Raw genomic sequence first — 57,671 nt, forward strand, 5'->3', positions numbered from 1 at the left:
GGTAGGAGAGGGGTTGGGGGAGAGGTTATCATTAGAACGAGGGGAAAAACGCGAAAGTCACGTCATCCTTCGCTTCGCGAAGGATCTCACCAGATCCTTCGCGAAGCGAAGGATGACATTTATAAAACGATCTGTTCAGCGATGACATTGATGAAACGCTCTACTCAGGATGACATTGGTGAAACGCTCTACTCAGGATGACATTGGTGAAACGATCTGTTCAGTGATGACATTGGTGAAACGATCTGTTCAGCGATAACATTAATGAAACGAAAAATAAGCTTTAACCAATTTGGCATTCTGTTAGTTTGGCGGCTAAAACTTCGGCGTGTTCCCACCATTTGTAGCCGCCAACCCAAGCACGAGAAGGTAAATGTCCTACGGGTGCTTTGAGGCTAAAAATGAATCCGGCGTAGTCAGAATGGGGACGATGTACTGACCAACCAACTAGGTCACAAAAGTGATGATATTCGCCGTTTACTTGCTCGTAAATCTGTTTTTGGACGCGAAAACCAAATTGTCCTTTGCTGTAGTTTACCCAGAGCATATCTAACATTTGTAAGTGTCCGCAGGGTAAGTTTTTGATGTCGCTTTTATAAAGATAGCTGCTGTTTCCTTTACCCACTAATTGACATAAAATTGCTCTGGTTTCTTCGTCTGCTTGTCGCCATTTTTTTCTTTTTAAAAGTAGTCGCAGTCTGCTGTAGTCGATTTCAATTGGGGTGTTAATTTCGGTGGGTGTGGCAATTATTTCTGTGGGGGTTAGTGGAGAAGCTGAAGTGTTATCAATTAGTGTCGGCTCATTTGTTTTTGGTGGTAAATTGGCGCTTTTTTGTAGTTCGTTAGTCGAGGTTTGAGGAGAGGAAAAGGAGCGTAAAATAGTCGCGGAATTGATGATTTTCAAGACTTCTCCTGCGGAACGATAGCGGTTTTTTAGGGAAGGTTGCAATAATTTATCGAGGATTTTTCCTATTTTAGGACTGATGTTAGTTCCCGCAGGTAAATGTTCGCGCCATGTCCATGTTTCGCTGATTACATCGTATAATTCTAAGGGAGATATTCCAGTTAATAAGTCGATACAAGTAACGCCTAAACTGTATAAGTCGCTAGCAGGTAAAACTTTACCTCTGGTTTGTTCGGGAGCCATGTATTCGGGTGTACCAACGATGGTTGCACCACCCATGATTGCGGTATTAGTAAGTACGCGGGCAATGCCAAAATCGATTAAAATAAGTTTGTTATCTCGGCTGCGACGCATGATGTTATCTGGTTTGATATCGCGATGGATTACGCGGCGATCGTGGATGTATTGTAGTACTGGTAAGATGTCTTTTAATAATTGCCAAATTTTTGCTTCTATATCGGGGCAGTTTTGCCATGATTCTTCAGTTAAATTATGTCCATCAATTAGTTCTTGAACTAAATATAAATGTCCTTTTTCTTCAAAATGTGCTAATAAGGTGGGGATTTGGGGATGTTTGCCTAATTCATCTAAACGTAGGGCTTCTTGTTGAAAAAGTTGGACGATCTTTTTGGCGATATTGGGGTTGGGGGATTGAAAATATAGTTGTTTGATGACACAATGAGGTTGAGATGGTAAATGTTGGTCTGTGCCAAAGAAGGTTTTGCCAAATCCGCCTTGACCGAGAGGACGCAGCGCCAAATAACGTTGTTTCAGGAGTAGAGAAGCTCCGCAACTATGGCAAAATTCACTTAAATCGGGGTTTTCAGGTTGACGACAGAGAGGGTTGAGACAATAGGGCATAATAGCAGCGATCGCGCAATTCTTTCCCTCAGTATAGGGACTGGGGATTGGGGACTGGGGACTGGGGACTGGGGACTGGGGACTGGGGATTAGGGATTGGGGACTGGTGACTGGGGATTGGGGATTGGGGACTGGTGATTAGGAAAACTTTGCTGCAAATTCCTGCTTGTCTCCCTCTTTTATCGATCGCGTTCTCGTTTGAATTTCATCTAAGCACAAAAGTTCCCCAAAAACCAGCTATTTCAGCCGATTCTATTCTTGCACAGAAGTTACAATTTCTGGCGATCGCTTGCATAAACGTCCATCTTCGAGATAAATAATGCGATCGGCAAGATCCAAAATTCGGTTATCATGAGTAACGAGTAAAATCGTGCAGCCTTGCTCTTTGGCTAAATTGTGCATAAGATCGACTACATCCCGTCCTGATTTTTTATCTAAAGCGGCTGTAGGTTCGTCTGCAAGGAGGATTTTCGGGTGTGTGACTAAAGCCCGCGCGATCGCAACTCGCTGTTTTTGTCCGCCGGATAAGTCAGCCGGATAATAATTAATTCTATCTCCTAAACCTACTTGTTTGAGCATTTCCGCAGCTTGTTGATAACGTTCCTGCTTGGAAAATGTACCATGTACTTCTAAGCCCATTTGCACATTTTGCAGCGCAGTTAAGCTACCATGCAAATTATGCGCTTGGAAAATATAACCATTGTTACGTCTGGCTTTGACTAACTTATTTTCCTTAGCTTGACAAAGTTCCTCCCCGACTACTTTTAGACTACCCGATTGAGCAGTCCGTAAGCCACCAATCAGCGACAGGAGAGTCGTTTTTCCCGAACCGGAGGGCCCAGTCATAATCACAATTTCTCCGGGGTAAATCGCTAAATTAATGTCAAATAAGACCTGTTTTCGCAGGTGTCCCGAACCGAAATAATGATTTAAATTAGCGATCGCAATTACAGGTTGTTCCGCCATCATCAATTTTCCTCTAAAATATATCAGCAGGGTCAGCAGCTTGGAGTCGGCGAGTCGCGATCGCACCGGAAGCGTTACACATTACCAGTGTGAGGATAAACACGATGATGATGCGACTCACAGGCATAGCTAAAGGTAATGCTGTTGCAGCCGCAGTTAGTTGATATGCACCCCAAGCAATTCCTAAACCGGGTATAAATCCCAAAACTGATAAAATTAAAGCTTCTTCAAAAATTATGCCTAACAAGTAACTATTTCGATAGCCCATTGCTTTGAATGTCGCATATTCCGCTAAGTGACTATTTACATCCGTTGAAAGCACTTGATAAACAATTACGATACCAACAATAAAGCCCATTGCTGTACCCAAACCAAAAACAAATCCGATGGGTGAGTTGGATTGGATATAATCTAGTTCAAAATCAACATAACCCTCACTGGTTAACACCTGCACATCATCAGGTAATCGCCCTTGTAAAGCTTTTTGCACCGCTTCTGGTTGATAATTAGGCTGGAGACGAATTAATCCTAAACTTACAGCCCCAGCATCACGTTTGGGAACCAGTCGTAAAAAGTTTTGGTCGCTGGTAATCAAAGCGCCATCATCAGCAAAAGATGCACCAACTTTAAACAATCCGGCGATCGTCACCGTTCGTTGTCCGATTTCGGTATTAATTATTTTCCCTTGTTCGAGTTCAATAATCAAATCATCATATTCGCCTCGCGAGGCTTGGTCGAATAAAATTGTATCTGGTAGCCGAATTGCGTCTAACTGTTGGTTGACTTCAGGTAAATTAAAAGCAGGGCGATCGGGATTTTGTCCAATTAGCAACATGGAAGTCTTTTTTTGGGTTTGGGGATTGCGCCATTGCACGGAACCGAGATACAATCCTTCGGCAGTGGCAACTCCTGGCACGTCTAAGGCTTGGTAAAGTCGTCGTCGGGTAAATGTTCGCAACTGTCCAAAATTCTTTGCCTGGGTGCTAATTAGGACTAAATCAGCTTGTAAAGTGCGCGGATATTGAGTGTTAGTTTTGTAGAGAGCATCGGCAAAGCCAAGCTGCATGAAAATGAGGACATCTGCAAACGTGATTCCAGCGATCGCGGTTAACAAACGCAGGCGATCGTGTTTTAATTGTAGTAATCCTAATGGCGTGCGTTCTCGTAAGGTTTTGATTAAGCCTAGCATGGTGTGAATTCCCGATTATTTGGTTTCAATGGTGGCGGTGACTTGTAAGTTGGTTAATCCGGCGGCTTTCTCGCTGGAAGCGGGATTGAGACGAATGTGAACTTCGACAACTTTCGCATCGATATTAGCAGCAGGATCTTCATTAATTACCTGTTGTTGTTCTACTTGTAAGCCAATTTGCTCGACTTTTCCCTCCAGGGTTTCGGAAAGTACGGGTGAGGTGATTTTGGCAGGTTGTCCCAGTTTAATTTTGTTAATATCGCTTTGATAAACGTCGGCGATGACAATCATTTGCTGGGTTTCGCCCAAGGTGGCTATTCCTTCAGGGGCAATTTTTTCGCCTGGATGGGTGTGAATTTTAATGATTTGTCCGGCGCGGGGCGATCGCACGTAAACTTGTTCTAGGTTGGCTTTGGCTTCTGCTACAGTGGCTATGGCGGCTTGTACTTCTGCTTGGGCGGCTTCGATGTCTACGGGGCGTATTTCGGCGATTTGGGCGAGGGTTGCTTCGGCTTGTTGGATTTGTTGCTGGCTGGTGGTTTGAATTCGGGCTAATTCGGCTTGGGCTTCTTCTAATCTGGGTTGCGCGGTGGTGTAGGTGAGGCGTTTGCTATCTCGTTGGGAGGCGGAAACGGCTCCTTGTTGATAAAGTAGTTCGTAACGTTCGGCTTCGATGCGTGCATTGGCGACTTCGGCTTCTAAACGGGCGATCGCGGCGCGTTGGGCGGCTAATTTTGTGGCTTTTTCTGCCTCTAAACGGGCAATTTCGGCGCGTTGGGCTTGGAGTTCGCCTGTTTTTGCTCCTGCTTCTACTTGGGCTAATTTAGCGCGGGCGACACGCACTTGTTCTTCGGCTTTTTGTAAGCTAGCTTCTTTGCCCGCACGATGAGCTAAAATGGCGATTACTTGTTCGGCTGCGACGCGATCGCCTTCTTTGACTAATAGTTGCTCGATGCGGCTTTCTTGGGTTGAGGTTGAGGCTGTGAGGTTGATTACCTCTCCTTCGGGTTCTAGTCGTCCTAGTGCCGTAACTGTGGTGATTTCTGCTATCTCGGCGCTATCTGTTTGAGTTTGGCTGATTTGATTAGAGCGTAATTGCCACACTCTCCATCCTGTTATACCACCTAAACCTACAATGGCGGCGATTAATAATACTGTCAGCCCGCGACGGGATGATTTGGCGAGATCCATTGGGTAGTTTACACTCACGGCTGTAGTCCTCTCTGTTCTCTTTTTATTTTACTAAACGGTTTAGTAATGTCAACTAAACAATCTAGTAAAATAAGATCGAAACGTTCACACCTTACAGTCAATGGAATTCAACTCAAATAAATCAGACAAAGCCAAAGCAATCTTAGCCGGAGCCTTAGAAGTATTTACCAAACAGGGATACGCGGCTGCCAGCATGAGTAAAATTGCTTCAGTAGCTGGCGTCTCCAAACCAACGCTGTATAACTACTTTCAAGACAAAGAAGGATTATTTGTTGCCTTAATCGAACAACTCACCCATAATAACCGTCAGATGGTTTTCAGTTTACTGAGCAATCCCGACTTACAAGAACCGCCAGAGAAAGTTCTCCACCAAATTGCCAGTTCAGTATTAGAAAATTTTGCTCGCAATCGACCGCTTTTAACGTTAATGCGGTTAATTATTGGTGAATCAGAGCGATTTCCCGAACTAGCTCGCACCTTTGTCCGAGAAATTCAAAAACCTTTATTAGAACAGCTTTCCTTATACCTAGCCTCTCAACCGCAACTCAATTTATCTCAACCGATGGTAACAGCGCGGATTTTCACTGGTACCTTGGTACATTATCTAATTATTCAACACATCATGTATGGCAGTGAAATTTTACCTTTAGAACAAGAGGATTTAGTCAACGGGTTAATTGAGTCGATCGCGGCAGTAAAGAAGTCACAATAAAAGTAATGTATATTTTCTTGAGCCACTCTAGAAACTGAAAAAGCGAAAACCTTTACTAATTAAGTACCGAGTATGTCCAAACCTCGTCGAACTGTACTGGTGGCGAATGACCCTAGTGAAAGCAATGACAGCTACGAAGATCAACTACAGCAAGATGTCACCTTTGCTTATCAAATTTTAACCGAAACAGATAACGCTCGAACTTTTGCTCTGTGTCGTTCCCAACAACTCGATGGCATACTTTTAGAATTTAACCCACCCTACTCTGAGAAGCAGGAATTTCTGAGTCAATTAAAAGCAGAAATGGGCGAAAACTGTCCGCCGATTATCGCGATCGGCAGTAACGATATCAAAATAGCAGTGTGGACATTAAAAAATGGGGCAGCAGATTATTTAATTAAAGACGAAATTACACCCAATGACCTGCGTTTAGCAATGCGGAAAGCAATTGAAAACGCCGAGTTGCGAACCTCGATTGAACAAGATCGAGCCGCCCGACAAGCCAGCCAAAAACGTAATTTAGAATTGGCAGAAGCCATCCCAGAAATCGTGTGGACAGGCGAAGCAACAGGACTAATCAACTACTGGAATCAACGCTGGTACGAATATACAGGCTTAAGCGAAGCCGAATCAATGGGTTTAGCCGGAGCCAGTATAATTCACCCCAACGAACGCGATCGCACCCTAGAAAAATGGCATCAAGCGATCGCCACTGGGGAAAAGTTTGAGATCGAATACCGCCTTCGTCGTTGGGATGGTATTTACCATTGGTTTATTTGTCGGGGTTTACCGACACGAGACTCCCAAGGAGAGATTACCGGTTGGATTGGCACAATTACCGATATTGACCAGATCGAGCAGAGTGAAATACAGATTCGCCGCAGGGAGCAACAAATTCGGCGAGTGCTGGATAGTTTATTTATCTTTGTGGGGGTGATGACTCCATCAGGAGTCTTGATTGAAGCTAACCAGCCAGCTTTAACAGCAGCATCCCTTCAGCCAGCCGATGTAGTGGGGAAACCTTTTGAGGAGACATACTGGTGGGCTTACGATCGCCAAATTCAGTCCCAACTGAGAGATGCGATTGAGCGAGCAGCGAAGGGAGAAATAATTCGTTATGACGTAAAAGTACGTTTAGGGGAAAATCAGTTTTTGATTATCGATTTTGCTCTGGTACCTTTGTTCGATCAAACCGGAAGAGTAGAATACCTGATCCCCTCTGGAATTGATATTAGCGATCGCCTCCAGTCGGAAGCCTTACTACGCGAAAGTCAAGCTCAACTTCAGCAGCAACTAGCAGAAATTGAAGCAATCTATCAAACTGCTCCGATTGGTTTGAATGTATTGGATCGAGATTTGCGCTTTGTGCGGATTAATCAGCACTTGGCAAAAATTAACGGCTTAAACGTTGAAGCTCATCTCGGGCGCACCGTGCGGGAGCTACTCCCCGATATAGCGGACACTGTCGAAGAGCTTTTGCACTTTATTCTCGAAACAGGAGAACCTCTGTTAAATATTGAAATTAGCGGCGAAACCCCAGCGCAACCAGGAGTAAAACGTACCTGGTTAGAACAGTTTATACCCTTAAAAAATGGAGATCGAGTCATTGGTATCAGTACAGTTTGTGAAGAAATCACCGAACGCAAACAGGTAGAAGAAGCATTGCGCCAAAGCGAAGAGCGTTTCCGCAACATGGCAGACAACGCCCCAATGATGATTTGGGTAACAGATCCCACCGGGTACTGCATATATCTGAGTAAAAGCTGGTACGAGTTTACCGGACAAACTGAAACCACAGGATTAGGATTTGGATGGCTAGATGCCTTACATCCAGACGATTATAACTCTTCTCGAGAAATCTTTTTCCAAGCAAATAAGGATCGTCAAGCATTTCAGATCGAATACCGCTTGCGTCATCAGAATGGTGAATATCGCTGGGCGATCGATGCAGCAAGCCCTTGGTTTAGCGAAGATGGTGAATTTAAAGGATATATTGGTTCAGTAGTAGACATCAGCGATCGCAAACAAATGGAAGCGATCCTGCGAGAGAGCGAAGAACGCTTCCGCACCCTAGCCGACAACATTTCCCAGTTTGCTTGGATGGCAGACGAGAACGGCTGGATCTTTTGGTACAACCAACGCTGGTTTGATTATACCGGGACAACTCTAGAACAAATGCAAGGTTGGGGTTGGCAACAAGTGCATCACCCAGATCGTGTGGAACAGGTAGTCGAGAAAATTAGCTATTGCTTTAAAACAGGCGAAATTTGGGAAGATACTTTTCGGTTACGCGGTAAAGATGGACAGTATCGCTGGTTTTTGTCTCGCGCGCTGCCGATTCGAGACGAAGCCGGAAACATTTTGCGTTGGTTTGGTACAAATACTGATATTACTGAACTGCGGGAAACCGAAATAGCCCTACAACAGACCACTGAAAGACTTAATATCGCCCTCAAAAGCGCTCCGATTACTCTATTTAATCAAGATTTGGCTCTTCGCTATACCTGGATTTATAACCCCACATTTAGTTTCCTCGAGCAGGAAATCATTGGTAAGCAAGATGCTGATTTAGTCTCCCCAGAATCGGCTGCATACCTGACTCAACTCAAGCAACAAGTGCTAGATACAGGCATAGGTTTGCGCAAAGAAGTCAAGATTACTCAGGATGGGAAAACCGCTTACTACGATCTGACAATCGATCCTATTCGGGATAGTCAAAATGCTCTTGTCGGGATTACCTGTGCGGCTGTCGATATCAATGACCGCAAACAAGCCGAAGAAGCCTTGCGTCAGAGTGAAGACCGCCTCCGCATGGCAGTTGAGTCTGCCCAGTTAGGAACCTGGGATTGGAATCTTACCAGCAACGAACTTGTTTGGGATGCTTGTTGTAAAGCCATGTTTGGTTTACCTCCTGAAGCAGAAATAAATATTGAAAAATTTTTTCAGGCATTGCATCCCGACGATCGCGATCGCACAGAAGAGGTAATGCAAAACTCTCTTAAGCGAGCAAGTGGCGGTCAGTATGATATAGAATATCGTACCATTGGCATTCAAGATGGTGTTGAACGTTGGATTGCAGCGAGAGGGCAAGTTTATTTCCATGGAAATGGCAAGCCCATACGCTTTGTGGGGACAGTTTTAAATATTACTGAGCAAAAACAAGCTCAAGCCTTACGCGAACAGCTATTCCAGCGCGAACAAGCTGCAAGAGAAGAAGCCGAACTGGCTAACCGTCTCAAAGATGAATTTTTAGCTGTTCTTTCCCATGAGTTGCGAACTCCTCTAAACCCGATTCTGGGTTGGGTAAAGTTATTGCAAACTCGGAAATTTGATGAAACTAAAACTGCCGTTGCTCTTGCTACTATCGAACGGAATGCTCGATTGCAAACGCAATTGATTGATGACTTACTCGATGTTGCGAGAATTCTGCGCGGTAAACTGGCGATTAACTTCGCTCCCACCGATCTAGTATTGGCGATCGAAAATGCTTTGGAGACAGTGAGGACGACTGCGGAGCATAAATCTATCTCGCTTATTTCTGTTTTACCACATATTGGCAAAGTATCTGGAGATCCAGCCCGACTTCAGCAAATTGTCTGGAATTTGCTCTCCAACGCCGTTAAGTTTACTCCTAATGGCGGACAAGTAGAGATTATTCTCGAACGAGTCGGCAATCAAGCCCAAATTACTGTCAAGGATACTGGTAAAGGCATTCGTCGGGAGTTTCTTCCCCAAATCTTTGAATCCTTTCGTCAACAAGATACTTCCACAACTCGCCAGTTTGGCGGGTTAGGATTAGGATTAGCGATCGTGCGGTATTTGGTTAAAGCACATGGCGGTGCGATCGCGGCTGATAGTCCCGGAGAAGGGTTAGGTTCTACCTTTAAGGTAAGATTACCTTTACTGAATGTTGAACCAGATAATAGCCAGACAAATCAATTACCCAAACCAAAACTCGATCTTACGGGAATTCGAGTCCTCGCTGTAGATGATGAATCTGATGCACGAGAGTTATTAACAGCTTTGTTCGCTCAATATAAAGCAGCAGAAGTTAAAACAGTCGCCTCAGCTCAGGAAGTTTTGGCAATTTTGCCATCTTTTCAACCTGATGTGTTAGTTAGCGATCTTGGGATGCCCGATCTCGATGGCTATTCCTTAATCCAACAAATTCGTGCTTTACCCCCCGAAAAAGGCGGACAGATTCCGGCGATCGCCTTGACAGCTTATGCTAGAGAAGAAGATCGGCAACGTGCTTTAAAAAGTGGCTATCAACGCCACGTAACCAAGCCGATTGAACCCGAAAAATTAGTTCAAGTGGCGATCGAACTTTTACGAGGTAATCAGCCAATCTAACAATTTTGTGATTGGTTTTTCCCACTTGCTTGATGACTCTGATTTTCAGTTTAAATGGACTCCGTAAGTCGAAGGACACTGAGACGACGGAACTAGACCGCGCTAAAGTAAGGTCTGTTTCTTTTTAGCAAACATTTCCATCCCTAATCGGGATTTGAGTTTAATCTAAAGCTTTGTCAACTTTCTACCAGAATTCTACTATTCTACCAAAGTCGGAGGCTGAAAGTATGGAGGTAAGCGGACTCGAACCGCTGACATCCTGCTTGCAAAGCAGGCGCTCTACCAACTGAGCTATACCCCCTCGCGGGAATTCCCATTAATTACAATATAGCATATAGAACTGAATTTTGTACATAATTGCCGTAAATTTTAGATCGGGAGGGAAAAATGAGCCAAGTTGTTGCTGCTTTTTATAAGTTTGTTCGACTGTCAGATTTTGCTGAACTAAAGAACAGATTACTGCCACTTTGTCAAGAGCAGGGAATCAAAGGAACGATTTTGCTAGCACCGGAAGGAATTAATGGCGCGATCGCCGGATCTCGTCAAGCTATTGATACAGTATTGCAGTATTTACGCTCTGACTCTCGTTTCGCCGATCTGGAGCCTCAAGAGTCCTACACAGATTATCAACCCTTTGAGCGCTTAAAAGTACGTTTAAAAAAGGAAATTATTACTTTTGGCTTAACGGAAGTTGACCCTTGCACCAAAACGGGAACCCATGTTACTCCTGAAGAATGGAATGCTTTACTCAGCGATCCCGAAGTAACAGTTATTGACACCCGCAATGATTATGAGGTAAACATCGGTACTTTTCAAGGCGCGGAAAATCCCGAAACTACCTCCTTCAGCGACTTTCCCGACTACGTGCGTCAGCATCTCGCTCCCAGTCGTCAGAAAAAAATCGCCATGTTTTGCACTGGGGGGATTCGTTGCGAAAAAGCGTCTTCGTTTCTCTTAAATCAAGGCTTTCAGGAAGTTTATCAACTCCAAGGTGGTATTCTTAATTATTTAGCACAAGTACCAGCGACAGAAAGTCTTTGGGAAGGAGAATGTTTTGTTTTTGACGATCGCGTCGCTGTCAAACATGGCTTAGAAACTGGCTCTTACCAGCTTTGTCGCAGTTGCGGAAATCCAATTTCGCAAGCGGATCTCAATTCGCCCTATTATGAAGAAGGTATTTCTTGTCCTCACTGTTTTGATAATCTCACGGAAGAAAAAAGAGCGCGTCAGCAAGCGAAACAGCAACAAATTGAGTTAGCACGAAAGCGCCGGAGTAGGGACTGATAAGGGATTGAGAGACAAAAGAGAGGGGGAGGAATTAGGGGATTCACTTATCAGTTTATCCCCAATCCCCAATCCTTAGTCCCCAATTCTCACTTCAAGTCGAGAAAACAAAGCGATCGCCAAATCACCGTATTCCCATTCTTCCACCCAAGCGGCGGGGAGACTGCCCACAGGCGCATCAATGCTAAAATTCAGTTGCGACCAGGATAACCAACATTTGTCTAACCAACCGACTTGCTTGCCAAAATTGAGCCAGGTTTGATAGTTAGCATCGGGCTTATTTCCGCCTAAACTTTGCCAAAGCTGATCTTGTCTGCTAAAACCAAAGCGATCGCTACTATATTTTCTCCATAATCGATCGAGTTTCTCCAAGCAGTCGTAACTAATTTCGCTTAAGTCTTCAATTTCGATCTCCATCAAGTAATGTTTACCCCTGGCTGACAGAATCAATCTTTTGGTTTCTAAGTCTGCTTCTCGCCATCTACTCTCAGCAAGAAGCTTATCCAGCTTGGTGTAGTCTAGCATTGGTTGTAGTTGCTTTCGTGTTTCTGATTTTTCTACTGATGAAGTCAAAGCTTGCTTGTAAATAGCTGTAAGAGTGCAAGCCTATCTGAGTAACTTAGTTTACAGGTTGTTCAAGATACTTGGTGAAATCCGCTTGCGGCAAATCACTATCTCTTTACCCTTTACCCTAAATAGATTAGTAAATCCCGACAATTATGATTACCAGCAGTAATGTAAAGCGTGGCAAATGGTTAAGCATTTTTCTGTTACTTATATTTCTCGCTAGTTGTGGTGAAAATTCTCCCAATTCCGAACAAACACCAGCAGAAACTACTGCATCGGAGACAATTGAAAATGTCGAAGCTGAATCTCCTACTGCTGATAACAAGCAACTATCTAACAATAGTTCCGCAACTCAAAAACAAGCTAGCAATTCTCTTGCACCTGGAACTTATTGTTTTGAATATCAAGATGAAACTTTGACTTCCGAAGCTGAGTTAACTGTTGCTACGAATAATCAAGTTACGGGAAACCTCACGGGTACTGTGCAAAATGAGGCTGAAGGTTATTTTACTTCTTATCAGCAAGATGTTGTCGGTAGCTTACAAGGCAATCAGTTACAAGTTAATTTAACTACTGAAATTGAGTTAGATACTCAAACCAGCCAAGAAACTTGGCAGTTAACTGCAAATCAATTAGATACAGGTAGAAGAACTTATCAAGCAGTTGATTGTACTGCTTTAAATGATGCGGCGGCTACTTCTTCTCAGCGAATTCAGTTTGCCGCAGGTGAATCTTCCGCAGTGGTTAGTAATTCAGTTATACGCGGCGAAAGAGATGTTTATCTGGTTGAAGCTAATTCTGGACAAACGATGGAATTAACTATTTCTTCTTTGGAGGATAATGCTGTTTTCGATCTGATTTCTCCTAGGGGAAAAACTTTAGAAGCAGGAGCGACAAATTCTAGTTTGGTTTTACCAGCGACGGGCGATTATACTGTTATTGTTGGTGGTACTCGTGGTAATGCTACTTACGATTTACAAGTAGAAATTAATTAGGTTGACGCAATTTTTGTAAGCTCGAAAAGCAGGCTGATAGTAATTCCCAATTTAAGGAATTGTACTTGGTTTGTCCTTCTTTTCGAGCTTCGACTAATCCGGCTTCTAGCAAAATTTTTGAGTGATGGCAAAAGAGTGCTAAACTAATATCTAAGCTTTGAGCAATTTCTGAGCCGCTTAATTCTTCGTTTTGTGCTAGTAATTCGACAATTTTTAACCGGGTTGGATCTGCTAAGGCAGCAAAGATTTTCGCCCGCAGTTCGCTTTCTTCTGGCTCCTGGACGGCTAAGAGCAAAGATGCAGTTACAGTATGATTGGAAGTCATTGGGCTTTGTTTAAGTAGTTGTTTAACTATTTTACTAAAAAATCCTAGCCTGTATACCCGATCGCTTGACTGGGCGAGAAAATTTACTTAAACTTAATACTTAAGTAGTTGTTTAAGTAATTAACTTAGAACTTTCAGGAAAAATAAGCCTACAACCAGCAAGCCTATGTTACCGGAAATAATTTTTTTAGCAATTGGGATCTTACTAATCTGGGCGGGATACTCGATCTGCGAACAGGTATACGCTATTGTCGTGGTATTGTGTGGGATTATTCTTGCAGTCTGGGGATTTGCCGGAGTGCCAATGACAGTGCAAATTCCGCTAGAATTAGGAGTAATACTTGCCTTAAAGAATACAACCAAGTTGCGAGGAATTGGCAAGATAATAAATGGGAGAATCAGAAGAGAGTGTTGTTGCGACTCCCAAAGGTAAAAGAGGATGAAAACGATCGCGAGTGGATTAATTCTCATCACTAGCTTAAGCTTATTTCCTAGAGGAGTAGCCGCCCAAGAGTATCAAGGATGCTTTATGCGGAACGCCAACGGGACTATAATCGACTTAGACGAAATTTGTCAAGGGGAAATTGAGCCCCAGCCAACCGCAAATGCAGAGGGAATAATCATTCCGATCGAAAATCGCTTGGGAGAAACACCAGTCGTCAATGTTACTTTTAACGGGGAGAATAGTTACGAAATGCTGTTCGATCCCGAAGCGAGTAACACGACGATTTTACCAGCAGTGGCAGAAGCACTCAACATTGCCCCCTTTGCCCGGAGTAATTTTAACCTGAGCGACGGCGGTACAGCAAACTTAGGTTTAGCCGTCGTCAACTCCTTACAAGCGGGAGAGTTAATTGTGCGAGAATTTATTGTCGCGATCGCGCCCGCCGATAGTAACATTGGCGTATTGGGACAAGATTTCGTCAAAGGCTACGAGGTAGAAATCAAAGAAAACGTCATTGAATTGCGTCGTCGTTAATTTTTAGTCAGTGAAAATTTTCAATACCATTATCGAATTAGAAACCAGCGACGGAATCTCCATCCATAATCTTACTCCAGAAATTGAGAAATTGCTGGCGCAAAATTCCTTATTAAATGGCTACGCATTAATATTTTCCAGACATACCACAACCGCTTTAGCTATTAACGAAAACGAAGTAAGATTATTAGAAGATATTAAAGGACATCTAGACAAACTCGCACCCAAAGAGCGAAAATATTTGCATAACGATTTACATTTGCGAATCGTACCACCAGACGAACCAATTAACGCTCATTCTCACTTAATGGCAATAATGCTGAATAATAGCGAATATATTCCCATTGTCGCCGGAAAATTAGCTTTGGGAACTTGGCAATCAGTGTTATTTTTCGATCTTGATGGTCCCAGGAAAAGAACCATTTTCGTACAATTATGTGGTGAGTAAGTAATTGGAGATAATGGCGATCGCGAGGGAAAATTACACTTAATTTATTTAAGTAATTGTGTGAAAATTTCTTGCTGATTTTAGGGCAAGAAATTTCTTGAATGAATTTATAATTGTTATTTTAACTGATTAAAAACAATTTTTGCCTAGCTAGCAGAAAATACGCTTTAATTATTGAATTAAGTGGTTAATTGACGCTTGGGGGAAATCCCCAGAGTAAAAATGATTTGCATTACTTAGCGATCGAGTCTGAAAAAGCTTGCATTTTACAAAAGTTTACCTCTACTACTTATTTTCCCATCGAGATACACCAAAGCCCAATCTTGAACAATAATTGAGAGTGTGGGATCGCTCTGAAATAACTCCCATCGCCAAGCGAAGAAAGTTTAGTGGTACGTGAATACTAAAAGAATGTTTAATTTCCCAGCCTCTATTTTAAATCGGACTTTGCCGAGGGCAACTTTCGAGCAACTGTGTCAGTTATGGGAACAGATGGGAGAAAATACTTTAGCTGAGGCTGTGGTATTGAGTGAAGTCAGTATTGGTGATAATGGGGAGGACAAATTTCGTTTAGTTGTATCCAAGAAATTTAGCGCTTGGTTGTGGGGAAAAGCAGTAGATAGGGAAACTTATCAAGTAGGGTTAAGCTTTGAACCAGAAGCGATCGCCAATTTCCTTACTCAGATTTTGCCTCAAATCGAAGCTAATTGGCAACAGCGCCACCCAATCCAACTTAGCCACAAGCTCGAAATCAACGATCCCCAACTACAAAATCAGTTTACACTTCAATTAATCGAAACTCTTACCAAGCATAACTTACCTTCAGCTTGTCAACCTGTAGTAGACGAAGCCTTGCGTCAACAAATAGCACAAGAGCGACTGCTGAATCAACTTACCAGCCAGATTCGTCAAAGTCTCCAATTACCTGTAATTATCCAAACCGCAGTTGATAGAGTACAAAACTTTTTCCAAGTTGACCGTTTAGTAATATATCAATTCGAGCGCCAATTAGAAACCGAAGCTGATACTAACTTAGGACAATCAAAAAAACCCTCAGTAACGGGTTGCGTTACCTACGAAGCGAGAAACTCAGAACAAATTCCCTCAGTTTTAAACTTAGTTGCAGAAGCAGAAACCGAATGCTTTATCTACGTTCCCAATTATCGGGAAAAGTATCGTCGCGGCGAAACTGTTGCAGTCGAAGATGTAGCAGTAGCATATGATTCAGCACCTTGTTTACTAAGATTTCTGAGAAAAATTCAAGTTCGGGCGAAATTAGTTGCACCAATAGTTGCAGATGAGAAATTGTGGGGACTCTTAATTGCCCATCAGTGCTGGGAACCGCGACAATGGAGTGAAAACGAACAAAGCTTTCTCGGACAAATAGGCGAACATTTAGCGATCGCGATCCAACAAGCGCAATTATACGCCGAATTACAACAGCAGAAAAATACCTTAGAAATGCGCGTAGTCGAACGTACTCAAGAATTAAAAGATGCACTTTTAGCCGCCCAAGCTGCTAACCAGTATAAAAGTGAATTTCTCGCGATCGTCAGTCATGAATTACGCACCCCCTTAACTTGCGCGATTGGGCTTTCCGGTACGCTGTTGCGTTGGTCTTTCGGTCAACAAATTAACGTCAAACCCATTCCTATGGATAAGCAACGCCGCTACCTGGAAACCATTCAAGACAGTTGTAAACATTTGCTGGAATTAATCAACGATATTCTCGACTTTTCCCAAGTCGAAGCCGGGAAAATGGCTTTGAACATTAGTGACTTTTCCCTGCGTCAGTTATCGCGTTCCGTAGTCCAAACCTTTCGCGAAGAAGCTTATCGCCGTAAAATTGCTTTATCCTTAGATATCAAACTCAAATCGAAAAGCGATCGCTTTCATGCCGACTCCCGGAGAGTTAAGCAAATTCTCTTTAACCTCGTTAGTAACGCGATTAAATTTACTCCCTCCCAAGGACAAGTTATTTTGAGAGTTTGGCGAGAAGACAACGAAGCCATTTTTCAAGTTGAAGATACAGGTATTGGTATCCCTAAAGATCGCGTTCCGTTGATGTTTGAAAAATTTCAGCAATTAGAAGATCCCCACCAGCGTACTTATGAAGGTGCTGGATTAGGTTTAGCACTGACCAAACAACTTGTAGAATTACACCGAGGCACGATTGAAGTTGAGTCCGCAGTCGGTCAAGGCTCTTTATTTACTGTACGCTTACCAGATATGGATAAATATAAATCAAAATCAAATCCACACTCACAACAGCAGCGATCGTCAGAAGTTGCCAAGACAATTGTCTTAATTGAAACCGATGACGAAGTAGCCACCGTAATTTGCGAATTGCTTACTGCCGCTTATTATCAGGTAGTTTGGTTAGTAGATGGTTCAACGGCGATCGAGCAAATGCAACTGTTACAACCCTCTCTCGTTATTTTAGGGCAGCAAATAGCAGGAATCGATAACCAAGAAATTGCTACCACTCTCCAACAATTACCGACAACCAGACAAACTAAAATTTTGATGTTACGCGATCGCGCGACTCTCGACAATCTCGATCCTACTCTCGACAATCTCGCTGATGACTATTTACTTAAACCAATCGAGCCCGAAAAACTCTTAGAAAAAGTTAACGCTTCGATCTCTACTGAGTCAACCAGCTAAATTCAGTTTCGCCCATACTCAAATTACCTATAATGAATCCAGGGCAAGCCAGCTAGAATTTCCTTTCCCAACTGATTTTTGCCAGTTTTCGATCTTGATTCCTTGGAGTTTACTCAAATGACAACGCAACCAGAACTAATGCGGCGTAGCCAACTTATTAATAAATTAGTCTTAGAACGTAGGACAACTGATAAAGTGGGTAATGTCGAGCAACTTTGGCTCGATCCTCACGCTCACGAAATTCAAAGTTTTAGTTGCAAATCTGGCTTATTCGGTCACAATAAGTTAATTTTTACTTGGGAGCAAATTGAAACTATCGGTCATGATTGTATTCTCGTTAACTGTTCTCCTACAGAAGCGATGAAAGAAAAACCCGATCGATCCGAATTAATTATTAATCATGAAGTTTGGACTGATGCTGGAGTACGAGCGGGGAAAATTGTTGATTATTTGTTTAATTTACAAACTGGGAAAGTTGTTGGCTATTTGTTCGTTGCTGATGGTTGGGAAGGAGTTACCGATGGTACTTACATTTTAGAGCCAGTGGCTATTTCTAGTGTCGGCAATAAACGCGCGATCGTTTTCGATCGTGCTGCTCGTAATGCGGCTAAATTTAGTGAAGGTTTGAAAAATAAAATTGAGCAAGCAACCAGCTTTTTTTCAGCAGATTATGCTCAAACTAGAAAAGAAGTAGAAACTGCACTTAGTAAAGCCAAAGAAGCGGCTGAATCCGTTGCATTTCAGGCGAAAGACAAGCTGAATGAAGCCAAAAATAAGTTACAAAAATCGGCAAATTCTGAAGAAACTCAACCTGACGATCGACCAAGTTCTGAATTAGAAAATCAAGAAAATGTAGATTTTTAGTTGAGTAAATAAAGAACTTACTTTTCTTCTGAACTTTCTCCAATTAAGTTGAAAAAACTTGGCAGAGAAACTCTTAAGTAAAGGATAATTATTATCTTTTTTAAGGAAATCTGGTTGCTGGGATAGAAACTATGTCAATTTTCTACACAAAAGCTAAGAAAACGCGAGAAACTAGATTATAAATTTCATCTAACTGTTGAAAAAAATATCAAGCTTAAATGTGCAAAATTTAAAGATAATTGCTGCTACTAATAAATAATCGCTCGAGGAGGATAATCTTTTGCTAAGACTATTATTAATTTCTGGTTTACTAATAGCATTTTTAGCTATAGTTTTTGCCCTGCAAAACCCTAGCCCGATTACAGTTAATTTATTGTTTTGGCAATTTCAAGGTTCCCTAGCTTTAGTCTTATTATTCACCTTAGCTTTAGGAGTAATAGCAGGTATTTTAGTTTGTAGCCCAATAGTAATTAAAAGAAACTGGAAAATCGCTAGTGCGAACAAAAAAATCAAGGAAATGAAACGAGCTTTAGCAGATCAAGATGAAGTGATGGTAAAACAAGAAAAAAGAATCAAATACTTAGAAGAAAACCTGCAACTAGAAAACTCAACTAAAAACCACGAACAAACCAAACTCCCAGAATAAACAAATCACCTTCTTTAATCCTTTGCGACTTGGCGACTTTGCACGAGAAAAAACACCTAAAAAAGGAAGTATAAATGTGAGTGTAGCTAACATTTTAACCAACATTAAAAGCAAATTAATCGTATCTTGTCAAGCCCCAATTAATTCACCATTACACGATCCCCTAATAATTGCTGCGATCGCGCAAGCATCAGTAAATAACGGTGCAGCAGCAGTGCGCATTGATACACCAGCCCACGTAAAAGCTGTGCGACAACAAATACCGAATATTCCAATTATTGGTTTGTGGAAACAACAAATTCCTGGCTACGAAGTGTATATTACCCCAACATTAGCAGCTACAGACGCTCTTGCTCAGGCTAATGCCGATATTATCGCAATTGATGCTACCGATCGCCAACGTCCCAATCACGAAACTGTAACTCAATTAATCGAGCATATCCACACAAAATTAGGTAAATTAGTGATGGCAGATGTAGACAGCATCGAAAATGCGATCGCTGCTACTCAAGCGGGTGCTGACATCGTAGCTACCACTCTCTATGGCTATACCAAACAAACCCAAGCTTGCAACCCTCCCGGTTGGGAATTACTCAAACAGATGGTAGCAAAATTAGATATACCTGTTATTTGTGAAGGTGGAATCGCTTCACCCGCAATGGCTCAAAAAGCTTTACAATTAGGAGCGTATGCAGTTGTAGTTGGAACCGCCATCACCGGGATCGATCTTAAAGTTAAAGAATTTCAAGCTATTTTTGAAGGATAGCAAACGATCTCGCTCATTTAATTTTTTTGGGGTTAATTTTCCCACTCTCTTGCGGAAATAAATGATGTAAGGGGAAACTTAGCCAACCATTGTTGCAATTTATTTTGTTTTTTTCCTTGACTATTAGTTATTTTTGTGTTATGAAAGTTTTTGTTTTCGAGACGAGTAGTTAAAGCAAGAGTTTCACTCCAAAGGGGAGCATATTTACCCGGTTGTCTCGCGCAAATCATCAAAGATTTAGCAGAGTCGATGGCTAAATTAGTGACAGCTTGATGCAAAAATGCCACAGTTGAGTCGCGATCGCAAACCGACAGCGACTCCAAGACAATTCGCAAACAACCATGATTCAAAGTAGCTTCTACAACCTGGATACCTTTATCGTTCAAGAGATAATTTAAAACTGACGCGATCGCCTTTTCATCTCCTCGTTTCGCTAGCTTTAGCATACTTTCTTTACTCATTTTTGTTACCAAAAGCACAGAATATTAATCTTAAGTATGCCTGTCTGCGGGCTCGAAAGCACAAAAAGAGTAAAAAACGTATCAGTCCCCAATCCCCAATCAACAGTGAACAGTGACCAGTTTACCCTCGAATCTGTCGTTCTTCTAATGTCACCTTCTTGAATCTCTCCCATTAGCAATCCCATCCCAACTGTTGACTGATAACTGTTCACTGATAACTGATAACTGAACCCAATCCCCAATCCAAGGGTCCCCAAAAACTGAGTGAGGGGTATCACCCCCCACTCAGTCAATTTAAGCTAAATTAAGAGACAGAGTGATAAAACTTGCAAGAGAATGCTGCAAAAAACTCGCAATTACTTTTGGTAAACTAGGCTTGACCTAAGTTTATCCAGCTAGAGAACTTTGCAGCATTTCAGATAATTGTTTCCCCAAGAAAGATAAACATAAATTATGACAACAGCAACTCTTACGGATAACCCCTTATTAATTGGTCAAGGATTACCTCCTTTTGAGAAAATTACTCCCGAACAGGTAGTTCCGGGTATTACTCAGCTTTTGGAAGAATTAGACGCAGAATTCACTAAATTAGAAGCGAAAGTAACTCCCACTTGGGAAAATTTAGTCGAACCTCTAACTGAAATTGAAGAACGTCTCAATTGGAGTTGGGGAGTTGTGGGACACTTAATGAGTGTAAAAAATAGTCCCGAATTGCGTCAAGCTTACGAAAAAGTGCAGCCCAGCGTAATCAAATTCAGCAATAAAGTTAGTCAAAGTAAGCCAATTTACGAAGCCTTTAAAGAACTACAAACATCGGCAAATTATGAGAAATTAGAACCAGCCCAAAAACGAATTATTGAAGCAGCAATTCGAGATGCGGAACTTTCGGGAGTAGGTTTAACAGGAGAAGTACGTTCTCGTTTTAACGAAATTCAACTCGAACTTGCAGAACTGGCAACTAAATTTTCTAATAATTTATTGGATGCAACCAAAGCTTTCAAATTAAAACTAACTAGCCAAGCAGAAATTGATGGCTTACCTCCTAGTTTACTCAGTCTCGCAGCCCAAACTGCGCGTTTAGAAGGAGAAGAAAATGCCACGGCTGACAAAGGACCTTGGTACATTACCTTAGATTATCCTAGCTTTCTTCCTTTCATGCAGCATAGCAAAAATCGTGACTTGCGCGAGAAATTGTATCGGGCTTTTATTAGTCGCGCTGCTGAGGGAGAATGGGATAATAATCAACTAATTAAACGCATTTTGCAACTGCGTCAAGAAAAAGCCAAAATCCTGGGTTTTAGTAGTTATGCAGAATTAAGTTTAGCGAAAAAAATGGCTCCCGATGTGGAAGCAGTAGAGAAACTCTTAGAAGAATTACGACAAGCGAGTTATGATGCTGCTGTCCGAGAATTAGCTGAATTAAAGGCATTTGCTAAGGAAAAAAATGCCGTCGAAGCAAATAATTTGAAACATTGGGATATATATTTTTGGTCGGAACGACAACGAGAAGAAAAGTTTGCTTTTAATGACGAAGAGTTGCGTCCTTATTTCCCTCTTCCACAAGTTTTAGCAGGTTTATTTAATCTGGCGCAAAAGCTTTTTAATGTAATTATTGAACCTGCCGATAATCATGCGACAGTTTGGCACAAAGACGTGGGTTACTTCCAGATTAATAATGCCACAGGAGAGGCGATCGCGTATTTTTATCTTGACCCCTACAGTCGTCCCGGAGAAAAACGGGGCGGTGCTTGGATGAATGAGTGTATCAATCGTGGCAAAATTGTTGAAGCTGGCAAAATTACGACTCGTTTACCTGTAGCTTATCTGATCTGCAATCAAACTCCTCCAGTGGACGGAAAACCGAGTTTAATGACCTTTTCGGAAGTGCAAACGTTGTTCCATGAATTCGGTCACGGTTTGCAACATATGCTGACGATGGTAGACTATCCAGGGGCAGCAGGAATTAATAATGTGGAGTGGGATGCAATTGAATTACCCAGTCAGTTTATGGAAAACTGGTGCTATCATCGTCCTACTTTAATGGGAATGGCGAAGCATTACGAAACTGGGGAAACCTTAAGCGAACATTACTACGAAAAACTGAAAGCAGCGAGAAATTATCTGAGTGGTTCGGCGATGCTGCGCCAATTGCATTTTAGCTGTTTGGATTTAGAATTGCATCATCGCTACGATCCCTTTAGCGATGAAAGTCCTACGATCGTGCGATCGCGTGTCGCCGAAACTACTACTATTTTGCCACCTTTACCCGAAGATGCTTTCTTGTGCGCCTTCGGTCATATTTTCGCGGGTGGCTACGCCGCAGGTTACTATAGCTATAAGTGGGCAGAAGTCCTCAGTGCAGATGCTTTTGCGGCTTTTGAAGAAGCAGGATTAGAAGACGAAACCGCGATCGCCAATACTGGAAAACTCTTCCGGGATACTGTCCTCGCTTTGGGTGGAAGTTTGCACCCAATGGACGTATTTAAAGCTTTCCGGGGACGCGAACCCCAAACTGAAGCTTTACTCAGACATAGCGGTTTACTGACTGCGGCTTAATCTCCAGATCGGCAAGACCGAGAAGCAAAGAGTTGCCAAGTATCGGGATCAACTTTAATTTTAACTCGCGTTCCCACAGCTAGTAGATTATCAGTTTGAGTTCGGGCGATCAATTCTCGTCCCGAACTCATTTGTAAACAGTAACGATGTTCGCGTCCGAGAAATTGGCGATCGCGGATGACTCCATTTCCCGCTTCATCTGGTTGTAAAATTAAGTCTTCTTGACGTATCATCAACTCAACTTTATCCTCTTCACAAGGGTATTTTTCCACCGGAACACTCCCAACCTCAGTTTCCCAAACCTCACCCCTACGTCTCGCAGGTAAAAAATTCGCTTGAGTGACAAACTCAGCCACAAACCGCGAAGCAGGTTGTTGATAAATCTCCTCTGGAGTGCCAAACTGTTCTAAGCAACCGTCTCGCATTACCGCTACCCAATCAGAGATCGAAAGTGCTTCTTCTTGGTCGTGAGTAACAAAAATCGCCGATGTACCTGCGGCTTTGAGAATATCGCGTAATTCCTGACGTAACCTGAGACGCACTTGGACATCAAGATTACTTAACGGTTCATCTAATAATACCAGAGACGGACGAGGCGCTAACGCACGAGCCACAGCCACCCTTTGCTGTTGACCTCCAGAAAGTTGATGAGGATAGCGATTTTCCAGTCCTGACAATCCTACCAAAGCCAGAGCCTCTTGAACTCGTTTTTTCACCTCAGCCGGATTCTTTTTCTTGGTATTTTGCAAACCAAAAGCAACATTTTTCCTCACTTGCAAATGAGGAAACAAAGCATAATCTTGGAAGACCATCCCTACATCCCTGTGTTCTGGAGGTATCCAACAACCCGCCCCTGCTACAGTACGCCCCGCAATTTTAATCGTTCCTGGTTGGGGTGTTTCAAATCCCGCAATTAAACGTAACAGTGTAGTTTTCCCGCAACCAGAGGGTCCGAGTAAACTCACTAAGTCTCCTTGATGTAGCTTCAGTGTCACGCTGTTGACAGCAAGGTAGTTTGAAGCAAATTTTTTCGTTACGTCTTCGAGATGCAGAATTGGTTCAGCCATGTATCAGTTAGCAGTTAGCAGTTATCAGTTAGCAGTTAGCAGTTACCAGTTAGCAGTTAGCAGTTACCAGTTATCAGTTACCAGTTATCAGTTAACAGTTAGCAGTTACCAGTTATCAGTTACCAGTTATCAGTTAACAGTTTATTCCCTAATTCCTCTTGTCTCCCCCTCCTGCTTGTTTTCTCCCTCTCCCCCAATCCCTTGTCTCCCTAGTCTCCAATCTCTATGGATAACTGATAACTTACAACTGATAACTGTTCACTGTTCACTGAAAACCCCCTCTCCCTTGTCTCCAATCTCTACTGATAACTGATAACTGTTCACTGTTCACTGAAAACCCCAATTCCTATTGAGACTAGAAATCAACAAGATTGCAATTTATAATAAACGAGTTTGTGAAATTAATTCTCATTAAATAGTTTGGCATTTGCCAGGGAGGAGAGGAAATTGGCTGCATCGGGGCTAAATTTCGAGAAGCATTTACCAGCATTTTCGCGTTGGAGATGGGATAATTGGACATTTTTCGCGATCGCGATCGCCTTTTTAATCTCGACACCAGTGATGGTTGTCTTAGCAAGCATCTTTACTGACTCTGGCGAAATTTGGAGTCATTTAGTCTCTACTGTATTAATAAGTTATATCATTAATTCGCTGGGATTAATGCTTGGTGTTAGCGTTGGGGTGTTACTCATTGGGGTAGGAACGGCTTGGTTAGTCACGATGTGTCGCTTTTGGTGGAGTAATATTTTTGAGTGGGGGTTATTGTTACCTTTAGCCGCACCAGCTTATTTATTAGCTTACACTTATACGAATATGCTCGATTATTTCGGACCAGTGCAAACCTGGTTGCGAAATTTGTTTGGTTGGAGTAGTGTCGCTGATTATTGGTTTCCTGACATTCGTTCCCTTCCCGGCGCGATCGCCATGTTAGTTTTGGTACTCTATCCTTATGTTTATCTCTTAGCGCGAGTAGCTTTCCTCGAACAATGTACTTGTACTTTAGAAGCTAGTCGTTCTCTCGGTTGCACTCCTTGGCGTAGTTTTGTAACTGTTGCCATACCTTTAGCACGACCTGCAATTATAGCAGGTTTAGCGCTCGCTTTGATGGAAACTTTAAGCGATTTTGGGACAGTTAAATTTTTTGGAGTCAATACCTTTACTACAGGTATTTATCGTACTTGGTTAGGTATGGGAGAAAGAGCAGCAGCAGCACAACTTTCAGCAGTTTTGATGATTTTTATCTTCGTCTTAATTTTGCTCGAACGTTGGTCGCGCAGTCAATCCCGTTATTACCAAAGTCGCAGTCATTACCAATCACAGTCTAAATTTCAGCTAGGAGGAATAAGAGCAATTTTAGCAGCGATCGCTTGTTTGCTGCCTGTTGCTTTCGGCTTTCTCATTCCCGCAGCTTACCTATTACAAATGACAATTGCTAACGCGGAGAAAACCATCAATCAGGAATTTTTCAATCTTGCCAGTCACAGCTTAATTTTAGCAACAATTACAGCCGGATTAGGTTTAGCGATCGCGCTTATTTTAGCTTACGGACAGCGTCTCCGTCCTAACTTATTGATGCGTTTTGCAGTTCGCATCGCAGCAATGGGTTATGCTATACCAGGTTCAGTTATTGCTGTGGGGGTACTTATTCCCATCGGACGCTTCGATAACACCCTCGATAGCTGGATGCGTGCTAATTTGGGGATTTCTACAGGTTTACTCCTCAGTGGGACAATTACCGCTTTAGTCTTCGCTTACCTAGTACGCTTTTTAGCCGTCTCTTTCAACAGCGTAGAATCTAGCTTAGGTAAAATTAAACCTAGTTTAGACGATGCAGCTCGTAGTCTCGGACACAATCCTAGCAGCACCTTAGTTAAAGTTCACGCACCTTTGATGTCTGGAGGAATGCTCACTGCGGCAATGTTAGTCTTTGTCGATGTCATGAAAGAATTACCAGCAACTTTAGTCATTCGTCCCTTTAACTTTGATACCCTCGCTGTCCAAGTTTATCAGTACGCATCCGACGAACGACTCATCGAAGCCGCAGCACCCGCACTAGCGATCGTTTTAGTCGGGATTATACCAGTTATTTTCTTAAGTTTGAGAATTGCTAAATCCCGCCCCAGTTAGACGGAAACTAGCAAAATTTTCCCCCATCTCATTTTCTAATCACTTTCCTCCTGAATAATTTCAAAATCTGACTCCTCCAAAGATAGCAGCACTGACTCAGTAGCACCCGCAAAGGTACTTTCGTCCAATTTTACTATCCAGCGCCCCGATTCTTCCCTTGCTTGGATGCGTCCGCAAGTTCCCGCAGCATAAAGAGGATAAAGCACTCGCACTCTCGTTCCTATCTCGACCATTCAACATTACAAAATTTAATTCGATCTTTACGTCGAGAATAATTTTACTTTAACCATGAGTTAACCTCAAAATAACTTTATTTTTACTCAGACTGCCTCCGAGCCGTAGACCTGGGGAAAGCGTTACAGTGAAGGTAAGCTCATAGCGATCGCGGGCTAGTTCCCTCGTAAGTAAGACAGCGATCTACCTTAAGTAACTTTTCAACTAGACTCAGGGAACATAAAATCGATAGAGGATGTCTACAGCAAATAGCAGATAATAGTACAAGTGGGTTCGTTCTGATTCAGTGAGCAAAAAGAGCGAACTCAAAGCAGATCTGTGCTTTAAACCTTAAGTTAGTTAAGAAAAAAGAACAAACGCGATCGATGAATACATTTTTAAAAGCCTCATTTATTGGATGCTTAATTGCTATTTCAGGAACAATTTCCTCAACAGGATTAGCTGCAACTACCAAACCAGACAGTTTCCAATCTAATCAAACGCTACTTCTCGCCCAATATCCGGAAGAAAATTCCCGAACTGGCGAACAAATCACCCGACTATTAACAGAATTAGAAAGAAATATCGATAGTTTTCGGCAAACTATTGAAGGTAAAAACATCGAAGATGCAATCAACGATCGCACTCTCGATCTTCGTCAAGCAGTAGATAATCTCCACGACAGTTTTCGTGGTGTTCGTCGCAACCGCAATCAAATAGATGATGATTTACAGCTAGTTACCAACTTGCGCAATTCTCTGAATAATACGATCGAAAATACGAGAAATCTTGATAACGAAGTTGAAAACCAGTGGGATGATATTGAAGATAGTTTAGACGATGTAGAAGAATTGCTAACAGACGCAGATAATTCAGATACAATTATTGGTCAATTTCCTGACGAAGACTCTCGACGCGGTCAAAAAATCAATCAAGCTTTAACTTTATTAGAGGAAGATATCGACGATTTCACTGAAGAATTAAGGACTACTAACGTCGAACAATTAATTAACGATCGCACTAGGGATCTCCGACGCGCAGTTAATAATCTCCATGATAGTTTCCGAGGAATTAACGGGCGAAATCGAAACCAAATTGATAATGATTTTGCTGAAGTAATCAGACTGCGAAATAGTATTAGTGGTTCTTTGCTCGATCGTTCTCAAGAAGATCGCAATCAAATTAATTGGGAATTAGAAAATGAATGGGGTGGAGTTTATTGGAAAATTAGTTTGTTAGAAACTTTGTTGGATTAAGATTAGTTTGATATTTGGTAATTGGTAGTTGGTGGCGATCGCTTCCCCCGATTTACCAGTTACCCAGTATCTGGATTTGTCTTTAATAACTTGTTAAAATAAAGCATTGGGTAAGGCGATCGCCTTACTCTCAGGAAAAATCGCTTATTTCCATGTTTTTTGTGAAAAAGAAGCAACTAAATAATAATTACCTGTAAAGTCGAAGTATCGGGAGGTGAAGCAGTATATTTGGCTCAAGAACAAACGCTCGCTGACAAACTATACTTAATAAGCGTTGCTGTATACTTAGAAATTGGAGGGAAAAATGGCAAAATTACAACTAGAAAATAACACTATTTATACTAACTTAGAAGATATCGCTCGCGAATTAGCACCCTTGAATGTAGAATTAAATTATTGGCAAATTGACGATCCAGAAACTCGCAACTTATTAGCTCAAGAAACCCTGACCGATACACAAAAAGAACAGGTATTACAAAGCTTAGACAATTATTTCCAGCATCTCAAAGAAACCGCAGGCTATCAAGATCGCGACCTAATTGTTTTGCATCCAAATACACCCAATCTTGATACTTTACTGTCAAAATTCGATCGCTGTCACACTCATGCAGATGCCGAAGTTCGCTATATTATTGATGGTGAAGGCATCTTTGGTTTTGTCCGTCCCGATGGAACGCAAGTCGAGTTAACTATTCACCCAGAAGAATATATTAACGTACCCGCCAGAGTTGAACATTGGTTTCGTTTGACTGACTCGCGCCGTGTTAAAGCTGTGCGTTATTTTACCACTACCGAAGGTTGGATTCCTGAATATACGGATACAGAAATTCGTTTGTCAGTTACCAGTGGATAGTAGTTAACACTCCACTGGCTAAAGCCGAGTGGATTCTTGTTTCATCAAGTTTGTCTAGTTTAAAGCCATTACTAGCTTTAAACCCAAACTTTTCGGTAATTATCTCAACCATCTTCGCTAACTTGGAAAGAAGCATCAACTAAAGCTTCCAAGGAAACAAACTCAGGCAAATCGTCACTTTCCTCAACTGTACTTTCACCTGCTTTTCCTTGAGCAAAATTATCTAATTTCTTGAGTGCAAAAGCAGGATTTGCACGATTCTGTTCATTCAAGGTGAAGAGTTGATTAGCAGAATTACAGCTTTCCTGTGACTTGACGAGACAAATCACTGTATAACCATCAACATCACCGTAGGTAAGCTCCAAATTAGTTAATTCACCACCATTATTTTTCACTGCTTGAGTCAATTTCTCGGAAACGTGCTGACATCTTTTTTCTGGAGTCCATTTTTCGCCAAATTCTACAGTTTGCCAACTAATAATCGGAGAAGAAGAAACATTTCCTCTTTGAGCAATTGTCGCCCAACTACCTTGTTGCTGTACGCAGTTGAAAATAGTAGTTTCGGTATTGGTATCGGCTAATTCAGTGTTGACTGGTTCCTCGGTTGGGGGAAGATTAGTTTGCCGCGAACAAGCTACGATACCGGATAAAATTATACTAGCGAGTAAGGCTGGTGTGGTAATTTTCGTAATTTGGCTAGTTACAGTCCGCATTTTCATTCTCGGCTAACAGCATTTACTTTATTTAAATATGGTTTGCAGGTTAGAGACAAGATAAGTTGTCAATTAGGTAGCTTCAGAGGGCTGTTCCCTGTTAAAATCAGGGAACGAAAAAAGTGAGGATTAGCTAACTTTTCGGGCTTGTTCTTCAGCGTAGGTGAGCATTTCTCCAGAATGAAGGCGTTGAAGGTAATTTTCTAAGTCTCTGGCGACTTGGTTAGAGAGGAAGTAGGCTCCGAATAAATTAGGAAATGCCATTGCTAAAAGCATTCCGTCGCTGAAGTCGATTACGGGTCCTGGTTTAACTATTGCACCGATGAAGATAGCGAGTAAAAAGAAAATTTTGTAGATAATTAAGCTGTTTTCTCCGAAGAGGTATTCCCAGCAACGTTCGCCGTAGTAACTCCAAGAAATCATCGTGGAGAAGGCGAAGAGAAAAACGGCTAAGGCGAGGATGGCGGGAAACCATGCTAAAACGGTGCCGTAGGCGGCGCTAGTGAGGGCTGCACCTGCGCCACTATCTCGGAGGGGGGCAAATTCGGGGTTGTTGTAAGCTCCGGTGATGACGATGACGAGGGCGGTCATGTTACAAACGATTACAGTGTCGATAAAGGGTTCGAGGAGGGCGACGATACCTTCGCGGATGGGTTCTTCGGTTCTGGCGGCTGAGTGGGCGATCGCGGCACTTCCTAGTCCGGCTTCGTTGGAAAATGCGGAACGTCTTACTCCTTGGACGATTACGCCGATTATACCTCCTTCTATGGCTCTAGGGTTAAATGCTCTGCTGATGATTATTCCGAAGGCGGTGGGAATTTCGCTAAAGTTGAGGAGCAATATTAGTAAGGATGCAATGACATAGATAATGCACATTACCGGAACGATCGCCCCTGCTACCATGCCGATTCTTTTGATTCCGCCAATAATTACTAGGGCGACTAAGGCAACAACTATTAAACCGTAAACCCAGGCAGGGATGAAGGGTAGAACTCCAGCAACGGCTTCGTAGGATTGATTTGATTGAAACATACTGCCGCCACCGAATGCGCCGCCGATCGCGAATAAGGAGAAGGCGATCGCGAAAATTTTCCCCAAGGTTACGAAACCAATTTCGCCTAAGCCTCTTGACAAATAACGCATTGGTCCGCCGGAAATTGTCCCGTCTGGCTTGACGAGGCGATATTTTTGACCGAGGGTACATTCGACGAATTTGCTACTCATGCCGAGTAAACCTGCGATCGTCATCCAGAATACTGCACCCGGACCGCCGACGCTCACGGCGATCGCTACCCCGGCAATGTTTCCTAATCCTACTGTGGCTGACAGAGCTGTTGCTAGTGCTTGAAAGTGGGTTACTTCTCCTTCTTCTTCGGGATCGTCATATTTGCCTCTGACAACGTCGATGGCGTGTTTAAAGCCGCGAATATTAATCAGTTTCATCCGAATTGTAAAGAAGATGGCAGCGATAATTAGCCACGCAACGATCAAGGGAATACCTGTCCCGGCATCGAAGAAAAGGATACCAAAGACGATCTTGTTGACAAACCAGGTGAAGCCTTGGTTAATTCCTTGGAAGAAACTGTTACTAGCTTGTTCATCTTGAGCCAAGACTGTGGTGGGAATTGATAACAGAAATAGCAATAAGTATAGCCAAGCTTGTTTCCTCATAATTTTCCACAACGAATTGATTTTTTTTTGATAAGTACGAGTTTTTTGTACCATAAAACTTCTTAAAATATCGTTTTTCGGTTCGGGATTTGCTTGATAATAAGATTAAGATCGTCAAATTGGTTTATCTTACTACTGGGTAAAGATAGACGATATTTATCGATCTTGCTATGATACCAAGAATTAGTAAAAATTATGAGCTTAATTACCACTAATCGCGTTCTTGTCCCGATCGATTTTTCGACAGAATCTTGGCAAGCTCTTGCAGAAACTAGGGATTTTGTCAATGATTCAGCCAATATTTATGTTATTCATGTTTTACCTCATTTGAATCCTGCCGATCCAGGCGTAGCATGGAATACGGTTAACGATCGCACTCGCAAGCAAAATGTTGAAAAAAATCTCCTCGAACAGTTATCTGCACCTAAATATCAAGGAATTAACTATTATGTTGCCATTGGCGATCCGAGTTCGCAAATTATTGATTATGCTAAAAACGAGAATATTGAGCTAATCGTGATTCCTTCTCATGGTTATACTGGTTTGAAGCGTTTTTTCTTGGGATCTGTGGCTGAGAAGGTTGTTCGGTTTTCCCATTGTCCGGTATTGGTTTTGCGTCGTTAGGTTTCCTCTTCAGGCGATCGCGCGAGCGATAAATTCCTTGATTATTATATAGTCAAAAAATGTTTAACTTGGTTCGTCAATTCCTTGATGGTGATGGGAATGATGCGGCTCAATTTTTGACGAAATGTCTTGACTTTTTAGACTTTCTGTGTTTTCTAAGCCTGACGTTCGTTCTGCTTGTCGCAGACGATACAATTCCCCAGCAATGTTTTCTAATGCTGACAATCTTTGCTCGACTTCTGAGAGCCGATCTTGACAGGATGTAATTCCTAAATAACTCCTGAGAGCCGCGATCGTAATTTCTGATTTTGACTGCCCAGTTTCTTTCATCCGAGCAGCGATCGCTTCATCTATCTCTGGGGGGATTCTAACACCAAGAAATGGGTTGGGCATTGCCTTCAACCGCTTGCAACTTAATGTAAGTGATGATAACAGCCTCTTGTCAAGTATATTTGAGTTATCACAATGAATTCACTATTATATAAGTTGACACTCACCTTGTGTAAATTTAAGTTAAGATATCAGCTAAATTTGATACCGTTTTTCCTACAAACTTCGGTGCTGTTACGGTTTACTGGGAAAAAGTAAAGCTGTAATCTTTTTACAGCTAGGGCTTGGAAAAGTATAACAAAATGTGTTATCATTTTGATAACGACAAAAAAATAAAAGCCTCTTACACCTGTGTAAGTAATCAAATGATTAACAGCAGATTAAAAAATTTATCACTTAAAAAACTGTCACTTATACCCGATTGAGGTAATAATTTTAAGCTGTGGCAGTTAATTTGAATAAACTTTTATTTGCTCGCAGGTGGGAAAACTTTAAAAAGACAAAAAAATTACCGCAGACTCAGCAAGGAGTATAGATAAACGTGGAAAACCACAAGGGAAAAATCCTCGTGGTAGACGACGAAGCTGCCGTCCGCCGTATCTTGAAAACGCGCCTAACTATGGTTGGTTACAACGTCTTAACCGCCGCCGATGGTCACGAAGCATTAGACATTTTTGCTTCTGCGTTACCAGATTTAGTTGTTTTAGATGTAATGATGCCCCGAAAAGATGGTTATGAAGTTTGCCAAGAAATGCGCAAAGAATCGGATGTTCCGATTATTATGCTTACTGCTTTAGGGGATGTATCAGATCGAATTACAGGGCTACAATTTGGCGCCGATGACTATTTAGTAAAGCCTTTTTCACCGAAAGAATTAGAAGCAAGAATTAGCTCGATTTTGCGTCGGTTTCAGAAAAAAAACTCGCTCAACGGTAATCTTCCTAATTCTGGAGTTTTACAAGTTGGTACGCTTTACGTTGATGCGAACAAGCGCCGGGTTTATTTAGGTAATGAACTGGTACGACTGACGGAAATAGAATTTAACTTACTACAACTTTTAGTGGAAAATTCTGGGGAACCTGTCTCTCGTGCTGATATTTTGAGGAAAATCTGGGGATACTCACCACAAGCACGTGCAGATCTACGAGTGGTTGATGTGCATATCTCTCGTTTGCGAGGCAAAATTGAAGAAGATCCTCGAAATCCAGAATTTATTATTACTGAGCGTGGTACAGGTTATTCATTTCAGCGTCTTGTGAGTTTACCCCAAGCCGCAGGTGCTTGACAAAACCCCATTTACCAATTATCTAAATTAAGACGCTAAAACGACTTTTGGAAGCAAAAGTTGTTCTTTTTCAGATGCAACTATCTCCCCAATACCTAAAAAGCTTTCCTCTCCATAAACTTGAACGAAAAGGGAAGACTTTTTTTCCTGAGACAGATTAATTTTTTGTCCTTGACACCAGCGTTTTGCTTCGCTGCTAGCTAAAGTTACCCTGGGGAGATGAGACAAAACTTGTTCTGGTGAAGTTAGTTCAAACGTTCCCTCTGTTAAGCGATCTGATAATTCTTCAAAGGTGAGACTATCGGCTAGGTTTAAACCACAGCTTTCAGTACGCATTAAGTTTACCAAAGTTCCGCCAGTACCTACTGCCTCTCCTAAGTCCCTAGCGATCGCCCGAATATAAGTTCCCCCACCACAATTAATTGCTACTTCTAACTCCGGAAATTCCCCCGGATACCAAGCTAAAATTTCCAGTTTCGTTACTTCTACAATTCTACTCGGAACCTCCACTTTTTCCCCAGCCCTAGCTAACTCATACATCCGCTTTCCCTCGCGCTGAATTGCACTATAAGCTGGCGGGATTTGCTCAATTTTTCCGAGAAAATTACTTAAGTGAGGTTCAATTTTTTCTAAACTTAAATCCGCCGTTGATTTAGTAGCAATAATTTCTCCTTCTAAATCGTCAGTAGTCATTTTTACACCAAAGCGGATTCTTGCGTGATAAGCTTTTGCTGTTGGTAAAAATTGTAACAATCTGGTTGCTTTGCCAATCGCAATTGGTAATACACCAGTCGCCGCCGGATCGAGGGTTCCACCATGTCCAACTCGCTTAATTTTTAACATTTTTCGCACTTTGGCGACGCAATCGTGAGATGTTAATCCAGCAGGTTTGTTTAAGTTAAGAAAACCTAACACAGTCCTAATATTAAGAATTGAATATTTGTTAGCAATTATACTATTTATTTTTGACTTTTTCTGGTATTATCTAGATAATGGGATTATGAGTGCTAAAAAATACTTGCTCAGATTCCCATTATTAAGAAAGTCTAGCTAAAGAATAGCACAATAATTTGCCAAAATCAACTTTTTTCTGCGTCTAATTCAAGGAATTTTTGCAAATTAAATGAGCGCGATTCAGTTTTTCTTGGTATTATCTAAATCATAAAAATATAACATAATAAAAATATAACTGCGAAAAATACTTGCTCAGATTCCCATTATCAATAAGCTCTACCTAAAGGATAGCACAATAATTTCCGAAAATCAAGTTTTCTCCGCCTCAAATTTTGCAGATTTTTCTGAAATTAAATGAGCGCGAGCGAATTTTTCTGATATTTTTTAGAAAACAATTGTTCAGATCCCCATTATCAAGAAAATCTACCTCGAGAATAGCACAATCATTTCCAAAAATCAAGTTTTCTCCGGTCTAATTTCGCAGATTTTTTTTCACATTCAACTATCTTTAGCTAAAGAGCAACCTATAAGTTTTACCTGAGTGAAATTAATCTAAATAATTTTAATTAAATGAGCAATTATTGTCTTGATTTTGTGGCATTATTTAAATAATAGAAATCTAACCGTCAAAAATTAGCTACTCAGATTTTCATTATCAAGAAACCCTAGCTAAAAAATACCACAAAACTGCTTATTCGCCAAGATTTTCTAATATTAAATTTTCCACCAAACTCAAAGGAAGCAAATCTTGAGAAAGAAACTGAGCATAAGCGGGACTAAGATAAACTTGATACTCCAAAAGATCGCTAATATAAGTAGCAAAAAAAGCCACACTTAAAGCTTGAATATACTCTTGAGCAACTTGAGGATCTGGACCAATCGCTTGTTCCGGGACTGGGACACCTTCCTCACTCGAACTACCCAAAGCAGAAAAATGAGTTCCCCCTTTAAGCAAAACGAGATATTTTTCCTGGTTATTCAGCCAAGTAAAAGGTATAATTTGTTCAGCCAAAGCCGGAGCAACAGTATCTGCACTGCTAGTAACAATCATCAAAGGAATTTCGATGTCACTCAACTCATCTTCACCAAAGATCGTGCTAGTTAAAGGATTAATCGCGATCGCAGCCTGAATCCTCTCATCTTGTAAATTGTAATTCAAATCTGGTAAAGTATCAGCCTGACACTGAATTAACAAAGATAAATTCAACGAATTCAAAGGTGGACAAACACTTTGTAACTTCTCATAATTAAACTCAGCACCAGTAACAGCCAAAGCAGTATAACCTCCATAAGATTGACCCAAAATCCCCACCTTATCGGTTCTTATTTGTTGTGAATAAGAGCTTTCTAAGACATCTAAAAGATATTTTATATCCAAAGGTCGGTCGATCAATTCTCGTGAGGGAGTAACTTCATTAGCTAAACCACTAGCAAGTTGTTGTAACTGTTGAGCATTACTACCAGGATGTTCGACAACAGCGACAGCAAAACCATAAGAAGCTAAATGTTTTGCGAGATACTCAAAAGTTTCGCGACTCGAACCAAGTCCGTGAGAAATTACCAGCAAAGGAGATGATTGAGGTTGTTGGGGAACATACAAATCAGTAGGAAAAATGCGTCCGCGAGAACGATCGCTAAGAATTAAAGTCTGTGTTTCATAAGCAACGTTACCAGGTTGACGCAAATCTGGTAGCGTCGCAAAACTTTCTAATATTTCTGGGGAAACTTCAGCTTGGGATTGAGTTTCAATTTTCGCGATCGCCAAATTAGTATTTTGAATAATACTACTTAACTGGTCGATAATTTCAAATCCGCGATCGGAACGAATTAAAATTCCCTCAGTCGGAAACTTTTTCAACACATTCAAAGGAGTCAAACCTTCACCTTCGTCTGCGGCTGCTAAAATTAATGCCGAACGAATTGCATAAAAACCCGGTTGTCGCGCTTTTGTTTGAATAATCTCACCCACTCGTCGTAAAATTAGTTGACCTTGATTCGAGTAGAAAAATTGGGAAACTGCTAAGGGAGTCAAATCTGCACGAGTCGTCAAAATTGTTCGTAACTGTTCGAGTTGCTCTGGAGTTAAATATTTCGCATAATTAGCTAATTCTCCCCTAATCGTACCTTCTTTGGCGTATTCTTCCAGTGCGTTTACCGAGATCGAAAATTCCAACGGACCGACAGACAAGTAAATACGTTCTGCTGCTTTTACAGGAAGCATCGCAGTAGAAGTCAAGCAAACTCCCAAATTAAAGAGGAAAATTCCTAACTTAGCTGTAAAAGGTAAACTACGTGGCAGATTTGTGTTCATTAGTTAGTTAATGGTGATTAATGCGATTGGGCGATCGCGTCGTAAAATCCAGCTTATAATGACTTTTTATGCCTAACCTTAAGTTTTCCGGGTTGGGTTAATTACTAGGAGGATCGTAATGGGAAACTTAAAAGGACGAGATTTACTCAGGATGACAGACTTCTCTCCTGAAGAAATTAAACAACTTTTAGCCTTAGCCAAGCAACTGAAAAACCAAGAAATCTCACTTAAGTGTCCAAAAGTTCTCGGACTGCTTTTCTACAAAGCTTCCACGAGAACTCGTGTTTCTTTTTCTGTGGCTATGTACCAACTTGGCGGTCAGGTTATCGACCTAAATCCTAATGTAACCCAAGTTGGTCGCGGCGAACCAATTTCTGATACTGCGAGAGTTTTGGATCGCTATTTGGATATTTTAGCGGTACGCACGTTTCAACAAGCGGATTTGGAAACTTTTGCTAGCTACGCGAAAATTCCGGTTATTAATGCTCTTAGCGATTTGGAGCATCCTTGTCAAGTTTTAGCCGATTTATTGACTATTCAAGAATGTTTTGGTTCTCTGAGTGGGGTTAGTGTCGCTTATCTTGGTGATGGAAATAATGTCGCACATTCGTTGCTGTTGGGTTGCGTACAAATGGGGATGAATATTCGTATTGCTTGTCCTCCAGGTTACGAACCAGATCGTAGTATCGTTGAGGAAGCGAAGGAAATTGCGGTGGATAACGCGCAAATAGAGCTTACTCAGGATGCCAAAGCCGCAGTGAAACAGGCTCAAGTAATTTATACTGATGTTTGGGCGAGTATGGGACAAGAATCTATGGCTGATGCGAGGATTCCGGTTTTCCAACCTTATCAAGTTAATGAGGAACTTTTCGCTGATGCCGATCCTAACGCGATCGCACTTCATTGTCTTCCTGCACATCGCGAAGAAGAAATTACTGAAGCTGTCTTAGAAGGTTCTCACTCGCGAGTTTGGGATCAAGCTGAAAATAGAATGCACGCTCAAAAAGCTTTACTTGCTAGTTTACTAGGTGCTGAGACATAAGTTTGTTCGTAGTGAGGACTTCAGTCCTCCTCTCTCTCCGGGAAATTTGCGCTCGGCGATCGCTACACTTCCTGTTGCTTGTTGCAAATTCAATTTGACAAATTCTCGGCCAAGTGACCTTATAGGCGCGCACCTTCTCCACTATATATATATTACCATATTAATTTTTCTTTGGCAAGATAATTTTCTTAACCACCAACAAAATTTGTCGAACTTGTTGATTATTGCTTCAACTCAAGACTGATTGAGAACAATTTTGGTCGTAATCTTTGTTGACTTTTAATTCAAGCTAGAAAAAATTTTCTTGGCAGTTGGTAATTGTTAGTAACAGACAAAAAAAACTTAGCAAAAATGATGACAAAAAGCCAATTTCTCTGGTACAACTGTTCTAGGATAAAAAGTATTCAGCCGAGAAGGTAAAAACTTCCCAGCCGAAGAACACCAACAAACCATTTTGCCCCAAAGATAAAGCTATGGAACCATTAACAACCGCTCAAAAAGAGCTTTACGATTGGCTAGTGGAATATATTCGCACCACCCAACACGCACCATCAATACGTCAGATGATGAAAGCAATGAAATTAAAATCGCCAGCCCCAGTGCAAAGTCGTTTAGAGCGTTTGCGAAACAAAGGATACATTGATTGGTCAGAAGGGAAAGCGAGAACGATTCGGATTTTACATCAAGAACCCCAAGGACTACCAATTTTAGGAGCGATCGCGGCGGGAGGATTAGTAGAACCTTTCACCGACGTAAAAGAAAAACTCGACTTATCAGAATTATTCAACAAAAAAAACCACTTCGCCTTAAAAGTCGTCGGAGACAGCATGATTGGAGATCATATCGCCGAAGGAGACATGGCGATCGTGCGTAAAGTTCATAAAGGAGAAGAAATCAAAAACGGAGAAATTGTCGCCGCGAGAGTTACAGGACTCGGTACCACCTTAAAACGCTTTTACAGCAACCAAGAAAAAGTGATTCTCAAACCCGCTAACCCCAACTATCCTCCCATCGAAGTCAAAGCAAACAACGTCGAAGTACAAGGAATACTCGTAGGAGTCTGGCGCGGTTATCAACTTGCTTAAACCCAACTTAAAAATTGTAAGCTGGGCAAAAGTCTCAGCTTACCAACTACTAATAATATGGTCAAAATATCTCCCAGCCTGCAAAGCAAACTCGCCACACCCTTAAAAATCGGTTCCGTCGAAATCAAAAGTCGCGTTTTCCAGTCACCCCTTTCCGGAGTTACCGACTTAGTTTTTCGGCGACTAGTAAGACGTTACGCCCCCGACTCAATGACATACACCGAGATGGTAAGCGCCAAAGAATTGCACCATCTGCGAAAACTACCAAAAGTCATGGAAATTGCTCCCGACGAACAACCAATCAGCATTCAACTATTCGACTGCCGTCCTGATTTTATGGCAGAAGCAGCCGAAAAAGCCGTCGCCGAAGGAGCAAAAACCATCGACATCAACATGGGTTGTCCCGTGAACAAAATCACCAAAAAAGGCGGCGGAAGTTCCTTATTGCGTCAACCAGAAACCGCAGCAGCGATCGTTACTACCGTAGCCAAAGCCGTATCCATACCCGTCACCGTCAAAACCCGCATCGGTTGGTCTGACGAAGAAATCAACATCTTAGAATTTGCTCGACGAATGGAAGACGCAGGTGCTTCCATGTTAACTTTACACGGTCGTACCCGCGCCCAAGGCTATAACGGCACCGCCAAATGGGAATGGATTGGCAAAGTAAAGGAAATACTAACTATTCCCGTAATTGCTAACGGAGATATTTTTTCCGTCGCCGCCGCAATCAAATGTCTCGAAGAAACCAACGCCGACGGTGTAATGTGTTCGCGAGGGACTTTAGGTTATCCGTTTTTAGTGGGAGAAATAGATTATTATTTTAAGACAGGTAAAGAGTTACCCACACCAACAATAACTGAGCGTTTAGAATGTGCTAAAGAACACCTCCAAGGCTTGTGGGAATATAAAGGAATTCGGGGTATTCGCCAGTCAAGAAAACACATGGCTTGGTATTGTCAAGGATTTCCCGGTGCGAGTAAATTACGAGATCGTCTTTCGCGTCTTGAAAGCGTCGAGGAAGGATGGGAATCGATCGATCGCGCGATCGCCACTCTCAACTAATTACACTTAACCCAGGTTCGGCGATCGCTAATAGCAATGGGTACAAAGCCGAACTACTTATTTAAGGTAGCTTAGATATCTTAATAGTGTAAGCAAGATTAATCAACTTGCCAGTAACAAATCAAGCAATTAGGAGGTCATGAATATGGCACTGGTACGTTGGCAACCTTTCCGAGAAGTTGATTCTTTACAACGAGAAATGAATCGTTTATTCGATAGTTTCTTGACCGAAGACGGCGAACATCGTCGTTCAGCTATGGCTACTTTTGCACCCGCAGCCGAAATCGAAGAAACTGCTGATGCTATCCATCTTCGTTTAGAAATTCCTGGTATGGAACCTCAAGATTTAGACGTACAAGTTACTGCGGAAGCTGTTTCTATTCGCGGCGAACGTAAGTCTCAATTTAAATCAGAAGAAGAAGGAATGACTCGTACTGAATTCCGTTACGGACAATTTCAACGAGTAATTCCCCTACCCGGAAAAATCAAAAACAACGAAGTACAAGCTGAATACAAAGATGGGATTCTCCAGCTAACTTTACCCAAAGCTGATGAAGAGAAAAATAAAGTTGTCAAAGTCAACATCGGCTAAAGGTTCAGAGCGGAACTTGCACTTTTGCTTGAGAATATTTGGGGTAACTGCGTCAGCTAAACTCTGCCAAATAACGACTGAAAAATAATTCTTGTTACCAGTAATTTATTCTCTGTAAGTGCAAGATATTGATTAAAAATTCGTTTCAATAATTTAAACAACTAATAATTAGGATTGGCAAACAACTAAGCATAAATTGCCAATCCTATTATTATATAATGACTAGAGAAAATATCCGCAGATTGGCCAAAGCAAGAATTAATTAAATTCAAATTCGCGATCGCCACCCAAATTGGTGTATCTATAGAAGATAGATGCTGACACGAAACTGTTTGAGTATTTATGTCCAAATCATTCTCCAGCAATGGCTCTCTAACCCAAAAAAACCTCGCCCTTCTCCGCAAAAGCACGGAAGGGAAACTTGAGTCACCTGAAAACAGTCACTTCAATCCGGATGATTTAGTAACTTGCATAAATAAGATAAATAATAAGCATCTCTACAGTTAAACCAAAACCATGAACTCTCAGCTCGACTGTTCTGGCTACAGGACATCCAAGCTCAAACAAGAAAGTAAGCTAGCAGTAGCGTCAGGTCAAAAAAAACGCCAGCGTCGCCGGAGTCTGACGGGACTGTCGATAGTTTTGTTTGCTTTGTGTTGTAGCATAGCCACACCCGTATCAGCAGCAGAACGCTTGACTCTGCGTTTAGGACCGCTTCAACGTTCAGTTGCAGTAAACGATTTAGAAGAATTTGCCAAAACAGGCAAACTGCCAGCTTCTTTAAGACTCTACGCCCCGGTACTAACCCCGCAAGTGCGACAAATTCTAGGAAACAGCTTGCAAATCGAACCTAGCGTAGCCGAAAAATTTCTTGAAGAACTCTTAAACTCTCCCGATGGAGAAAGATTAATCGAACAACTCAGCATCGCCTTACCAGGAAGTAAACCAGAACAGCTAAAAGCAGCAATTCAGATTGCAGTACAGCAAGCAGATGGTTTAAGCGCGATTAGTTTTTTACGAGCCTATCCAGCCGAAAATCTGACCGTAGATGCAACAGCAGCAGTAGGAATTGTCGTACAATTAAACGCCTCAAACCTCCAAAGCCGAATTTTGGCTCCGATGCTAGAGCGAGAACTAAGTGTAGAAACCACAGCCAGATCGATTCGTTCCAGCATAGATCCCACAGCGCCAGGAGCAGAACAAATCCGAAGACGGACATTAATTTTACGCGATCGCCAACGTCAGAGAACTATCCCCGTCGATATTTACTACAGCGCCAACACTAGCGGTCCACTAGTAGTAATGTCTCACGGCTTTGCTGCCGACCGCAAATTTTTAACTTATCTGGCGGAACATTTAGCATCCTATGGTTTAACTGTCGCAGCCTTAGAACATCCGGGCAGTAATATTGATGCAGTCGCCGAAATGTCAATCGGTTTAAACCCCGCCGATTTATTACCCGCTTCCGAATTTAGCGCTCGTCCCCAAGATGTCAGCTTTTTATTAGACCAACTCCAGAGACTAAATAAATATCCTGGTTATTTAGAAAATAAATTTAACACCGAACAAGTAACTATTATCGGTCACTCCTTAGGAGGTTATACCGCCTTAGCCTTAGCAGGAGGAGAATTAAACTTACCTCAACTGCGCTTTTTTTGTTCAGATTTAAGTCCATTAGGGCGATCGCCCGCCGATTGGTTGCAATGCGCTGGGATTAGCTTACCAGACAGCCCCAACTCCCTGCGCGATCGCCGCATCGTTTCCGCGATCGCCCTTAACCCCCTAGTCGGAAAACTCTTTGGTGACAAAGGCTTAAATCAAATCAAAATACCGACAATGATTTTAGCTGGAAGCGAAGACGCGATCGCCCCACCTTTACACCATCAGCTTTTACCATTTACCCAACTAAAAGGAGAAAAATATCTACTCACAGCGATCGGCGGAACCCACATGAGCGTCACCGACATTGGTAACATCAACAGTGCAGTCAGACAAACCACTCTCGTCAAAGAACTTTTAGGTACTCCAGCCGAACCCTTACGACAACTCGTAAAAGGTACAACCTTAGCCTTTATCAAACAACAAAGCCCCGAAGCCAACAACTACAAATTATTTCTGACCCCAGAATATGCCCAAAGTTTAACACCAACAGTATCCGGTCAAAATCCCTCGCCCTTACAACTGCGCTTAACCACCCAACTACCAGCCCGACTCGAAGCATGGCTGCAAGTCTTAGGAGTCAGCGATCGCCCGATCGCCTACAAATCGCCCTTAGAAGAAACTCAGCGAGATCCCCTAGCAACCGCTAAATTTCTTCCCTTCGCACCCAACTTCTTACGTCGTCGTAAAACCCTCCCTAAAGTAGAAACTTCTAGCCAAAATCTCGATAGCTATTTAACCGAACTTTTAGAGGATTAGGTATTGAGGACTGGGTTCAGTGAACAGCGAACAGCGATCGGTGACCACTTAACACTTAGCAGTTTATCCCCTTGTCCCCCTATTTAGAGGTCTTCTTAAAATAACTCTCCATCACCTGACGCACGATCGGTGCAGCAACCGAACCACCGCCACCACCAGAATGTTCTGCAAACGCCACCACCACAATTTCTGGCTTATCCGCAGGAGCATAAGCGCCAAACCAAGCGTGCGGACGACCTGGAGGAGCCTCAGCCGTACCACTTTTACCAGAAACAGGAGGCAAATGCGGCACCCGCAAAGCTCCTCCCGTACCGCTAGCAACCACCTGTCTTAAACCTTGTTGTAGAATTTGCACCGTACTTGGTTTCAAATTCAAAGACTCTCGCCACTGCTCTGGTAGAGCATCATTTTTCAACAAATGAGGCTTAACTCGGTAGCCGCCATTAGCAGGGACAGCAAACATCACCGCCACCTGTAAAGGCGTTGCTTGAGTAAAACCTTGACCGATAGACATATTCACCGTATCACCTACAGTCCATTCCCAATTAAACCGCTTTTGCTTCCAAGCGTCATCAGCAATCAAACCAGGTACTTCTTCAGGTAACTCAATACCTGTTTTTTCACCAAAACCGTAGCGACGCGACCATTCAATCAAAGTCGGTCCGCCCACACCGCGACCAATTTGACCAAAAAAGGTATTACTACTCCAAGCCAAAGCCCGAACAAAACCCATCGGACCAAATCCGGCTCGGTTCCACTCACCAAACCTAGTACCACCAACATTAAGATAAGCGTAAGTATTGAGAACCGTATTCGGAGAATACTTACCCGACTCCATACCAGCAGTAGCCGTCACCACCTTAAACGTAGAAGCTGGTGGAAAACCGCGTAGCGCTCGATTAACAAACGGATTACCTTCCCCTTGTAACTGCTTCCAAGTCTCCGGTGTAATTCGAGATGAGAAAATATTCGGATCGAAAGAAGGATAGCTAACCAAAGCTAAAACAGAACCATCATTCGGGTCAAGTGCGACAACTGCGCCCTTACGTCTGCCAAGAGCAGCTTCCGCCGCTTTTTGTAACTCTAGGTCAATAGTTAAATTAACGTCCTTACCTGCTTTAGCACGCTTTTCACCTAGCACGCGCAATACCTTACCAGCACCATTAACCTCAACTTGCTTGCCGCCCCACTCTCCACGCAAATTCTTTTCAAAAGAGGCTTCAACTCCCATCTTCCCAGCAATATCACCAAGCCGATAGCCCTCCTGTCTTCGACGAGCCAATTCTTCTGCGGTTAACTCTCCCGTATAGCCTAAAACGTGAGCAGCTAGCTGTTTATTAGGGTAGTGTCTGACGTGTTCGATATCTACCTCTACTCCCTCTAGTTCTTGGCTAAACTCTTTAAGAGCAGTAATCTGAGCAGGTGTCAAACCACGAGCAACCCGCATCCGTTCTAGTAAATCTTCACCTGCTTCCTCAACCCGCTTTTGTATTTCCTCTTCTGGGATATCGAGAATCTCTGCCAAACGCGCCCTAGTTTGCAGCCAGTTAGGTTTTTTGGGAGCAATAGGCCAAACAAAGACCGAGTGAGATAAGCGGCTACTAGCAAGAATTTTGCCTTTACGGTCAAAAATAGTCCCTCGCACTGGCTGTTTCGGAATTAAGCGAATGCGGTTGTTTTCTGCTAACTGCCGATTTTGCTCGCCCTGGACTAGCTGGAGGTAAAACAGACGAAAGCCAATTCCGCCCAACAGAAGCAAGCTAATCAGCAACATCATAATTAATGATTGATATTGGCTTCCTACAGTACGAGGAGTGGGTCGTCTTCCAAGTTTAGAACCAGACTGAATTATCGTCATTGAGTTAATCGGGAGGGGTAAACGACTAAATTGTTTAGATTAGATGTTAATAGTTTCCTAGGTGAAGATAGGTGAATGGGCGGATAGAATAAACCCAAGCCTACTTGCACCGATAATATTTTCAGTAACGAAGATGGGGGAAAAACCAGGTAAAAAATTAAGCGCAAATCAAGAAAATTCTGCGTTTGTGTTTACCCAATCCCCACTTCACACTTACTTAAGACATCTTAACTCTCTAGTTATACCAGCTATGGCTCAAATTTTCCTCCCAAAACAAGGCTCGACCGAGATTGAACCATTACAGTTTGACGTTGAACTGCGTAAGGTGTTCAAGGTTTTCAATGGTGAAACTGCTGTTCGTGGAGTAGATATCGCTATTCGTCCGGGAGAATTTTTTAGTATTCTCGGTCCTTCAGGCTGCGGAAAAACTACTACTCTACGCCTGATTGCTGGATTTGAAACTCCGTCAGCAGGTGAAGTTTTGATTCAACACAAGTCGATGAATCACGTTCCTGCTTATCGCCGCCCGGTGAATACGGTGTTTCAAAGCTATGCTTTATTTAATCATTTGAGCGTGGCAGAAAATATTGCCTTTGGATTGCGGATTAAAAAGTTATCTAAGTCGGAGGTGGAAGCGCGAGTTAAAGAAGCTCTCAAAAGCGTCCAAATGCTTGAATACGCCAGGCGCTTTCCTAATCAATTGTCTGGAGGACAGCAACAACGGGTTGCTTTAGCGCGAGCTTTGGTCAATCGACCTGCGGTGGTTTTACTCGATGAACCTCTGGGAGCGTTGGATTTAAAGCTGCGTAAGGAAATGCAGGTGGTACTTTCTAAGTTACATAAGGACTTGGGGCTAACTTTTGTGATGGTAACTCATGACCAAGAAGAAGCGCTGTCTTTATCCGATCGCATTGCGGTGATGCGTGGAGGTAAAATCGAACAAGTTGGGACTCCGGCAGAAATTTATGAATGTCCTCGGACTCCTTTTGTGGCAGATTTTATTGGCGATACTAATTTGTTTGAAGGGCGCGTAACTGTCGATGATTCTTCTTTGGTGAAGGTTTTTACGGGTAAGGGTTTGGAAATTATCGTAAAAACTAATGACCAAGAGCGATCGCTACCCAAAAATTCTCATAAAGTAGTGGTAAGCGTGCGACCAGAGAAAATTAAACTTTCTCTGGAGCCACCGACGACAACCCAAAATTGTTTTGAAGCCCGACTTAAACACATTATGTATTTGGGTACTCATATTCATTACTTGGTGGAACTAACAGCGACTGGCGATTCGGTACAAGTGATGCAACCGAATACAATTGCTAAGTTACCTGAAGTTAATACCTCGATTTATGCTCATTGGTTGGCAGAAGATTGTTTGGCTTTGGTGGATTGAGAAATGTTGAAATCTGGATTAAATTCGTTTTTACAAGAGTTGGAGGCTTATTGCTACCAACAGGCGATCGCTACTTTCCTCAATAGTAAGGGTGAGTGTTTTGTGGTTGATTTGAGCCGAAAGGGCAAGGTTGTTATTTACGGTTACGATCGCTATACTAGGGATCTTTTTATCGATCGACTGGTTCAAGGCTGTTCTCCGGCGGCTTCGCTGATTTTACGTTCTTTTACGGCTGAAGTTGATGAATTTACTCAACTACCAGTTAAGGAACTTCGAGGTTATGTCCTTAAAAGTGCTGGAGCAGATTTGACTTTTGAGAAGTTGCCTCCGAATGTGATGTTTGCTTGTCAAAATACTGATGCTGAAACTGGAGAACCTCTGCCATTAGAACAATCAGTACGTTATTGTTAAAATCAATTTGCTTGTCACTGCATCAGTTGACCAAAAATAATGGGATTAATCCCTGTCCATTATGAATGAAGAATCTACGCCCTCGTGGGACGTGGAGCGTCAAAGTTAACTGGGAGTGAAATAGTTGTGCCTCGTAAATTCCGTTCGAGATTCCCGAAACGCTCGACTCGCCGACGTTTCTTACAAGGATCGGCTGCCGCCGCCGTTTCTGGGCTGGCACTTTCTAGCTGTGGTTGGACGCTAGCCCAAATTAGCGAAACTCCTCCGGAGGAAACTAAAGATGTTTTATACATCTACACTTGGGCTGGCTACACTGATGATGAACTTCTGGAACGTTTTCGCGAACAAACTGGTATCCGCGCGATCGCTGATGTTTTTGACTCGAATGAGGCGATGTTGGCGCGGATTCAAGCTAGTAGTGGTGGGGAATACAGTATTATCTATCCTTCTGACTATATGGTGCAGGAAATGGTAGATTTGGATTTGTTGACTCAGCTTGACAAATCTCGGATTGAGGGATGGAACCGACTATATCCCCGTTTTCTCGATCCGATCTACGATCCTGAAGATCGATATAGTGTCCCGATGAGTTGGGGAACTACGGGGTTGATTTATAACCGCACTAAGTTACTCGAAGAACCTCAAGATTGGATTTATCTGTGGAATAATCAACAGAAACTTTCTCGACGGATGACTTTAGTTAATGATGTTCGTGAAGTAATCGGAGCAGCTCTAAAATTGTTGGGCTATTCCTACAACTCTACTAATCCTCGAGAAATTAAAGAAGCTTATGAAAAATTAGCAGAACTTAAACCAGCACTTGCTGCTTTTACTTCTGATGCGTGGCGAACTCAAATCCTTAGTGGTGACTTACTTATCGCTATGTGTTATTCCAGTGATGCTACGGAAATTATGCCGGAAAATAAGAATTTAGATTACGTTCTTCCGGCTAGTGGTTCGTCAGTTTGGGCGGATACTTTAGTTATTCCTCGCACTGCGCCAAATCCGGATGGAGCTTATGCTTGGATTAATTTTATGTTACAACCGGAAATTGCTGCCCAAATTTGCGAACGTCTTAGTTTTGCGACTCCGAATAAAGAGGCATTCAAATTGCTACCACCGGAAATTCAAAATAATAAAAGTCTTTTTCCCCCAGAGTCAGCTTTAGAACGTTGTGAAGGAATCGCACCAATTGGTGAAGAAGTTAGCGAAATTTACGATCTTTACTGGACGAAACTAACCAGTTCTTAGTTCAATTTATTGTCATTACGGAGGAAAAAATAAAAACATAGCTATAGTTATTTATTTCTTCCCGTTCAAATTATTAAGATAAAAAGCGTAAATAATCTCTTACCAGTAACTAATCGCCGATCTAACCGTGTCTACAAAACTAACCCCTTCAGTTCCTAATCCTGATGCTACTGAACAAATGGAAGAAAAACAGCCAGTTATTACGAAAAAAGGGCGCTTGCAGTGGCTAGAACCAACAATTTTACTTGCACCTGCTGGTGTTTGGTTACTTTTGTTGTTGGTATTGCCGACTTTAGTTATTTTTGAGTTAAGTTTAGTTGAGGGCATACGACCTGGTGATGTAGTTAACCCGGATGGATTGGGTAACTATTTACGTGTCTTTGAACCAGTAAATCTTATAGTCGTGAGGCGATCGCTGTTTTTCGCGACTGGGACGACGATTATTTGTCTGATTTTTGGTTTTCCTGTGGCTTATTGGTTGGGACAAATGTCGCCTCCGCGCTGGCGTAATTTACTGTTGTTGGGCTTTATTTTGCCTCTCTGGACTTCTTCGCTACTGCGGACTTATGCTTGGATTACAATTTTACGTCCTACAGGTGTGCTGAATACAATTTTAGGAGCGATTGGAATACCGGGATTAGATATTCTAAATCGTTCCCCTGCTGTATTAGTCGGAATGGCGTATAGTTATTTACCTTATATGGTGCTAATTCTTTACGCTTCTGTGGAAAAATTAGACCGACGTTTGTTAGAAGCTTCTGCGGATTTGGGTGCAAATCCCCTGGAAACTTTTTGGAAAGTAACTGTACCGCAAACTTTACCAGGCATTGCGGCTGGTTCGCTATTGGTATTTATTACTGGATTAGGAGATTTTGTCGATCCGGAATTGCTTGGGGGGGCGTCAAGTATGACGATCTCTCGCTTAATTTATAATCAATTTCTCGGTCCGGCAAGAAATTGGGGCTTTGGATCGGCTTTAAGTATGGTTTTGATTTTTGCTGTCAGTTTGGCGATCGCACTCCTGATTAAATATGGCGATCGCTCGGCACCTAAAGCATAAAAAAGATTTTATGTCAAGCTATCTGGCTCGATTCCCAAATTTCTTAATCTTTGAGCTAATCTTTCCGCCCGTTGCTGGGCTTCTCTTGCTTCTTGCTGGGCTTGAGTTACTTCTGTTTCTGCTTGCTTGACTCTTTCTTCCGGTGTCAGCAATCTATTTCCTGACTCATCATACCAATACAGCCATTCTCTAGTTATCCCCCCATACGTTCCTCTTTCACAACCAATTCCTAAACCTATTTCTGGTAGCCAAACCGGATTTTCCGGCTGTAATTGATATTCACCATCAACTAAACGATGTACCTCCAAACGCGGCTTCCGGCGACGCTGAGAAGAATAAATTACATAATACAATACTCCCAACTGAGCATAATCGGTTTTCTTGCGACTGTATTCGCCGCGATAATTGGCAGAAACAACCTCTAAAGTTAAAATTGGTATTACTTTTTCTACCCAAAGAACATAACTAAGGCGTAATTGTTCATCGTAGTATCTTTCCACACCCAAACTTAAAAATCCATCAGGGATAATTGGCGGTTGGTCAGGATGATAATATACACCCATATCGATTCCAAAAAACCAATCCCAACGCTCTACCCAATTTAGTAATAAAATTGCTTTGAGTAAACCAGGAATCAATTCTTGCAGTTCATTATCCACAGGAGTATCGTCAGAATGGGGTAATTCTGCGGCGGTTGGTAAGTTTTGCGGTAAATTCAAGTTGAGCATCGGAAAATCTTCCTACCAATAACCCTTATTTTAGCTAGCTTTGCTAGCAAATTTTGCAATTTAGGAATAAATTAAGACTAAATTAAAAGGAAATAGGCGATCGCGTTATGACTGATAAAATTATGTACCAACCACAGGAAGACGAAGAAATTCCTCTTGAAATGAATAAAGCTAAAACTGGTTTTTCCTGGCAGGTAGTTTTTACTGGTTTAATGTTTTTTTATATGTATCTGCCCATTTTGGTACTAACTTTTTATAGTTTTAACGAGGCTACTTATAGTACCAATTGGGAAGGTTTTACTCTGAAATGGTATTCCCAACTGTTTGAGGATGGTAGGATTATTCGGGCTTTAGAAAATAGTTTAGTAGTTGCCTTTGCTTCAGTAGCAATTTCGGCAGTTTTAGGGACGATGATGGCTGTAGGTTTAGCTAAATATCGTTTTCCTGGGAAAACTCTCTACCGAGGTATTTCTTACTTACCTTTAATTGTTCCCGATATTGCGATCGCTGTTGCCACACTTGTCTTTTTAGCAGTAATTGGTACTCGTTTAAGTTTGTGGACAATTGTCGCGGCTCATGTCGTATTTTGTCTAGCTTATGTAGCGATCGTCGTTTCTTCACGAATTGCTAATCTCGATCCTAACTTAGAAGAAGCGGCTTTGGATTTGGGTGCAACTCCTACTCAAGCTTTTCTGAAAGTTTTGCTTCCGGAATTAACTCCAGCTATTGTTGCTGGTTGTTTATTATCTTTTGTTCTTAGTTTAGACGACTTTTTAATCGCCAGTTTTACTGCTGGTACGGGTGCAACTACCCTCCCAATGGAAATTTTCAGCCGTATTCGTACAGGTGTCAAGCCAGATATTAACGCTCTCAGTGTCTTATTAATTCTTGGTTCGGGTATCATTGCTTTTATCGCTGAATATATCCGTTACCAAGGGGAAAAAAAGCGTTTTCAGTAATTGGGGATTGGGGTTTTCAGTTACCAGTAATCAGTTATCAGTGACCAGTTATCAGTTATGAGTAGGGATTGGGAGAGAAGGAAGAGGGGGAATTCAGTTATCAGTAGATATTGGAGACAAGGAACAGGGGGAATAGGGGGGAGACAAGGGAGAGGGGGTGGATAAACTGGTAACTGTTCACTGGTAACTGTTCACTGAAAACCCCAGTCACCAGTCCCAATTAAACAAGCTTCAGATCGGGATATCCAGCCAAAATATCATCAGTGGTTAAAGTATCACCTTCAGCTTGGGGAGTCCACAGAACTTCCACAGCAAGAAGGCGATCGCTACCAACTCCACCAATTTCTCGTAACGCTTGACGTAAGTCATCGGCGCTATTAATCTGCGGTAAGTCGAGTTTTCCTTCGACACCAACTACCACGGTAACAACAATATATTCTCCTGGTTCTTGGGGAATTTGGGTTGCTAATTCGCCGTTACCTTGATTTAATGCTGGTTTAGAGGCTTGTCTGAGTTGACCTTCAACGTTAGAAAGTGTTTCTTCGGTAAACTTACTGCGTTCACCTAAAGCTAACTGATTAAATTTAGCTTCTGCTGAATCTAAATTAGCGAGATCGGATTCAGTTGCACCATAAACCCAATATTCCGGGTGACGCAATAAAGCCAAACTTGCTTCTTGTAAGACTAAAGCACGACCCGCAGCAGTATCGGTATTAGCAGTACGTCCGAGATCGTTTAACTCTTTTTGTAGGTTACGAGCATCGGATAAAAGCCCCACTTGTACTTTAGCGACAGAAACTTTCGGGTTGCTGTAACTAATTGCACCATCGCCACCAGAAATACCGCTATTGCGGAAACTGCGAACAATAAAATTGGCGATCGCCAAAAATATCAAAATTGTAAATAGCCCGCCAAATCCCCCTCCAATCCCGAAGAAGGGAAACAAAAACGGAAAGCCAAATCCGCCTCCCGGATAGCCGTAGCCACCTCCTGGGGCGCGATAACCACCGCCTGGAGGAGAATAAGTCCGACTTGGTGCGCGGAATGAACCGCCACCAATACGCCCGCCACTTCTGGCAGCTAAAGCATCTGGGGCGTGAGAAAATACGAGTGTGAAAATCAGTCCAACGACTAACAAAGATTTTAAAAGCGGTTTAAATTTGGGAAGTAGTTTCTTTAGCATCTGAATATTTGCGCTTAACCGAACTGAAATAATACCTTAACGACAATTCGGGCAAGAAAACACCTCTCTCCCGATAAGTCTTAAGATTTAGAAGCGGTTAACTGACGGTAATTTCGCCCTACCCGCTACAGTTCTTAATTTATCTCAATAAAGAGGGCTTCTGCCGACGGCTTATTCATGAGGAAAACCGAACCAGATCTGAGAATTACCTCATTCAGCCACCACCAACAATGGTAACGATTTCCAAGCGATCGCCTTGCTGTATTTGTGTATCTGACCAATTTTGCCGATGCAAAATCTCGCCATTGTACTCCACTGCCACCAAACGCGGATTAAAATTTAGTTGCTGTAGCAGTTCCGGCAAACTAATTTGGGCGTTACAGGTAACAGGATCGCCGTTAACTTGGAGAGTAACTTGTTTTGTAGCTTCAGACATTAACTTTTTGCTTCTAAACGACGGAGAGTTTGTCTTTTCGTTAGTTGAGAGAGAAAATATTGAGTTACTAAGCCTGGTTGTTCTGCTTGCATAATCGCACGAACAACAGCTACTCGTGTCGCCCCAGCATTTAAAACATCATTTAAATTATTTGGATCTATACCACCGATCGCAAACCAAGGGATAGGAGAATTTTGGGCAGCATGGCGAATATAATCAAAGCCAGTAGCCGCTTTTCCCTGCTTAGTTGGCGTTTCATAAACAGGTCCAACACCAATATAATCCGCACCTTCAGCGATCGCTTTTTGCATTTCTTCAGGATTTGTCGTCGAACGACCGATAATTTTTCTTGAGCCTAACAAATGTCTTGCGAGTGCAATTGGTATATCTTGTTGTCCCAAATGAACTCCATCAGCATCCACAGCGATCGCTAAATCCGGGCGATCGTTAATAATAAATAAAGCTCCGTAGTGATGGCACAACTGACGTAATTTTCTCGCTTGAGCTAGTTTTACTGTATCGTCAGCTTCTTTATGGCGATATTGAACTAAACTTAATCCCCCTTGCAGCGCCGCTTCTACAACACTAAACAATTGTTCCGAAGGAGAAGTTACCAAATACAGCAAAGCATTTTTAAGCTGCTGGTGGCGTGGATAAGCTAATAAACTACTTTCGAGACTATAAACTCGATAGCGCAGTTGCTTACAGGCTGTTCCCATCTGCGGTTTATACAGCTTCCCATATTCTTCCAAAACCCGCAAAGCTTCCTCAATCCGACACAAATTCGCCTGTAACAATTGGTCAAGACTCGAACGTTGTTCTTCCCTCGGATGAGATAATTCTGTACCAGGATCGCCCGGAGTATCTCGCGCTGCTCGTAACTCCGAAGTATGCCAACTGGCTAACTCTTGGCGCATTTCCTTACATTCGAGTGCCATTGGACTCGACTCTAGCCCAAAACGACACCATTCCTCAACAATCCGCAAACCTTCCCTAGCACGGTCTAGATTAGCATCGAGAATACGATAAATTGCTCGTTCTTGTCCTCTACCCTGGTTATATTGTTCGCCCATCGCCAAAAACTCCCCTAAGTGCGATCCAAAAATAGCGATCGTCATTGTTACTTTATTTTTTCACTGCTACAGCAGGATCAAAGCTAAAGTTAAATTTTCAGTCTATATAGGAGTCAATATACATGACCTTTACCTGCTCTGAACTACTGGAAAAACATCCTCAAGCTTGGCAACAAGCTACGGTACACCCTTTTTTGGCAGGATGCAAGTCTGGCACAATTCAAGATTCTCAGTTTGATACTTGGCTGGTACAAGATTATTTGTTTGTGATTGAGTTTACTCGCTTTGTGGCACGAGTTTTAGCCAACGCTCCTGCGGATAATTTTGAGATAATTTTAGGGGGGTTAAGTGCTTTAAAAGCCGAACTGAATTGGTTTCAAACTCAAGCAAAAGAACGAAAATTAACTCTAGAAACTGACAAACAGCCTACTTGTCAAGAATACTGTGAGTATCTCGAAGAACTGGCTGATAAATCTTATCCGGTGCAAGCGACAGCATTTTGGGCGATCGAACTGGCTTATAATCAAGCTTGGCAGCTACCCGGAAAAATGAGTCCAGCTTATCAAGAGTTTAGCGATCGCTGGGGTAATCCTGATTTTACTGAATATGTTCAATTCCTGGAAAAACAAGCAGATCGAGCTTTATTTACTGCTAAGCCATCCGAACAACAGCAAGCACAAGTAGCTTTTCTCCAAATAGCTCATTTAGAAAAAGACTTCTGGCAAATGGCTTTTAATGCCAGCTAGACAATTCAACGGAGAGGGAGAGATTCGAACTCTCGGAGCCTTTCGGCTCACCCGATTTCAAGTCGGGCGCAATCGACCACTCTGCCACCTCTCCAAGGTTAAGTATATTTATCATATCAAACCGTCGAAACTTCTTGAATCTGATAAAGAATTTCTTTGGAGACGATACTGAAATCTGATTTTAGCCAAATCAGCGAAATCTCTGTAACTACGCGATTTGACAAGCTAACAATCGAGAAATTCCGTAGTTTCTCATCTTCGTTGGTAATAATTCTGGGTACGCGGGCAGAATTAAGATAAACGGTTCCCTGAGTATCTTGATTAACGATCGTGCGTAATCTTTCCTCAGTATGGCGCAGCCGATGGTGCATATGACCGAAAGTAACTAAAGGTATATTTTTCCCGAAAGAACGCACTTTCGCGATCGCTTCTGTCAAATCGGGGTCGCCAAAATCACCACCTTGAGGATTCCAGTCTCGTCCACAAGTATCTTCTGGTTTGTCTCCTAAACCTGCTGGACCGTTGTGACCAAGAAAAATCACTGTATCATACATCGTAGATTCCGCCGCAGCCACAATTCGCATCGTCGATTCAGCAAAATTATTCACGTTGTAGCGCGATTGGTAAAATTCTTTGCTTCTCCACTCAGAACCACCCCAAGTAAAAGGACGACTCCCTACCACCGATAATTGTAACTGAGGCAAATCTAACTTACCGTAGCCTACATGAGCTTCACCCAACAAATCTAGCTGTTGTTGTACCCAATCTTCGCTGCTATGGTCATAAGGACTGCGCTTGCGACCCCAATTAGTTGCAGTATACCAAGCATCATGATTACCCATCACTGCGGCTTTAGGAAGAGTCAGATTAGCGATCGCGCGGACAACTTCTACCGACTCATTCCCAAAATCGCCGACAAATAAGACTAGATCGACACCTAGATGTTTTAAGGCTAATTCATCTTCTGGTTCCCACTGCTCGTGTACATCCCCAACCACAGCAATTTTTATCTGCTGATTTTCGCGATCGCTCATAAAAGTCCCCCTCTGGTGTTCCTTTTCTAGGATAAAAGGTCTGAGCTAGCGATCGGGGAGGACTTGACAGTAATTTATAAACCCATTACTGTCAAGTATACTAACTTAGTATTGCCAAAAAGAACAAATATTATCTTCTTAAGAAAGGTAAATCTCTACACCAACAGTTGTAGGAATCGTAGTTTATAATCGAAGCAACAGCATATTATTTTACAATCAAAACCGTCATAAATCAGGTTTAGGCACTGCCAACTTATTTGCTATCTTGCCAAATTTGCCTCTCAGCCATAAAGACTTAGTGGGCGCGGATTTTAGGATGCGCTGTAGCGTACCTTAAATTCGTGTAAATAATTGAAAATACCTAACCATGAAATACCTTCTGAATGCTTTTTTAAAAGCTAGTGTAGAAAATCCTTTTTTTCGAGGCTATACTAGCACCAACCACGTCTTTGCCAACGAACGCTTAAAAATTTTACACGAGCGCGCAGAGTTTTATCGACAGGAAATAGAAAAACTTCAAAAACACATAAACTCTAATTACGGAGGTACTCGTTGGATAGAAGCTTCAGCGCATTTAGATGCAGCAGAGATTTCTGGCAATCCGAATCTTTATCACTTATGCAGAAAAATAGAACAATTAGCTGATAAAAAAGCACAAGTAGAACAAAAAATAGCCAAAATAAACAAAAAAGAAAAACGCAAAAAGTATGAAATAGCCAAAGTAAAAAGAAAGCAGGAGGGTAAACAAAGTTTATTAGATAAGATTGATAATATAGTAGTTTTTATTCGAGTTTGGTCGAGAAGAATTTTGATTCTTTTTGTTATTATTTTAGGATTAAAAACTTGTCTTGCGCAAACTCAAAATCAAACGGAGTGGGAGTATAAAACTGGCATGATTTCTAGTAATGTTCTAGTGAGTCAAGACGGAAATTTAAAAATTAGGCAGTTGCGATCTTATCAAGAAGCTTGTGTCACTGGAAAACCAAGTGACTCTTATTACCTTAAAGATGGTGTAAGTGGCGTATTGTATCCCAGTCAGTGCGGTCAATATGGTGGGGATATTGCGGAATATAAGTTTATCGATATCGGTGGTAATGAAAGATGTACGGGAAAAGCGGTAATTGGATTAGGAGAAAGAGAAGCAGAAGCTGTAACCTTTTGGGAAATTGAAGATGCAGTTTCAGGTCACGTTTGTAGCACTATAGGGAAAACTTATGAAATAAAAATGCACTCTCTGGAAATAAAGTAATAGTTAACAATTATCTTTTGTGTGTTTAAGAAAGAAATACATATCTGCTTGCCAAATACTTGTCAATATCTAGTGAATAGTATTTTGCTTTCATAGAGCGATTGATAAATAAATTAAAGGATGATTAATTATGTCTGAACAAAGAAAAATAACAATTGTTAGTTCAGTTATTTTACTAATCATTAAAGTAACATATGGTATCCACGTTGGTTGCTTTGTTGGTGCGGCTGCGGGAGCGTGCATCGGAATGGTAGAAGGTGGATTTTCTTACTTAATGAGTTTTTCTGAAAGCACCGAGTACGGGTCAGCAATACCGCTACTTTCAGATACTATATTTACTTTTGTCGGTGGTAGCTTTTTGAGTCCGGCTAATACAATTACGGGTTTTTTTGGCGGAATGTTTAGTGGTGCTGGAGTTGGTGCTTGGGGGGTATTTTAACTAGCTTACTTTTAGGTATTTTTCGATTACTAGAAGCTTTAAATTTGGAAAAATTTAAAGTGGCAATATCTGTTTTTAACGGTATTTTTGGTGGTCGAATAGGTGCTGTACTACTAGGAACATTAACCAGTAGTATTACAGGATTTGTAGTGCGGTATATTGCCAAAAATAATCCTAATGAATCCATTACTATATTCGGATTTTTGGGGTTAAGAGGTGGTCTTTATGTGGGAATTGCAATCGGGCTATGTTTTGCAATTTATGGATACAACAAATCCTCTATTAATTTATCCTTGAAGAAAGTAGAAAAACTGAGAGAAAAGGCATTAGCTATTTTGCTAGCAGCTTTATTATTGATAACCCTGTTTGAATTTTGGGGAATAATTTTGATGATAGTGCTATTTTCTCTCTTGAATTACGGTCCAGAAAATAGCCAAGAATTCTTGAAGAAAAATGTGATCTCAAAAGCAAAAAATAAAAAATGGATACTTATTCTAAGTGGTTTGGCTGGTGCTATTGGCTTCAAAGGTTTTTTAGGTGCTATTTTCGGCGTGCTTACAGGATTAGCTATAAATCGATGGTTATTGCCACAATTACAGAATCGTCTGACTAAGGTAGAAAGCTCAGAAATTTCTTCTCATGAATATTGAATGTATAGCGATCAGTCATCTGAGAAAGATTGTTGTTATTATGGTTGAAAAAATAATTAAAATGTGGTAATAGTCAAAAAAGTTGCCGAACTACGCTCAACCTAATCAAACGTCTAAAAATCATTAAAAATAAAGAACTTCAATTGAGGGAGACGAAGAGCCTATCGAAACTATCTACGGAAATCTTCAGGGATTAAAGCCGAGCCAAATCAAACAACTACAAAGGCTTTATCATCAACGTATACCCGGCGATCGCATAACTACAATAGATTTGTCTGAGCGACTGGCAGCAATTAGCACAGAAATTGCTCAACCAGTTTGTGCGTATTTCAATCGCCGGGGACAAGTAATTCGAGTCGGAGTTGGTTCTCCTCGTCAAACTAGAATACCACCTCTGGAATTACCCCGTTATGGTGCAGAACGCTTGTCTGGCGTTCGCTGTATCGCGACAAAATTAAAGCCAGAAGCACCAAAAGAGTCTAGTTTAACCGCAATGGCTATCCAACGCTTAGATGCTTTAGTAATGCTTACCCTTACAGGTGGTGGTAAACAGCGTCGTGGAGGTGGTGCAACGGGCTACGTTAAACAAGCATATCTCGCTCACCTGTTACCTCAACCGGAAATAGAACTAGAGCAAAGATTTTACTGGACTGTTTCCCCACCACTAAGTTTAGAGGCGATCGCTAAACAAGATTTTCTCGACTTAGTAGAAGGGTTAGAAGCTGAATTTCGTCGCGAGTACGTTGCTCAAGAAGTTGATGGATCTCGCGAACGAGTGCTAGTAGTAGGTTTGATGACCGATGAAATTTCACCCCTTCAGTTTGAGAATGGTTTAGCTGAAGT

At 41.9% G+C, this 57,671-nt stretch carries 51 protein-coding genes and 2 tRNA genes (1 of these 53 running past the window's edge); 31 read left to right on the forward strand and 22 right to left on the reverse strand.

Annotated features, from left to right (window positions below; genetic code table 11):
- Positions 1-283: 283 nt before the first annotated feature.
- From G3T18_RS05665 to G3T18_RS05680, 4 genes are all read right to left on the reverse strand, one after another.
- Positions 284-1,765: a serine/threonine-protein kinase gene (locus tag G3T18_RS05665; RefSeq protein ID WP_224409566.1), complete on the reverse strand. Its 1,482-nt coding sequence runs from the start codon at positions 1,763-1,765 to the stop codon at positions 284-286.
- 252 nt (positions 1,766-2,017) lie between these two features.
- The gene (locus tag G3T18_RS05670; RefSeq protein WP_224409639.1) at positions 2,018-2,731 is read right to left on the reverse strand and encodes a DevA family ABC transporter ATP-binding protein; all 714 of its coding nucleotides are present in this window, start codon (positions 2,729-2,731) and stop codon (positions 2,018-2,020) included.
- A gap of 13 nt (positions 2,732-2,744) precedes the next feature.
- Positions 2,745-3,920 (reverse strand): ABC transporter permease DevC, encoded by a 1,176-nt coding sequence (gene devC / locus G3T18_RS05675; RefSeq protein ID WP_224409567.1) that lies wholly within the window; start codon positions 3,918-3,920, stop codon positions 2,745-2,747.
- Between the two features lie 15 nt (positions 3,921-3,935).
- Positions 3,936-5,129 carry an ABC exporter membrane fusion protein gene (locus G3T18_RS05680; RefSeq protein WP_224409568.1) on the reverse strand — a complete coding sequence of 398 codons (1,194 nt, stop codon included), beginning with the start codon at positions 5,127-5,129 and terminating at the stop codon, positions 3,936-3,938.
- A 103-nt stretch (positions 5,130-5,232) separates the two neighbouring features.
- Here G3T18_RS05680 and G3T18_RS05685 point away from each other — a divergent pair, with 103 nt between their 5' ends.
- A complete protein-coding gene (locus G3T18_RS05685; protein ID WP_224409569.1) occupies positions 5,233-5,844 on the forward strand; it encodes a TetR/AcrR family transcriptional regulator in 612 nt (203 codons plus the stop codon).
- Between the two features lie 72 nt (positions 5,845-5,916).
- Positions 5,917-10,197: a PAS domain S-box protein gene (locus tag G3T18_RS05690; RefSeq protein WP_224409570.1), complete on the forward strand. Its 4,281-nt coding sequence runs from the start codon at positions 5,917-5,919 to the stop codon at positions 10,195-10,197.
- Between the two features lie 228 nt (positions 10,198-10,425).
- On the opposite strand, the gene G3T18_RS05695 is transcribed toward G3T18_RS05690, so the two are convergent.
- Positions 10,426-10,498: transfer RNA gene (locus tag G3T18_RS05695), tRNA-Ala, on the reverse strand.
- A gap of 86 nt (positions 10,499-10,584) precedes the next feature.
- Between G3T18_RS05695 and trhO the strand changes: the two genes are divergently transcribed.
- Positions 10,585-11,481 (forward strand): oxygen-dependent tRNA uridine(34) hydroxylase TrhO, encoded by an 897-nt coding sequence (gene trhO, locus G3T18_RS05700; protein WP_224409571.1) that lies wholly within the window; start codon positions 10,585-10,587, stop codon positions 11,479-11,481.
- Between the two features lie 75 nt (positions 11,482-11,556).
- Here trhO and G3T18_RS05705 read toward each other — a convergent pair whose 3' ends face one another.
- Entirely contained in the window at positions 11,557-12,054 is a 498-nt protein-coding gene (locus tag G3T18_RS05705) for a GUN4 domain-containing protein (protein WP_224409572.1), read from the reverse strand.
- A gap of 146 nt (positions 12,055-12,200) precedes the next feature.
- Between G3T18_RS05705 and G3T18_RS05710 the strand changes: the two genes are divergently transcribed.
- Positions 12,201-13,043 carry a hypothetical protein gene (locus G3T18_RS05710; protein WP_224409573.1) on the forward strand — a complete coding sequence of 281 codons (843 nt, stop codon included), beginning with the start codon at positions 12,201-12,203 and terminating at the stop codon, positions 13,041-13,043.
- Here the strand turns inward: G3T18_RS05710 and G3T18_RS05715 are convergent.
- Entirely contained in the window at positions 13,036-13,368 is a 333-nt protein-coding gene (locus G3T18_RS05715; protein WP_224409574.1) for an ArsR/SmtB family transcription factor, read from the reverse strand. The two genes, G3T18_RS05710 and G3T18_RS05715, sit on opposite strands and share 8 nt — an antisense overlap.
- Positions 13,369-13,807: 439 nt before the next feature.
- Here G3T18_RS05715 and G3T18_RS05720 point away from each other — a divergent pair, with 439 nt between their 5' ends.
- The 6 genes from G3T18_RS05720 (at position 13,808) to G3T18_RS05745 (ending at position 19,738) form a co-directional block, all read left to right on the forward strand.
- Positions 13,808-14,347, forward strand: a complete 540-nt coding sequence (locus tag G3T18_RS05720; protein WP_224409575.1) for a retropepsin-like aspartic protease family protein — start codon at positions 13,808-13,810, stop codon at positions 14,345-14,347.
- Positions 14,348-14,357: 10 nt separating this feature from the next.
- Complete coding sequence (locus G3T18_RS05725) at positions 14,358-14,795, forward strand: secondary thiamine-phosphate synthase enzyme YjbQ (RefSeq protein WP_224409576.1); 438 nt, start codon at positions 14,358-14,360, stop codon at positions 14,793-14,795.
- Between the two features lie 411 nt (positions 14,796-15,206).
- Positions 15,207-17,462, forward strand: a complete 2,256-nt coding sequence (locus G3T18_RS05730; protein ID WP_224409577.1) for a hybrid sensor histidine kinase/response regulator — start codon at positions 15,207-15,209, stop codon at positions 17,460-17,462.
- A 117-nt stretch (positions 17,463-17,579) separates the two neighbouring features.
- Positions 17,580-18,326 (forward strand): PRC-barrel domain-containing protein, encoded by a 747-nt coding sequence (locus G3T18_RS05735; protein WP_224409578.1) that lies wholly within the window; start codon positions 17,580-17,582, stop codon positions 18,324-18,326.
- Positions 18,327-18,606: 280 nt separating this feature from the next.
- Positions 18,607-18,972, forward strand: a complete 366-nt coding sequence (locus G3T18_RS05740; protein ID WP_224409579.1) for a LapA family protein — start codon at positions 18,607-18,609, stop codon at positions 18,970-18,972.
- A gap of 76 nt (positions 18,973-19,048) precedes the next feature.
- Positions 19,049-19,738, forward strand: a complete 690-nt coding sequence (locus tag G3T18_RS05745; protein WP_318013936.1) for an N-acetylmannosamine-6-phosphate 2-epimerase — start codon at positions 19,049-19,051, stop codon at positions 19,736-19,738.
- A 32-nt stretch (positions 19,739-19,770) separates the two neighbouring features.
- Here G3T18_RS05745 and G3T18_RS05750 read toward each other — a convergent pair whose 3' ends face one another.
- The gene (locus G3T18_RS05750) at positions 19,771-20,199 is read right to left on the reverse strand and encodes a hypothetical protein (protein WP_224409580.1); all 429 of its coding nucleotides are present in this window, start codon (positions 20,197-20,199) and stop codon (positions 19,771-19,773) included.
- 453 nt (positions 20,200-20,652) lie between these two features.
- Here G3T18_RS05750 and G3T18_RS05755 point away from each other — a divergent pair, with 453 nt between their 5' ends.
- Positions 20,653-22,755: a M3 family metallopeptidase gene (locus G3T18_RS05755; protein WP_224409581.1), complete on the forward strand. Its 2,103-nt coding sequence runs from the start codon at positions 20,653-20,655 to the stop codon at positions 22,753-22,755.
- On the opposite strand, the gene G3T18_RS05760 is transcribed toward G3T18_RS05755, so the two are convergent.
- Positions 22,752-23,822: an ABC transporter ATP-binding protein gene (locus G3T18_RS05760; RefSeq protein WP_224409582.1), complete on the reverse strand. Its 1,071-nt coding sequence runs from the start codon at positions 23,820-23,822 to the stop codon at positions 22,752-22,754. The two genes, G3T18_RS05755 and G3T18_RS05760, sit on opposite strands and share 4 nt — an antisense overlap.
- 561 nt (positions 23,823-24,383) lie before the next feature.
- Between G3T18_RS05760 and G3T18_RS05765 the strand changes: the two genes are divergently transcribed.
- Positions 24,384-25,949: an ABC transporter permease gene (locus tag G3T18_RS05765; RefSeq protein WP_224409641.1), complete on the forward strand. Its 1,566-nt coding sequence runs from the start codon at positions 24,384-24,386 to the stop codon at positions 25,947-25,949.
- A gap of 35 nt (positions 25,950-25,984) precedes the next feature.
- Here G3T18_RS05765 and G3T18_RS05770 read toward each other — a convergent pair whose 3' ends face one another.
- Entirely contained in the window at positions 25,985-26,182 is a 198-nt protein-coding gene (locus G3T18_RS05770) for a hypothetical protein (RefSeq protein ID WP_224409583.1), read from the reverse strand.
- A 366-nt stretch (positions 26,183-26,548) separates the two neighbouring features.
- Between G3T18_RS05770 and G3T18_RS05775 the strand changes: the two genes are divergently transcribed.
- Positions 26,549-27,418 (forward strand): Mce/MlaD family protein, encoded by an 870-nt coding sequence (locus tag G3T18_RS05775; RefSeq protein WP_224409584.1) that lies wholly within the window; start codon positions 26,549-26,551, stop codon positions 27,416-27,418.
- Between the two features lie 304 nt (positions 27,419-27,722).
- A complete protein-coding gene (locus tag G3T18_RS05780) occupies positions 27,723-28,271 on the forward strand; it encodes a 1,2-dihydroxy-3-keto-5-methylthiopentene dioxygenase (protein ID WP_224409585.1) in 549 nt (182 codons plus the stop codon).
- A 104-nt stretch (positions 28,272-28,375) separates the two neighbouring features.
- Here G3T18_RS05780 and G3T18_RS05785 read toward each other — a convergent pair whose 3' ends face one another.
- Both G3T18_RS05785 and G3T18_RS05790 read right to left on the reverse strand, forming a co-directional pair.
- The gene (locus G3T18_RS05785) at positions 28,376-28,990 is read right to left on the reverse strand and encodes a COP23 domain-containing protein (RefSeq protein WP_224409586.1); all 615 of its coding nucleotides are present in this window, start codon (positions 28,988-28,990) and stop codon (positions 28,376-28,378) included.
- Positions 28,991-29,113: 123 nt separating this feature from the next.
- On the reverse strand, positions 29,114-30,709 hold the full coding sequence (locus G3T18_RS05790; RefSeq protein WP_224409587.1) for an alanine/glycine:cation symporter family protein: 1,596 nt from the start codon (positions 30,707-30,709) through the stop codon (positions 29,114-29,116).
- A 141-nt stretch (positions 30,710-30,850) separates the two neighbouring features.
- Between G3T18_RS05790 and G3T18_RS05795 the strand changes: the two genes are divergently transcribed.
- On the forward strand, positions 30,851-31,279 hold the full coding sequence (locus tag G3T18_RS05795; RefSeq protein WP_224409588.1) for a universal stress protein: 429 nt from the start codon (positions 30,851-30,853) through the stop codon (positions 31,277-31,279).
- A 63-nt stretch (positions 31,280-31,342) separates the two neighbouring features.
- Here the strand turns inward: G3T18_RS05795 and G3T18_RS05800 are convergent, their stop codons facing one another.
- Complete coding sequence (locus tag G3T18_RS05800) at positions 31,343-31,672, reverse strand: hypothetical protein (RefSeq protein WP_224409589.1); 330 nt, start codon at positions 31,670-31,672, stop codon at positions 31,343-31,345.
- Positions 31,673-32,150: 478 nt separating this feature from the next.
- Between G3T18_RS05800 and rpaB the strand changes: the two genes are divergently transcribed.
- The gene (rpaB, locus tag G3T18_RS05805; RefSeq protein ID WP_224409590.1) at positions 32,151-32,894 is read left to right on the forward strand and encodes a response regulator transcription factor RpaB; all 744 of its coding nucleotides are present in this window, start codon (positions 32,151-32,153) and stop codon (positions 32,892-32,894) included.
- 27 nt (positions 32,895-32,921) lie between these two features.
- Here rpaB and truB read toward each other — a convergent pair whose 3' ends face one another.
- Both truB and G3T18_RS05815 read right to left on the reverse strand, forming a co-directional pair.
- A complete protein-coding gene (truB, locus tag G3T18_RS05810) occupies positions 32,922-33,809 on the reverse strand; it encodes a tRNA pseudouridine(55) synthase TruB (RefSeq protein WP_224409591.1) in 888 nt (295 codons plus the stop codon).
- A gap of 730 nt (positions 33,810-34,539) precedes the next feature.
- A complete protein-coding gene (locus G3T18_RS05815; protein WP_224409592.1) occupies positions 34,540-36,159 on the reverse strand; it encodes an alpha/beta hydrolase in 1,620 nt (539 codons plus the stop codon).
- A gap of 118 nt (positions 36,160-36,277) precedes the next feature.
- On the opposite strand from G3T18_RS05815, the gene argF reads away from it, so the two are divergent.
- The 5 genes from argF (at position 36,278) to G3T18_RS05840 (ending at position 42,361) form a co-directional block, all read left to right on the forward strand.
- Positions 36,278-37,201: an ornithine carbamoyltransferase gene (gene argF, locus G3T18_RS05820; protein WP_224409593.1), complete on the forward strand. Its 924-nt coding sequence runs from the start codon at positions 36,278-36,280 to the stop codon at positions 37,199-37,201.
- A gap of 473 nt (positions 37,202-37,674) precedes the next feature.
- Positions 37,675-38,286 carry a transcriptional repressor LexA gene (gene lexA / locus G3T18_RS05825; protein ID WP_224409594.1) on the forward strand — a complete coding sequence of 204 codons (612 nt, stop codon included), beginning with the start codon at positions 37,675-37,677 and terminating at the stop codon, positions 38,284-38,286.
- A 57-nt stretch (positions 38,287-38,343) separates the two neighbouring features.
- Positions 38,344-39,351: a tRNA dihydrouridine synthase DusB gene (gene dusB, locus G3T18_RS05830; protein WP_224409595.1), complete on the forward strand. Its 1,008-nt coding sequence runs from the start codon at positions 38,344-38,346 to the stop codon at positions 39,349-39,351.
- Positions 39,352-39,496: 145 nt separating this feature from the next.
- A complete protein-coding gene (locus tag G3T18_RS05835; RefSeq protein WP_224409596.1) occupies positions 39,497-39,943 on the forward strand; it encodes an Hsp20/alpha crystallin family protein in 447 nt (148 codons plus the stop codon).
- 516 nt (positions 39,944-40,459) lie between these two features.
- Positions 40,460-42,361, forward strand: a complete 1,902-nt coding sequence (locus tag G3T18_RS05840; RefSeq protein ID WP_224409597.1) for an alpha/beta hydrolase — start codon at positions 40,460-40,462, stop codon at positions 42,359-42,361.
- Between the two features lie 79 nt (positions 42,362-42,440).
- Here G3T18_RS05840 and mrdA read toward each other — a convergent pair whose 3' ends face one another.
- The gene (gene mrdA / locus G3T18_RS05845; protein WP_224409598.1) at positions 42,441-44,219 is read right to left on the reverse strand and encodes a penicillin-binding protein 2; all 1,779 of its coding nucleotides are present in this window, start codon (positions 44,217-44,219) and stop codon (positions 42,441-42,443) included.
- Between the two features lie 250 nt (positions 44,220-44,469).
- Between mrdA and G3T18_RS05850 the strand changes: the two genes are divergently transcribed.
- The 4 genes from G3T18_RS05850 to G3T18_RS05865 all read left to right on the forward strand — a co-directional run bounded on the left by G3T18_RS05850 (position 44,470) and on the right by G3T18_RS05865 (position 48,331).
- Entirely contained in the window at positions 44,470-45,609 is a 1,140-nt protein-coding gene (locus G3T18_RS05850) for an ABC transporter ATP-binding protein (RefSeq protein WP_224409599.1), read from the forward strand.
- Positions 45,610-45,612: 3 nt separating this feature from the next.
- Positions 45,613-46,020, forward strand: coding sequence for a hypothetical protein (locus G3T18_RS05855; RefSeq protein WP_224409600.1), 408 nt, complete (start codon positions 45,613-45,615; stop codon positions 46,018-46,020).
- Positions 46,021-46,146: 126 nt separating this feature from the next.
- On the forward strand, positions 46,147-47,271 hold the full coding sequence (locus G3T18_RS05860; RefSeq protein WP_224409601.1) for an ABC transporter substrate-binding protein: 1,125 nt from the start codon (positions 46,147-46,149) through the stop codon (positions 47,269-47,271).
- Positions 47,272-47,449: 178 nt separating this feature from the next.
- Complete coding sequence (locus G3T18_RS05865; protein WP_224409642.1) at positions 47,450-48,331, forward strand: ABC transporter permease; 882 nt, start codon at positions 47,450-47,452, stop codon at positions 48,329-48,331.
- Positions 48,332-48,339: 8 nt separating this feature from the next.
- Here the strand turns inward: G3T18_RS05865 and G3T18_RS05870 are convergent, their stop codons facing one another.
- Positions 48,340-49,059 carry a Uma2 family endonuclease gene (locus G3T18_RS05870; RefSeq protein WP_224409602.1) on the reverse strand — a complete coding sequence of 240 codons (720 nt, stop codon included), beginning with the start codon at positions 49,057-49,059 and terminating at the stop codon, positions 48,340-48,342.
- A 107-nt stretch (positions 49,060-49,166) separates the two neighbouring features.
- Between G3T18_RS05870 and G3T18_RS05875 the strand changes: the two genes are divergently transcribed.
- Entirely contained in the window at positions 49,167-50,018 is an 852-nt protein-coding gene (locus G3T18_RS05875) for an ABC transporter permease (RefSeq protein ID WP_224409603.1), read from the forward strand.
- 220 nt (positions 50,019-50,238) lie between these two features.
- On the opposite strand, the gene G3T18_RS05880 is transcribed toward G3T18_RS05875, so the two are convergent.
- From G3T18_RS05880 to G3T18_RS05890, 3 genes are all read right to left on the reverse strand, one after another.
- Positions 50,239-51,201, reverse strand: coding sequence for a DUF1517 domain-containing protein (locus tag G3T18_RS05880; protein ID WP_224409604.1), 963 nt, complete (start codon positions 51,199-51,201; stop codon positions 50,239-50,241).
- 214 nt (positions 51,202-51,415) lie between these two features.
- Complete coding sequence (thiS, locus tag G3T18_RS05885; RefSeq protein ID WP_224409605.1) at positions 51,416-51,637, reverse strand: sulfur carrier protein ThiS; 222 nt, start codon at positions 51,635-51,637, stop codon at positions 51,416-51,418.
- Positions 51,637-52,710 carry a thiamine phosphate synthase gene (locus G3T18_RS05890; RefSeq protein WP_224409643.1) on the reverse strand — a complete coding sequence of 358 codons (1,074 nt, stop codon included), beginning with the start codon at positions 52,708-52,710 and terminating at the stop codon, positions 51,637-51,639. The genes thiS and G3T18_RS05890 overlap by 1 nt, the downstream gene beginning before the upstream one ends.
- A gap of 122 nt (positions 52,711-52,832) precedes the next feature.
- Between G3T18_RS05890 and G3T18_RS05895 the strand changes: the two genes are divergently transcribed.
- Positions 52,833-53,456, forward strand: coding sequence for a thiaminase II/PqqC family protein (locus tag G3T18_RS05895; protein WP_224409606.1), 624 nt, complete (start codon positions 52,833-52,835; stop codon positions 53,454-53,456).
- Positions 53,457-53,465: 9 nt separating this feature from the next.
- On the opposite strand, the gene G3T18_RS05900 is transcribed toward G3T18_RS05895, so the two are convergent.
- Both G3T18_RS05900 and G3T18_RS05905 read right to left on the reverse strand, forming a co-directional pair.
- Positions 53,466-53,550, reverse strand: a tRNA-Ser gene (locus tag G3T18_RS05900).
- A gap of 22 nt (positions 53,551-53,572) precedes the next feature.
- Entirely contained in the window at positions 53,573-54,490 is a 918-nt protein-coding gene (locus tag G3T18_RS05905) for a TIGR04168 family protein (RefSeq protein ID WP_224409607.1), read from the reverse strand.
- 367 nt (positions 54,491-54,857) lie between these two features.
- On the opposite strand from G3T18_RS05905, the gene G3T18_RS05910 reads away from it, so the two are divergent.
- The 4 genes from G3T18_RS05910 to hflX form a co-directional block, all read left to right on the forward strand.
- The gene (locus tag G3T18_RS05910; protein ID WP_224409608.1) at positions 54,858-55,739 is read left to right on the forward strand and encodes a hypothetical protein; all 882 of its coding nucleotides are present in this window, start codon (positions 54,858-54,860) and stop codon (positions 55,737-55,739) included.
- A 130-nt stretch (positions 55,740-55,869) separates the two neighbouring features.
- Positions 55,870-56,178: a hypothetical protein gene (locus G3T18_RS05915; RefSeq protein ID WP_224409609.1), complete on the forward strand. Its 309-nt coding sequence runs from the start codon at positions 55,870-55,872 to the stop codon at positions 56,176-56,178.
- 59 nt (positions 56,179-56,237) lie between these two features.
- The gene (locus G3T18_RS05920) at positions 56,238-56,828 is read left to right on the forward strand and encodes a hypothetical protein (protein WP_224409610.1); all 591 of its coding nucleotides are present in this window, start codon (positions 56,238-56,240) and stop codon (positions 56,826-56,828) included.
- 271 nt (positions 56,829-57,099) lie between these two features.
- Positions 57,100-57,671, forward strand: the beginning of a protein-coding gene (hflX, locus tag G3T18_RS05925) for a GTPase HflX (protein WP_263480279.1). Its footprint extends 1,045 nt past the window's final position; only the first 572 of its 1,617 coding nucleotides appear in the window; it begins with the start codon at positions 57,100-57,102; its stop codon lies off the right edge, out of view.

It is taken from the genome of Oscillatoria salina IIICB1 (assembly GCF_020144665.1).
GTDB lineage: Bacteria > Cyanobacteriota > Cyanobacteriia > Cyanobacteriales > SIO1D9 > IIICB1.

Coding starts and splice junctions, on each gene's coding strand:
- lexA (WP_224409594.1), top strand. CDS start 37,675: ATGGAACCATTAACAACCGCTCAAAAAGAGCTTTACGATTGGCTAGTG.
- G3T18_RS05785 (WP_224409586.1), bottom strand. CDS start 28,990: ATGAAAATGCGGACTGTAACTAGCCAAATTACGAAAATTACCACACCA.
- G3T18_RS05780 (WP_224409585.1), top strand. CDS start 27,723: ATGGCAAAATTACAACTAGAAAATAACACTATTTATACTAACTTAGAA.
- G3T18_RS05795 (WP_224409588.1), top strand. CDS start 30,851: ATGAGCTTAATTACCACTAATCGCGTTCTTGTCCCGATCGATTTTTCG.
- G3T18_RS05685 (WP_224409569.1), top strand. CDS start 5,233: ATGGAATTCAACTCAAATAAATCAGACAAAGCCAAAGCAATCTTAGCC.
- G3T18_RS05915 (WP_224409609.1), top strand. CDS start 55,870: ATGTCTGAACAAAGAAAAATAACAATTGTTAGTTCAGTTATTTTACTA.
- G3T18_RS05850 (WP_224409599.1), top strand. CDS start 44,470: ATGGCTCAAATTTTCCTCCCAAAACAAGGCTCGACCGAGATTGAACCA.
- G3T18_RS05690 (WP_224409570.1), top strand. CDS start 5,917: ATGTCCAAACCTCGTCGAACTGTACTGGTGGCGAATGACCCTAGTGAA.
- G3T18_RS05770 (WP_224409583.1), bottom strand. CDS start 26,182: ATGGTCGAGATAGGAACGAGAGTGCGAGTGCTTTATCCTCTTTATGCT.
- mrdA (WP_224409598.1), bottom strand. CDS start 44,219: ATGACGATAATTCAGTCTGGTTCTAAACTTGGAAGACGACCCACTCCT.
- G3T18_RS05800 (WP_224409589.1), bottom strand. CDS start 31,672: ATGCCCAACCCATTTCTTGGTGTTAGAATCCCCCCAGAGATAGATGAA.
- dusB (WP_224409595.1), top strand. CDS start 38,344: ATGGTCAAAATATCTCCCAGCCTGCAAAGCAAACTCGCCACACCCTTA.
- G3T18_RS05855 (WP_224409600.1), top strand. CDS start 45,613: ATGTTGAAATCTGGATTAAATTCGTTTTTACAAGAGTTGGAGGCTTAT.
- G3T18_RS05730 (WP_224409577.1), top strand. CDS start 15,207: ATGTTTAATTTCCCAGCCTCTATTTTAAATCGGACTTTGCCGAGGGCA.
- G3T18_RS05750 (WP_224409580.1), bottom strand. CDS start 20,199: ATGAGTAAAGAAAGTATGCTAAAGCTAGCGAAACGAGGAGATGAAAAG.
- G3T18_RS05775 (WP_224409584.1), top strand. CDS start 26,549: ATGAATACATTTTTAAAAGCCTCATTTATTGGATGCTTAATTGCTATT.
- G3T18_RS05670 (WP_224409639.1), bottom strand. CDS start 2,731: ATGGCGGAACAACCTGTAATTGCGATCGCTAATTTAAATCATTATTTC.
- devC (WP_224409567.1), bottom strand. CDS start 3,920: ATGCTAGGCTTAATCAAAACCTTACGAGAACGCACGCCATTAGGATTA.
- G3T18_RS05710 (WP_224409573.1), top strand. CDS start 12,201: ATGATTACCAGCAGTAATGTAAAGCGTGGCAAATGGTTAAGCATTTTT.
- G3T18_RS05890 (WP_224409643.1), bottom strand. CDS start 52,710: ATGGGCGAACAATATAACCAGGGTAGAGGACAAGAACGAGCAATTTAT.
- G3T18_RS05720 (WP_224409575.1), top strand. CDS start 13,808: ATGAAAACGATCGCGAGTGGATTAATTCTCATCACTAGCTTAAGCTTA.
- trhO (WP_224409571.1), top strand. CDS start 10,585: ATGAGCCAAGTTGTTGCTGCTTTTTATAAGTTTGTTCGACTGTCAGAT.
- G3T18_RS05870 (WP_224409602.1), bottom strand. CDS start 49,059: ATGCTCAACTTGAATTTACCGCAAAACTTACCAACCGCCGCAGAATTA.
- G3T18_RS05835 (WP_224409596.1), top strand. CDS start 39,497: ATGGCACTGGTACGTTGGCAACCTTTCCGAGAAGTTGATTCTTTACAA.
- argF (WP_224409593.1), top strand. CDS start 36,278: ATGGGAAACTTAAAAGGACGAGATTTACTCAGGATGACAGACTTCTCT.
- thiS (WP_224409605.1), bottom strand. CDS start 51,637: ATGTCTGAAGCTACAAAACAAGTTACTCTCCAAGTTAACGGCGATCCT.
- G3T18_RS05765 (WP_224409641.1), top strand. CDS start 24,384: ATGGTTGTCTTAGCAAGCATCTTTACTGACTCTGGCGAAATTTGGAGT.
- G3T18_RS05880 (WP_224409604.1), bottom strand. CDS start 51,201: ATGCTAAAGAAACTACTTCCCAAATTTAAACCGCTTTTAAAATCTTTG.
- G3T18_RS05665 (WP_224409566.1), bottom strand. CDS start 1,765: ATGCCCTATTGTCTCAACCCTCTCTGTCGTCAACCTGAAAACCCCGAT.
- G3T18_RS05755 (WP_224409581.1), top strand. CDS start 20,653: ATGACAACAGCAACTCTTACGGATAACCCCTTATTAATTGGTCAAGGA.
- G3T18_RS05875 (WP_224409603.1), top strand. CDS start 49,167: ATGACTGATAAAATTATGTACCAACCACAGGAAGACGAAGAAATTCCT.
- G3T18_RS05815 (WP_224409592.1), bottom strand. CDS start 36,159: ATGAACACAAATCTGCCACGTAGTTTACCTTTTACAGCTAAGTTAGGA.
- G3T18_RS05895 (WP_224409606.1), top strand. CDS start 52,833: ATGACCTTTACCTGCTCTGAACTACTGGAAAAACATCCTCAAGCTTGG.
- G3T18_RS05790 (WP_224409587.1), bottom strand. CDS start 30,709: ATGGTACAAAAAACTCGTACTTATCAAAAAAAAATCAATTCGTTGTGG.
- G3T18_RS05715 (WP_224409574.1), bottom strand. CDS start 13,368: ATGACTTCCAATCATACTGTAACTGCATCTTTGCTCTTAGCCGTCCAG.
- G3T18_RS05865 (WP_224409642.1), top strand. CDS start 47,450: ATGGAAGAAAAACAGCCAGTTATTACGAAAAAAGGGCGCTTGCAGTGG.
- G3T18_RS05840 (WP_224409597.1), top strand. CDS start 40,460: ATGAACTCTCAGCTCGACTGTTCTGGCTACAGGACATCCAAGCTCAAA.
- G3T18_RS05760 (WP_224409582.1), bottom strand. CDS start 23,822: ATGGCTGAACCAATTCTGCATCTCGAAGACGTAACGAAAAAATTTGCT.
- G3T18_RS05905 (WP_224409607.1), bottom strand. CDS start 54,490: ATGAGCGATCGCGAAAATCAGCAGATAAAAATTGCTGTGGTTGGGGAT.
- G3T18_RS05910 (WP_224409608.1), top strand. CDS start 54,858: ATGAAATACCTTCTGAATGCTTTTTTAAAAGCTAGTGTAGAAAATCCT.
- G3T18_RS05735 (WP_224409578.1), top strand. CDS start 17,580: ATGACAACGCAACCAGAACTAATGCGGCGTAGCCAACTTATTAATAAA.